Origin of the sequence: Pararhizobium sp. (genome assembly GCF_035497515.1) — a bacterium.
Classification (GTDB): Bacteria; Pseudomonadota; Alphaproteobacteria; order Rhizobiales; family Rhizobiaceae; genus Pararhizobium.
On sequence record NZ_DATJDJ010000024.1, the window covers coordinates 57,382 to 100,212 of the forward strand.

A 42,831-nucleotide genomic window follows, 5' to 3' on the forward strand; every position below is an offset into this window, starting at 1 on the left:
GTTTGACGCCAATGGTCAACTGAAGACCGTTTCGGAAGCCGTCGTAAAAGTTTCGGTCGATGGTGAGGCGACGATGTCGGTCGCCGAAGGCCACGGCCCCGTCAACGCGCTCGATCTGGCACTGCGCAAGGATCTTGGCAAATACCAGTCGGAAATCGACGATCTCGAACTGGTGGACTACAAGGTCCGTATCCTCAATGGCGGCACCGAAGCCATCACCCGCGTGCTCATCGAATCCGTCGATGGCACGGGCGCCCGCTGGTGGACGGTGGGCGTGTCCGACAACATCATCGACGCATCGTTCCAGGCGCTGATGGATTCGATCGTGTTCAAGCTTTTGAAGAACAGGGATCCGGCGAAGTTGGCTGCGGCGGAGTAGGGGCCACGGCCTCAATCATCATTGCCGGCGGGGCGGGGGCAGCGAATACCGCCCCCCGCACGCACCGGGTTTTCGTCCAGGTCTGACACGGCGAATTCAAACATGCCCCAAGGCTGCCGTCTCGGAGGATGGATCAGCTTGTCTTTCAATCAGGAAGCCGGTTGTTCGATCGTCATGTCGGTGTGGGTTCAACCTTCTTGGCATTTGGGCGGCGCAGATTGAAAAGATTGCCGACCAGGATTAGTCCCGCGCCTATAGCGGTGAAGCCATCGATGGCTTCGGAATACAACAGAAAACCAAGTATCGCCGACAATGGGACCCGCAGATAATCCATCGGCATGACGACGGTGGCATCCGCGTGGGAGAGTGCTTTTGCCATGCAGAAATGGGCAAATGAGCCCGCAAACGCGAACAGGAATATCCACGGCCATGTCGACGCAGATGGCCAAAGCCACACGTTCAGCGCCGGAATGATCCCGATGATCGATTGGATGACGAGCATCCAGAAGAGAATCTTCGTCGCACTGTCGGAGCGGGTCAGCGCTTTTGTGGAAATGAAGGTAATAGCGAAGGCGAAGGCTGCCCCCAATGTTATCAAATGGCCGGGATTGAGAGGCGCTGAACCGGGGCGCACGATCAATGCGACACCCGCCAGGCCAAAAAGGATCACGACACCTTTTCGCCAAGTCAGCCGCTCACCCAGGAAGATAGCCGCCAGAAATGCAGCCCAGATGGGTGCGGTGAATTCAATCGAAATGACTTGAGCCAGGGGAATGAGCGTCAAGCCCATCAGCCAGGCATATTGCCCCACATAATGGGCAGCGTTGCGGCCGATATGCCTGGGCAGGATGCTGGTTCGCATCGCTCTGATACCGCCCTCGCGATAAACCAGCGGCAACAGCATGAAAAAGGCAATGACCGAACGCATTTCCATTGCCTGGAAAACGTCGAGCTCGCGGGTGATAACGCGGCCCGATACGGCCATGAGCAGTATCAAAACCACAGACGTTACCATCCATGCTGCCGCCTTTGCGATCGACGGACTGTTCTCCATGCGATGTGCGCTTTCAAGTTCGAGTGGCAGCCCGGGATCGGCGTGGATCAGTGATTATCACGGGCGGGAATATATCACCTATCGATACATCCGCCTCACAACACCACCCTAAACTTGGCAAAGCCATCCGCCCCATCACCCGCGTCCTCGATCTTCACGCCCTTGACGTCAGCGATCAGCCCGCGTGCCTTCGGCCCGCTTTCGAATACGGCAGTGGCCCCTTCCACCGGCTTGAAACTCCAGTTGCCGTCGGCCGACGGGTTGATCGTGCCTTCGGCGATGATGTAGCGGACGATGACGTCGCGGTTGGTGTCGGGGGCGGCAAAGACAACCTTGTCGCTGGCGATCTCCGGGAATTTCCCGCCACCACCGGCGCGATAATTGTTGGAGGCGACGACGAATTTCTGCGCCGGATCGATCGGCTTGCCCTCGAAGGCCAGGTCCTGGATGCGGTTCGAATCCGGGTTCACCGCCTTGCCATCACCGTCATATTTGGCGGGCTGGGAGAGGTCGATCCGGTAGGTGACGCCATCGATGATGTCGAAATTGTAGGAGGGGAAGCTGGCATTGAGGAGGGGTACGTCCTTCGCACCGGGCGCGACCGTATTGAACATGCCGGCCGACATTTCCAGCCAGTTCTTCACCTGCGCCCCGGTGATGACGACGGCCTGGACCGTGTTCGGGTAGAGATAGAGGTCGGCGACGTTCTTGATGGCGATGTCGCCGGTCGGGACGTCGGTGTAATAATCCGCGCCACCGCGTCCACCCGCCTTGAACGGGGCCGCCGCCGAGAGAACGGGCAGCTCCTTGTACTCCGTGTCCTTCAGCATGTCCTTGATGTACCAGGTCTGGGCATTCGAGACGATCTGCACCGACGGATCGTCGGCAACCAGCGCGAAATAGGAATAGAGCGGCGCCGAGGTCTTGCCGACCGGCGTGCGGACATAGGCGAGCGTCGCCTCGTGTTCGGCGGAGGCGGCGGCCAGCACGTCGGCGCGATCCGGCACGTCGGCGACCACCTTCTTGTCCTCGCGGTGATAGATCGGGCGCGCCTCCGTGGTGAAGTCGACGATCTTCCAGCTGTTGCCGTCCTTTTCGAGCAGCAGGTCGATCAGGCCAAGATGCGAGCCCCAGAAGCCGCCCATGACTGCGGGCTTGCCAAGCAACGTTCCCTTGACGGGATCGACGCCCTCGATCCCGTCGAAACTCTTCGGGCCGGGGAAGACGAGATGCTGGTGCCCGGTGAAGACCGCATCAATGCCGTCAACGCCGGCCAGATACAGCGAGGCATTTTCCATGCGGTCGCTCTGGCCGGAACCGTCGATGCCGGAATGGGAAAGCGCGATGATGATGTCGGCGCCCGCCTCCTTCATGACGGGCACCCAGGCCTTGGCGGCCTCGACGATATCGCGTGTCTGGGCCTTGCCCTCGAGGTTCTTGATATCCCAGAGCATGATCTGTGGCGGAACAAAGCCGATAATGCCGATCTTCAGTTCGCTGGCCGCTCCGGTACCATCCGTGATGGTCTTCTCGACAATCGTGTATGGCTTGAAGAATAGATCGTCGTCCTTCGGATTCGAAGCGAGTTGACCCTTCGTCAGGTTGGCGCAGACATACGGGAAATTGGCGCCCGAAAGCACCTTGAACATGTAGTCGAGACCATAGTTGAACTCGTGATTGCCGAGCGTTCCGGCTTCGTAGCCGAGCACGTTCATGGCCTTGATGACCGGGTGGATGTCGCCTTCCTTCATGCCGTGCTGATAGGCCATATAGTCGCCCATCGGATTGCCCTGCAGGAAATCGCCATTGTCGACGAGGAACGAATTGCCGGCCTCGGCGCGGATGGCGTCAATGATCGAGGCGGTGCGGGCGAGACCCAACGTGTCGTTGGGCTTGTCGCCGTAATAGTCGTAGGGGAAGACGTGGACATGGATATCGGTCGTCTCCATGATCCGCAGATGCGCCTGGTTGGCGGCCGCGCGGGCGGCGAACGGATGCAGGAGAACAAGCGCCGATGTGGCTGCCGCGCCGCTCAGGAAGGCGCGGCGGCTGATCGGGTGGAGCGCGAGCATGGAGGACATCATGGTTTCCCTTTGTCTGGCCTGTCTTTCCCGGGTGCAAACCTACGGTGACAATCGCCGAATTGCACCCCGTAAAATCTGACATTTTCGATCTTCCCGCCAAAGGCTGCTGTCAGCGTTTCTGCAGCAAGGTTCACGGAAATGAATTGGTTGATCACCGGTCTTTGGAGTAGGACGGCCGAACGATAAAAATATGACGGGATAACGCCATGGCGGATGAAAAACAGGCACCTGCGGTGCAAAACGGCGATTCGCCTCGCGGCTTTGCCTTCGCCTTGGCGGCTTATCTGCTCTGGGGTTTCCTGCCGTTCTTCATGAAGGCGGTCGCCCATATCCCGGCCTTCGAGGTTGTGGCGCATCGCATTGTCTGGTCGGTTCCTCTCGCCGGCGCCATCCTGATCTGGCTCGGGCGCACCGGCGACGTGAAGGCCGCACTGCGCTCACCGCGCATGCTGAAGATGGCGACGCTGACCGCGATTTTGATCACCGTCAATTGGGGCATCTATGTCTGGGCGATCGGCGCCGGACGGGCACTCGAAACGGCGCTCGGCTACTATATCAACCCGCTCTTCTCGATCTTCCTCGGTGCCGTGCTGCTCAAGGAAAAGCTCAACCCGGCCCAGATTGCCGCCATTGGCCTGGCGGCAATCGCCGTCGTCGTGCTCGCCTTCGATGCCGGCGGTCTGCCTTGGGTGTCGATCGGGCTGGCGCTGTCCTGGGGGCTCTATGCCTTCTTCCGCAAGACCCTGCCGGTCGGGCCGAACCAGGGCTTCTTCCTCGAAGTCCTGCTGCTCAGCGTGCCCGCGCTCGGTTATATCGTTTATTTGGAAGCCACGGGGCAGGGGCATTTCGGCGACACCGGCTTTGCCGATGTTCTCTGGCTGATGGCCTGCGGTATCGTCACCGCCATCCCGTTGATGATCTATGCCAATGGCGCCAAGCTGCTGCGGCTTTCGACCATCGGGATCATGCAGTACATCGCCCCGACGATGATCTTCATCATCGCCGTCTTCGTCTTCCAGGAGCCCTTCGGCACGTCGAAGCTGATTGCTTTCATCCTGATCTGGGCCGCACTCGCCGTCTATTCGACATCGATGATCATGGAAAGCCGCGCCCGTCGGACCGGCTTGCCAAATCCGGCGGAATAAGGCGGGACGAACTTATCAAGCTTCAAAGCTTGGCGATAATGCCGTCGTCGCCGTCGCGGTCGACCTGGCTTGCCCAATGGGCGAGCAAAGCCGGTACGATTTCTTCCGGCTGGTCGATGACGATCGGCTGGACGAGGTGGGCGGTGTGGATGAAACCTGAATCGGCCATGTGGCGGATCAGCTTCATCAGCGGATCCCAGAAGCCGCCGATATTGGCGAGCACGATCGGCTTGCGATGGCGGCCGAGTTGCGCCCAGGTCATCACCTCGATGATCTCCTCCAGCGTGCCGATGCCGCCGGGCAGGGTGACGAAGGCATCGGAGCGCTCGAACATCTTGTGCTTGCGATCATGCATATCAGGCGTGACGATCAGTTCGCTGAGCTGGCCCAGCGAATGGCGCGTCGCCTCCATATCCATCAGGAATTCTGGTATGATGCCGGTGACGCGGCCACCCCCCGAGAGCACGCCGCTGGCGACGGCCCCCATGATGCCCTTGGTGCCGCCGCCATAGACGAGGCGAAGATGATTCTCGGCAATGGATTTGCCAAGAATCCGGCCGGCGTCCATGTAGGACTGGTCACGTCCGGGCTGTGAGCCGCAATAGACGCAGATGGATCGAATCGGGATATTTTTCTCATTCATGGTCCAAAGAGACATCGCACTGCAACAGGCGTCAAGAAAAATGACGGGAAACAGGGAAGCGACAGCGTCGGAACAGGTGGCAATGCTTGTGTAAAGCGCTGGAAATCGTTAGCAATTTCAGGATTGGACTGACACTTTCTGCGTGTCTCCGGCCCCGGGGGAAAGAATACGGGACGTGAGCGCGCATGCAGGGCATGGGGAAAGCCGTTCCTTTGCGTTCATGTCGGGCGCTGGCGGCTTCGGGCCATTTGGAGATGTGCATGATGAAGAACAAGGCCGGCTGGGTGGCCCTTATCGTCCTGGCAATTGCATCGCTGCTGATGATTTTCGTTGTCATGCCGAATATCCAGGGCAAGAAGGATGCCGAGACTGCCGGGACACCGGCGCAGGACGAAGCCAAGCCCGCCGGCGCGACGGCCGATGCAAAGGGTGCGCGTCCGACAGTTGAAGGCGATGCGGCCAAGCAGGCGGAAACGACACCGCAGACCGCCACCGATGCGAAACCGGCCGATGCCCAGACCGCCGACGCAAAGCCGGCCGATCCGACAGCCGGCTGGGCCGTGCCGGGCTTCGACGTCCTGCGCGTCGAACCGGATGGCTCGACGGTCATCGCCGGACGGGCCCAGCCGAATACAAAGCTCGAAATCGTCAACGGCGACATGGTGGTCGGCACGGCGGAAGTCGGCGCGACCGGCGATTTCGCCGCGATCTTCGACAAGCCGCTGGCTGCCGGTGATTATCAGCTGACGCTGCGCAGCGTCGGCGAGAACGGCGCCACCAAGTCGTCCGAGGAAGTGGCCACGGTATCAATTCCGAAGGACAGGACCGGCGAACTGCTGGCCATGGTTTCCAAGCCCGGCGAAGCCAGCCGTATCATCACCAAGCCGGCAGGCGAAACGGCGGAGAAGCCGACAACGGGTGAGGTCGCCAGGACCGAACCCGCTGCGGACGCAACCGCCGCCGCGATCGATACGGCAAAGGCGACTGATACGTCCGCCAAGCCCGCTGATGCAACACAGACCCCCGCCACACAGGCCCAAGCGGCCACCGAGGGCGATGCCGCAACCGTCACGCCGACCGCCAGCGGCACATCCGCCGTTGCGGTCTCGGCCGTCGAGATCGAAGGCAAGAAAATCTTCGTGGCCGGCAATGCCAAAGCCGGCGCGCTTGTGCGTATTTATGCTGACGATGCGCTGGTCGGGGAAGCCAAGGCGGATGAGCAGGGCCGTTTCGTCGTCGATGGAACGATCGATCTTTCGGTCGGTAGTCATACGATCCGCGCCGACGTCATGGGCGCCGATGGCAACAAGGTGGAAGTGCGGGCTGCTGTTCCGTTCGATCGTCCTGCGGGCGAGCAGGTGGCGGCTGTCGCGCAGAGCAATGCCCAGGGGACCGTCGCACCGTTCGATGGCGGCAGCTTCGATGGCCTGCGCCTGGAAGCCGGCAAGGCGCTCGGCCTGCTCAAGGGCCTGTTTGCTGATGGCAAGGTACCGTCCGTCGAAGAATTGGCGGCGGCCCGCTCGGCGACCGAAATCGCGCTGAACTCGCTTGCCGATTTCAAGGTGGCCGACAATCTCGACCAGAGCGTCAGGGAAATGGCCGGCAAGACCTCCAAGGCTGCTGCCGATGCACTTGCGCTGCTGAAGTCGCTGCCGCAGGACGCAGACAGCGTCTCCGCCGCCCTCGGCAAGGTCGAGACGGCAGTCGGTTCGGCCCTGATGCCGCGCACCGATGGCACCGGCGGCAATGCCGTTGCCACCGAAACGACGACGCCGGCTCCGGCCACGACGACGGACAATGCCGCAACGACCGTCACTCCGACCGAAGGTCAAGACGCCGAACCCGCACCGGCGACGGAGACGGCCGAGAAGCCTGCCGCTGGAGCAACCACGCCGGCCGCTCAGCCGGAGGCTGCCGCTACGGCAACCGGCAGCGGCGCAGCAACGGCGACGCCGGCGACCGGTCAAGCCGCTGCCGAGCCGGAAACGGTTCAGCAGGCACCGCTGCAGCAGAGCAAGACCTCGGTCATCATTCGCCGTGGCGATACGCTCTGGCAGATTTCCCGCCGTGTCTACGGCGCGGGCGTCCGCTACACGACGATCTATCTTGCCAACGAGGACCAGATCACGGATCCGGACCGCATTCTGCCGGGCCAGATTTTCGGTGTGCCGGACAAGGCGATGTCGGAAGAGGAATCGGAAGAGATGCATCGCAAGCGTCTGAAACAACTTCCCTGACGGCTTTTTGTCCGGCGCTCCATTGCGGCGGACCGACATGGGACCTATTTGAAATACAAAGAGCGGCGCCTTGAGAAAGGCGCCGCTTTTGATTGGAATTTAGCGAAGACGGGGACAGACGTTGGCAGCGCAGAAAAAAACGGTATCGGCGGATGCAGGCAATCCGCTGCAGACGATCATCAATCTCTGGCCCTATATGTGGCCGAACGACCGTGCGGATTTGAAGATGCGCGTCGTCTGGGCGACGGTGATCCTGCTGGTGGCCAAGGTCGTGCTGCTGCTCGTGCCGTATTTCTTCAAATGGTCGACGGATGCGCTGAACGGCAAGGCCGATCTGGTCGGCACGCTGCCGGTCTTCTTCACCGGCGCGGTCATGCTGGTGCTGGCCTACAATCTGGCGCGCCTGCTGCAGGCGGGGCTGAACCAGTTGCGCGATGCGCTGTTTGCCAGCGTCGGCCAGCATGCGGTCCGCCAGCTTGCCTATCGCACCTTCGTGCACATGCACCAGCTTTCCCTGCGGTTTCATCTGGAACGGCGCACCGGCGGCCTGTCGCGCATCATCGAGCGCGGCACCAAGGGCATCGAGACGATCGTCCGCTTCACCATCCTCAACACCGTGCCGACACTGATCGAGTTCCTGCTGACGGCGATCATTTTCTGGTGGGGCTATGGGTTCAGCTATCTCCTCGTCACCGCCGTCACCGTGGTCGTCTATATCTGGTTCACCATCAAGGCGAGCGACTGGCGCATCGGCATCCGCCGCGCCATGAACGACAGCGATACCGACGCCAATACCAAGGCGATCGATTCGCTCCTGAACTTCGAGACCGTCAAATATTTCGGCAACGAGGAAATGGAGGCGAAGCGCTTCGACCAGTCTATGGAGCGCTACGAGCGCTCGGCGACTCAGGTCTGGACCTCGCTCGGCTGGCTGAACTTCGGCCAGGCCGTCATCTTCGGCGCCGGTACGGCGATCATGATGGTGATGTCGGCCATGGCCGTGCAGCGCGGCGAGCAGACACTCGGCGATTTCGTCTTCATCAACGCCATGCTGATGCAGCTCTCCATCCCGCTCAATTTCATTGGCTTCGTCTACCGCGAAATCCGCCAGGGCCTGACGGATATCGAGCAGATGTTCGACCTCCTGGAAGTGCAGGCCGAGGTCACCGACATTCCGGATGCGGTGGAACTGGCGATCGACAAGGGCGCGATTGCCTTCAAGGACGTACACTTCGCCTATGACCCCGCCCGGCCGATCCTGAAGGGCATCACCTTCGACGTTCCGGCCGGCAAGACCGTCGCCGTCGTCGGTCCATCCGGCGCCGGTAAATCCACGCTCTCGCGGCTGCTCTACCGCTTCTACGATGTCCAGGAAGGCGCGATCACCATCGATGGCCAGGATGTTCGCGGCGTGAAGCAGAAATCGCTGCGCGCCGTCATCGGCATGGTGCCGCAGGATACGGTGCTGTTCAACGATACCATCGCCTACAACATCCGCTATGGACGCACCTCGGCCACGCAGGCCGAGGTCGAGACGGCGGCCGACATCGCCCAGATCGGCGGCTTCATCGAGAGCCTGCCGGAAGGCTACAACGCCATGGTCGGCGAGCGCGGCCTGAAACTGTCGGGCGGCGAGAAGCAGCGCGTTGCGATCGCGCGAACCGTGCTCAAGAACCCGCCCATCCTGATCCTCGACGAGGCGACCTCGGCGCTCGATACCCACACCGAGCAGGAAATCCAGGCGGCGCTCGATATCGTATCGCAGAACCGCACGACGCTGGTCATCGCCCATCGCCTGTCGACGGTCATCCATGCCGACGAGATCATCGTTCTCAAGGACGGCGGCATCGCCGAGCGCGGCACGCATGGGGAACTTATCGACCGTGACGGCCTTTACGCTTCCATGTGGAACCGCCAGCGCGAGGCGACGCAGGCAGAAGAAACGCTGAAGAAGGTACGAGAAAGCGACGATCTCGGCGTGGTGACGCGCGGTCCGGCAGCGTTGTGATAAGGGCGGACTGGGAGTTGCCACAGGCAAGCGGCCTATAGATAATTGGGTGCGCCGACGATTGGCTATTGGCTAATTCCTCCCGTGCATTGCCCGGCCCGGCGTTTCGCTGTACGTGCTGTTGCAATAAAATATGGAGACGCGAGTTCATGAGCTTGATCAATACGGTGCGCAACACGCTGGTCCCGGTGCATAACGAAGGGTATCCCTTCATCGCCGGTTTCTTCGTCGTTTCGCTGGTTCTCGGCTTTCTCTGGGAGCCGTTGATGTGGATCGGCTTTATTCTCACCGCATGGTGCGCCTACTTCTTCCGCGATCCCGAGCGCATGACACCGCTAGACGACGATCTGGTGATCAGCCCGGCCGATGGCCGCGTCTCGTCGATCGCGCTGATGACACCGCCGGAGGAACTCGGGCTCGGCGATGCGCCGATGCTGCGTATCACCGTGTTCATGAATGTCTTCAATTGCCACGTGAACCGCGCGCCGATGCGCGGCACGATCCGCCGCATCGCCTATCGCGCCGGCAAGTTCGTCAATGCCGAACTCGACAAGGCAAGCCACGAGAACGAGCGCAACGGTCTGGCGATTGAAACAGCGCACGGCACGATCGGTGTCGTCCAGATCGCCGGCCTCGTCGCCCGCCGCATCGTCTGCTGGGCACATGAAAGCGACACGCTGCAGCCGGGCGAACGCTTTGGCCTCATCCGCTTCGGTTCAAGACTTGATGTTTTCCTGCCGGCCGGAGCCGCCCCTCGGGTGAGCCTCGGCCAGACGGCGATCGCCGGTGAAACGGTTCTCGCCGAATTCGGTTCGCCAAAAGGCCCGGTCATCAGCCGTCGCGGTTGATGACAGCAGGCAAACAGGAACAGGAGCACGCCATGGAAACGCCCTTTCCGTCTTTTGAACCGAACGGCCCGAACGACGAGGCGCGTGGCCCCCGCCTGCGGGAAATCCCGTTGCGGCTGATCGTGCCCAACCTGATCACCGTGCTGGCCATCTGCGCCGGGCTGTCCGGCGTGCGTCTTGCCTTCGAAAACCGCTTCGAACTGGCCGTCGGCATGGTTCTGGTCGCGGCTTTTCTCGACGGCATCGACGGTCGCGTCGCCCGCCTGATGAAGGCCACGTCGAAATTCGGTGCGCAAATGGATTCGCTCGCCGACATCGTCAATTTCGGCGTCGCCCCGGCACTGGTGCTCTACGCTTTCGTTCTCGATCAGGCCCGTTCGCTCGGCTGGATCGCGGCCCTGATCTACGTCATCGCCGCCGGGTTGCGGCTTGCCCGCTTCAATGTGATGTCGGAGCGCGAGGTCAAGGCTAGCTGGCAATCGGAATATTTTGTCGGCGTACCTGCGCCGGCCGGCGCCATGCTGGTGCTGCTGCCGATGTATCTCGGGCTCCTGGGCATGGCTCCCGATCGGCCGATTGCGATCTTCGCCTCGGCTTACACGGTTCTGATCGCCTTCCTGCTGGTCAGCCGCCTGCCGGTCTGGTCCGGCAAGTCGGAAAATCGCGTCCGCCGCGATCTTGTTCTGCCGATCATCCTCTTCGTCGTGCTCTATGTCGCGACGCTAATGAGCTTCACCTGGGAAACCATGGTGATCACCGCCGTTGGCTACCTGATCAGCCTGCCGTTCGGAGCGCGCAAGTGGCAGAAGAAGTACGGCGACTGGCCGCTGCATCCGGATCATTTGATGACCACCGAAGACGGCCTGCCCGGCGACAAGAAATAGTCTGTAACCAACGCATGAAAAAGCCGCCGCGGGATATCTCGCGGCGGCTTTTTCATGTCGTCGTTCGGTGATCAGTCCGGCAGCCGGTAATCTACGATCCGATTTTCTCGGACGATAAACAGCTTGCCCGTTTCCGTCTGGCCGGGGCCAACGAGCGGCAGGAGTTTGGCGGCGATTTCTGACGGATGCGGCAGGGTTTTCGGATCTTCGCCGGGAACGGCCTGCGCCCGCATGGCGGTGCGCGTGGCGCCGGGATCGACCGAGAGGATGCGCAGCGGCAGGCGCTGCGTCTCGCCGGCCCAGGTGCGCGCCAAGGCTTCCACGGCGGCCTTGGAGGCGGAGTAGGGTCCCCAGAACGGCTTGCACTTGTGTGCGGCGCTGGAGGACAGGATGAGGGCGCGGCCGGCATCCGACTGCTGCAGCAGCGGATCGACCGAGCGGATCAGCCGCCAGGTTGCCGTCACGTTCACAGTCATCACCTTTTCGAACACCTTGGATTCGACGTGGCCGACCGGCGAGATGACGCCGAGCACGCCGGCATTGGCAACGAGGATATCGAGCTTGCCCCAGCGTTCGTGGATCGCGCCGCCGAGTTTGTCGATCGCGGCCATGTCTGCGAGATCGAAGGGCACGAGCGTGGCCGGCAGACCGCCCGCCGCCTTGATCGCATCGTCGAGATCCTCAAGGCCGCCAACAGTGCGGGCGCAGGCAATCACCTGCGCGCCGGCCTTGGCCAGTTCCAGCGCTGTGAAAAAGCCGATGCCGCGGGATGCGCCGGTGACCAGTGCAATGCGGCCCTTGAGATCGATCATGTCTGGATGGCTCCGAGTTTTTGATGCGGCTTGCTGTGCCATATGAATGGCTCCGGACGCAAGCCGGGATGGCGACGCGGATTGCGGTCGGCGAAATTGCCGCAGTTATGCAGTATATTTAAGCTGTTACAGCGACCTTTCCGCGTCATATTTGACGCGCGGCGCTGCCGTGAAAAAGACAAACGCCACCACCGGGAGACGGAAACGCTCTGACTACCGGTCTGCTGTCCGGATCAGCCGTTGCTGGCCAGGACCGAAAGCTTCAGCCCGGCGGTTTCGCCGTTCTTGTCGAGCAGGCGGGTGGGGTAATCACCGGTGAAATAGTGATCGGTGAACTGCGGACGGGCATTGTTGCGATCCTCGCCACCGACAGCACGGTAAAGACCATCGATCGACAGGAATTCCAGTGAATCCGCGCCGATATATTTCGCCATGGCCTTGATGTCGGCATACTGGTTCGCCAGCAGCTTGTCGGCATTGGGCGTGTCGATACCGTAGAAATCCGGATAGAAGATCATCGGGCTGGCGACGCGGATATGGACTTCCGTGGCGCCGGCATCGCGGATCATCTGGACGATCTTCAACGACGTTGTACCGCGCACGATGGAATCGTCCACCAGCACGACGCGCTTGCCTTCGATCATCGCCCGATTGGCGGAGTGCTTGAGCTTGACGCCGAAGGCTCGGATCTGCTGTGTCGGCTCGATGAAGGTGCGGCCGACATAGTGGTTGCGGATGATGCCATATTCGAAGGGAATGCCGCTCGCCTGGGCAAAGCCGAGAGCCGCCGGCGTGCCGCCATCGGGAACGGGAACGACGACATCGGCCTCGACCGGCGATTCCTTGGCGAGGTTGATGCCCATGTTCTTGCGGGCGACATAGACGCTGCGACCGCCGACGACGGAATCGGGGCGGGCGAAGTAGACATATTCGAACAGGCAGAGACGTTCCGGTTGCCGGTTGGCAGCCTTGCGCGCATCGATCTGGATCGAGCCATCCGGCTGGATCTCGCAGATGATGACTTCGCCGTTCTCGACGTCGCGGATGTATTTGGCGCCGATGATGTCCAGTGCGCAGGTTTCCGAGCAGAAGATCGGCTTGCCATCCAGTTCACCCATGACCAGCGGCCGGATGCCGATGGGATCGCGGGCGGCGATCAGCTTTGTGCGGGTCATCGCAACCATGGCATAGCCGCCTTCCATCTGGCGGATGGCATCGATGAAACGATCGGCGGTCGAGGAATGACGCGAGCGGGCGATCAGGTGAAGGACGACTTCGGTGTCGGAGGTCGATTGACAGATGGCGCCGGTGGCAATGATCTGGCGGCGCAGGGTCAGGCCATTGGTGAAGTTGCCGTTATGGGCGATCGCGATGCCGCCGACCTCGAGTTCGGCAAACAGCGGTTGAACGTTGCGCAGCGCCACTTCGCCGGTCGTGGAATAGCGCGTGTGGCCGATCGAGATCGAGCCGGGCAGTTTCGCCAGAACAGCCGGGTCGGTATAGTGGTCGCCGACAAGACCCATGCGCTTTTCGGTGTGGAACTGCTTGCCGTCGAAGGTGACGATACCGGCTGCCTCCTGGCCGCGGTGCTGCAGGGCGTGCAGCCCCAGCGCCGCCAGGGTCGCCGCATCGGGATGTCCCAGAATGCCGAAGACGCCGCATTCCTCGTGCAGCGTATCGCCATCGATCTCGTCGTGAATCTCTGCTGCTCGCAAATGGGTCATCGCTGTTGGCCTTTGTTCTGACGGCTGAAACGCGTTTGGCATATCGTATCAGATTTTCCGTCCTTCAAGTCGTCAGACCTGAGGGTTTCACATAGCATCATTGCAAAATGGACAGGGCCCGCCGGAGCGAGCCCTCATGTCGTTCGGTCGGACTTAGCCGTTGGTGCCGGCGTCGTTCGTGGCCGGCGTTTCCTCGGCCGGCGGCTGGGTGGTCGCGCCGCCGGTGCCTTCGTTTTCGCCTTCACCGGTCGTATCCTTGCCGCGCAGGCGGTCGAGGATCGTGGCATCGGCATTTTCAGGCAGAAGCGCGATCAGCTTGCCGCCGAGATTGTCGAGCAGCGGCTTGGATTTCGCGGTGGTGACCCAGACAGGCTGCTGCTGCGGAGCGACCAGCCAGTTGAAGAACAGCATGGCGACGACGACCAGCAGGACGCCGCGGGCGGCGCCGAACAGGAAGCCCAGCGTCCGGTCAAGTGCGCCGATGCGGCTGTCGATGATGAAATCGGCGATCCGCATGGTGATGAAGGAAATGATGATCAGCGCAATGAGGAAGATCACGCCGGCCGAGCCGATCATCGCGACCGTGTCGCTGCTGGTATAGTTCTTCGCAAAGGGCAGCAGGTGAGGATAGAGGAAATAGGCGGCAGCGGCAGCGCCGAGCCAGCTTGCGACCGACAGGACTTCCCGGGAAAAGCCGCGCACCATGGCCAGGATGGCCGAGAAAAGCGCGACGCCGAGAACGATACCGTCGAGAATTGTAATGGGCATATTGTCCTACTCCGAAACCGCCTGCTGCTCCGCGTGTCCGATTGGACCCGCATAGGACGCAGCACCCCAAATTAAATGCGCGACCCCACGCCGATTGTCCGCGAACCATATATCATCAAGTCGCAAGCGTCTTTCGATGGTCCATGATTGAACACTGTTTTCTCCGGAATTCGCCGATGTTTAACCAACGATTTCCTCAATCATCATCGTCCGTCTGCCGCAAGGCTGCCTTCGAGCCGGCAATGCGCGCCACCAGATCCGGCAGGCTTTCCATCTCCGCCCAGCTCATGCCGGCCCCCTTGGGCAGATCGGCTGAGGCAGACGGCAGGACAGCCTGTGAAAAGCCGAGCTTTTCGGCTTCTTTAAGGCGCTGGGCGGTATGCGCAACCGGCCGGATGGCGCCCGACAGACTGACTTCGCCGAAATAGACGCAATCGGACGGAAGGGCAAGACCGGCAAGCGACGAAACCAGCGCGGACGCGACGGCAAGATCGGCCGCGGGCTCGGTAATGCGATATCCGCCGGCAATGTTGAGGTAGACGTCGTGCTGGCCGAGCCGGACGCCACAATGGGCCTCGAGCACCGCGAGGATCATCGACAGTCGCGCGCCATCCCAGCCGACCACGGCGCGGCGCGGCGTGCCGAGCGATGTCGGCGCCACCAGCGCCTGGACCTCGACCAGCACCGGGCGGGTGCCCTCCATGCCGGCAAAGACGGCGGCGCCTGGCGATTTCGAATTGCGCTCGCCGAGAAACAGTTCGGACGGATTGGTGACTTCGCGCAGCCCCTTGTCGGACATTTCGAACACGCCGATCTCGTCGGTTGGTCCGAAGCGGTTCTTGACGGTGCGCAGGATGCGATAGTGATGACCCCGGTCGCCCTCGAAATAGAGCACGGCATCGACCATGTGCTCGACGACACGCGGACCGGCGATCTGGCCTTCCTTGGTGACATGGCCGACGAGCACGATGGCGGCGCCCGTCTGCTTTGCAAAACGGATCATCGCCTGCACGCCGGTGCGCACCTGCGTCACCGTTCCAGGCGCCGAATCGGCCGTGTCGCTCCACAATGTCTGGATCGAATCGATGATGGCGAGATCCGGCCGTTTGCCTTCGCCAAGCGTCGCCAGGATATCCTCGACATTGGTTTCTGCTGCCAGAAGCACGTCGGTATCGGCAGCGCCCAGCCGCTGGGCGCGCAGGCGAACCTGGGCAACGGCTTCTTCACCCGAGACATAGATGATCCGGTGGCCCTGCCGCGACAAAGCCGCCGCCGCCTGCATCAGCACCGTGGACTTGCCGATGCCGGGATCGCCGCCGATCAGCACTGCCGATCCGCGCACGAAGCCGCCGCCGGTCGCCCGGTCGAGTTCGGAAATACCGGTCGTGATGCGCGGTGCATCCTCGATTTCACCGGACAGGGTCGTCAGCGCCACCGGCCGGCCCTTCTTCGGCGTCCTGCCGGGACCGGCGCCAATGCCACCCATCGGGTCTTCCTCGACGATGGTGTTCCACTGGCCGCAGCCTTCGCATTTTCCAACCCAGCGGGTGTGAACCGTGCCGCAGTTCTGGCAGATGAATTGTGTCCGGGCTTTCGCCATCAAATTTCGCTTTCGGGGAAGTCTATCGGGGAAATGTCCTGGCGGCCATGAAGGATGCGGACGATGTAGATATGGGATTCTTCGACGCGGAAATAAATGCAGCGGTCGCGATAAGGCAAGGCACGGAGTCGTTGACTGAATTGATTGCGTGCAACACCGGGAGAGCCGGTTTGCGCGACCGAATTGATCTTCAAATGGATGTCGAGGACGAACGCGGCAGCAGCGGGTGGATTTTCCGCCGCGCTGTATTTGTAGATTGATCGGAGATCCGCCCGGGCGGCACGGGAAAAAACCGCCTTGCGACTCTTAATCGTCATGCTGCCCGTACATTATATCGTGCAGAAGAGCCTCTCCGTCGGCGTATTCGTAAACGCGACCAACGGCGATATCATCCTCGCCCTCTCTGATAAGCCTCTTCAATTCCGCAAATTTTGCCTCATCGCGCTCCAGCAGCCGCAGCCCGGCCCGAACGACTTCACTCGCATTGTTGAAGCGTCCTCGTGTGACCTGCTCGGTGATGAAAGCGTCGAAATGATCGCCGATGACAAAGGATTTCTTGGCGTTGGACATCGGAGTTCTCCTTTGTGTCACGCATAGCATAGAGTGAGAACAGTTCCTACCCTCCTATGCCTCGACATAAGCTCGCTCGTACCGGCTCCCGAGGCTGGTGAGCATCTCGTAGCCGATGGTTCCCCCGGCGCGGGCGACGTTGTCGACGGCGATGTTCCTGCCGAACAGTTCGATATAGTCGCCGGGACGGGCGGCATTTTCCGGCAGGTCGGTGACGTCGAACAGGGTGAGGTCCATGGTAACACGGCCGAGTTGCGGAATTTTCACGCCATGCAGGAAGCCATAGGCGCCCCCTGGGGAGGCCTGGCGCAGGGTAACGCCGCCGCCGGAAAGCGAACGGTGGTAGCCGTCGGCATATCCAACGGCAGCGATCGCCACGCGGCTGTCGCGGGTGAACTGCGCCGAGCCGCCATAGCTTCCCGTATCCCCCTTGCTGGCATTGCGGATCACCAGAATGCGGGCCTCCGCAGTGACCACGGGCGTCATCGGGTTCGGCATGTCGTTGACGGCTTCGCCGCCATAGACCGCAATGCCCGGCCGCGTCAGGTCGAAATGGAAATCGGGTCCGAGATGGACGCCGCCAGAATTGGCAAGGCTTGATTCGACGCCTTCGAAAGCTGCCGTAACCGTTCGGAAAGATTCAAGCTGCCGGCGATTGAGCGGATGGGACGGATCGTCGGCGCAGGCGAGGTGGCTCATCACCAGGATAGGCGAGAAGCTTGCCGGACGGGCAGGATCGTTGGCAAGCGTCAGTGCTTCCTCGACGGTCAGACCCAGCCGCTTCATGCCGGTATCGACATGGAGGACGCAGGGGTGATCGCCGCGCTCCGACAGCGTCGACATGAACAAGGCGAGCTGTTCCTCGGAGTTGATGATCGGGATCAGGTCGTTGTCGAAGAACAACCGTTCGTTTCCGGGCCACATGCCGGCGAGGATATGGATGCGGCCGTCCGGTACCAGGGGGCGAAGTGCTGCGCCTTCCTCGGCATTGGCGACGAAGAAATCGCGGGCGCCGGCGCGGTAGAGCGTGCTTGCGGCTGGTTCGATGCCGATGCCATAGGCATTGGCTTTCAACACCGCGGCCGCTCGCGCCTTGCCGGAGAGCGTGTTCATTGCCCGCCAGTTGTCGGCAAGCGCGCCGAGGTCGATGGTGAGGCGGTTGGACGCGGCCTCGAAGGCGGCATCAGCGGAGGAGGGGTCGTGCAAAATAGCCATGCGGAGAGAGATACAGCCAAGCAGGTTGCTCTGCAATCGCCGGCCTGCCTTGGCAGTTCTGTCTTTCGCAGAAGGGAAGGAATGTTGGCGGCAGTCGCCGGATCCGGTTCTCTGCCGCCGCTTCAATGATCAACCAAGCGCGGACATAATGGCCGGTTCGACTTCCATGAAGCCCTCATAGATCATCTTCAGCGCCACGAAAAGGATGATGGCGAGACCCAGATAGGAAATCCAGGGAAACCGGTTGAGCAGCTTGGCGATGAACGAGGCAGCGATGCCCATCAGCGCGACCGACACGGCAAGGCCGAGGATGAGGATGTTCGGGTGTTCGCGGGCGGCACCCGCAACGGCCAGAACGTTGTCGAGCGACATCGAGACGTCGGCGATGACGATCTGGAGAGCCGCCTGCTTCAGCGTCTTGCGCGGTGCGCCGGAGCCGACAGAGCCGTCCTTGTCGAGATCCTCGCCGGTCAGGGATTCCAGACCTGCATGCTCTTCATGGGCGGCAGTGCGCAGTTCGCGCCACATCTTCCAGCAGACCCAGAGAAGCAGGATGCCGCCGACCAGCAGCAGGCCGAGGATTTGCAGCAGCTGCGTTGCAAGAAGGGCGAAAATGATGCGCAGGACGGTGGCGGCGGCAATCCCGATCAGAATGGCCTTGCCGCGCTGTTCCTTGGGAAGTCCGGCAGCGGCGAGACCGATGACGATGGCATTGTCGCCCGCCAGAACAAGATCGATCGCAAGGACCTGGAGCAACGCGATAAAGGCTTCCATGAGTGGATTTTCCCTAGACTGAGATGTCGTTCGCGGCGAAACCGTCGCGATACTTTGCCGGTTTTATTTTCGATTATCCGGAAGAGCGCGGATTTGCAACACGATGCGGCGGAGCGACCGCACGACCCGCATGATGGTGCTCAATGTTCCTCGTATTGCGTGAAGCTCGGGTCGGCGAGGTCCGTAAAACGGGTAAATTCGGACTGGAACGCGAGTTTCACCGTGCCGGTCGGTCCGTGACGCTGTTTGGCGATGATCACGTCGGCCGTGCCCTTCACCTTTTCGAAGGTCTGCTTCCATTCTTCGTATTTCGGGTCGAATTCGTCGCGTGGCTCCATGTTCTTCACATAGTATTCCTCGCGGAACACGAACAGCACGACGTCGGCGTCCTGCTCGATCGAGCCGGATTCGCGAAGGTCGGAGAGCTGCGGGCGTTTGTCCTCGCGGCTTTCCACCTGACGCGACAGCTGCGAGAGCGCGATGATCGGCACGTTCAGTTCCTTGCCGAGCGCTTTCAGGCCGGTGGTGATCTGGGTGATTTCCTGCACGCGATTGTCGCTGGACTTTCCCGAACCGGTCATCAGCTGGATATAGTCCACCACGAGGCAATCGAGGCCGCGCTGGCGCTTGAGCCGGCGCGCGCGCGCCGAAAGCTGGGCGATCGAGATACCACCCGTCTGGTCGATATAGAGCGGGACCTTCTGCATCATCTGGCTGCAGGCAACGAGCTTTTCGAAGTCGTGTTCGGAAATATCGCCGCGGCGGATTTTCGAGGAGGAGACTTCGGTCTGCTCGGAGATGATACGGGTTGCCAGCTGCTCGGACGACATTTCGAGCGAATAGAATCCAACGACGCCACCGTTCTTGGCCTTCATCGAACCATCCGCCTGGACTTCGGGCTCGTAGGAGGCGGCGATGTTGTAAGCGATGTTGGTGGCAAGCGAGGTCTTGCCCATGCCCGGGCGTCCGGCCAGTACGATCAAGTCGGAGCGCTGCAGGCCGCCCATACGCGCGTCGAGCGACAGGATGCCGCTGGAAATGCCGGACAGATGGCCGTCGCGTTCGAAGGCCTGGCCAGCCATGTCGATGGCGAGCGCCACCGCGTCGTTGAACGCCTGGAAGCCGCCGTCATAGCGGCCGGTTTCGGCGAGCTCGAACAGCCGGCGTTCGGCATCCTCGATCTGGCTCTGCGGCGGCATGTCGAGCGGCGCGTCATAGGCGATGTTGACCATGTCCTCGCCGATGGTGATCAGCGAACGCCGCAGGGCAAGGTCATAGATCGCCCGGCCATAGTCCTCGGCGTTGATGATCGAAACGGCTTCCGAGGCGAGGCGGGCAAGATATTGCGCCACCGTCATGTCGCCGACCTTTTCGTCCGCCTTCAGGAAGGTCTTGATGGTCACCGGATTGGCCGTCTTGCCCATGCGGATGATGTCGCCGGCCACTTCGAAGATCTTGCGATGCAGCGGCTCGTTGAGGTGGACCGGCTTCAGGAAGTCCGAGACGCGGTAGAAGGCATCGTTGTTGACGAGGATCGCGCCCAGCAGCGCCTGTTCGGCTTCAAGGTTGTTCGGCGCTTCGCGATATTGCGCTTCCGTCTGGTCCTTGGCGATGGGGGCAAGTCTGCGCGCGATCTCGTTCATGGCGTTCCGTCTCTGTCTCAGGTGGCTGTGCCATCGTGTGCGACCCGCAAAGCCGATGGTCAAGAGCGCCGCACCGATAGTTTTCGATGCATCGCGTCTCGCGGTCTGCCTTCACCGTTGTTCACAGGGGCTGTCGGAATAACACGGATATTCCGGCAATGCAGGCATTAACGCTTGACCGGCTTCTGCGCGAATCGCGTTGCTGCTGCCTTGCCCCGCCATTTTAATCCGCCTTGCCGCCCTTCACACGATTTTTTGCCACCGCCAATGGTGTGGGTTGAAAATCCCATCGGTAGCGGCTAGATAGGGTGTAAATAGTTAGCACACTAATATTATGAAGAAGGTATGAAATGCTCAACGCCGCCGTCAATCGCGAACTGTTCGATGCACTGTCCTCGGTGAACCGCAAGCTGCGGGCTCTGTTTGATGCGCGCGTGAAGGAGAGGGGGCTGACCCTGTCGCGCGCCCGTGCCCTGTTCGCGCTCTCCCGGCGCGACGGTCTCAACCAGCGCGAACTGGCCGAGGAACTCGGCATCGAGACGCCGACCATCGTGCGCCTGCTCGATGGCATGGAAAAGCAGGGCTTCATTGAACGCCGGGTCGAGGCAAGCGACCGGCGCGCCAAGCAGATTCACATGACGGAGCATGGCCGGAGCATCGCCGATGAGATCGACAGGCTCGCCTGCGAAATCCGCGAGCAGGTGCTGGGTGATGTCGATGCAAGAGACAAGGCGACAGCCTTGCAGGTCATCGGTATGATGACGGGCAATATCCTCGCCATCACCAGGAAATGACCGGGAGATGAGTGTCGCGGTTCATGGAAATGCGATCGATGACCGCGATGCCGACGCGGCGCCGGTTGTCGTGGCGGTACCGGAACCCGTACCGCCAGCGCCCGCGCCGATGACACCGGCGAGAGCCGCGATCTATATGGCCTCCTCGGTCCTGCTGTTCCTGACGCAGGGCCTCGGCATGAACCTGCTCAACGCCAATATCTATCAGCTGCAGGGCTCGCTTTCGGCGACGACGACGGAGATCGCCTGGCTGTCGGCGGCCTATATGGCGCCTTACGCCTCCATGTCGATCGCGCTGTTCAAGATCCGGTCGCAATTCGGCCTGCGGCCCTTTGCCGAACTCAGCATCATCTGCTTCGTCATCGCCTCGATCCTCAACCTGTTCGTCTCCGACCTGCATTCGGCAATCGTCGTCCGCTTCCTCAGCGGCATGGCGGCCGCGCCTCTATCGACGCTTGGCTTCCTTTACATGCTCGAGGCCTTTCCGTCGGCGCGCAAGCTTTCGGTGGGGCTCAGCCTCGCGCTCCTGAACACGACGCTGTCGGCTCCGATCGCCCGGATCATCTCGCCGTCGCTGATGGAACTCGGCGGCTGGCATGCGCTCTATACGTTCGAGATGGGGCTGGCGCTGATTGCCCTGCCGGTCGTCTACCTCCTGCATTTGACCGCGCCGCCGCGCGCCAAGGTCATCCAGAAGATGGATATCCTCAGCTACCTGCTGCTCGCCACCGGCTTCGGCTGCCTGGCGGTGTTCCTGACGCTGGGGCGGCTCTACTGGTGGTTCGAGGCGCCGTGGCTCGGCCTCCTGCTGGCCTGCTCGATCACCGCCCTGACGGTGATGGTGGTTATCGAGTTGCCGCGCAAGATGCCGCTCCTCGACATGCGCTGGCTCTTCACCCGGGAGAACATGCACATGGCCGGCATCCTCCTGCTTTTTCGGGTCGTCAGTTCCGAGCAGACGACAACGGCGGCGAATTTCTACATGCAGCTCGGCCTGCTCAATGACCAGACCCGGTCGATGTATGCGGTCATCCTCCTGGCATCCATTGCCGGGGGATTGGTGTGTACCGTCCTGATGATGACGCGCTATGTGGAAACGGCGCATGTGCTGGCGCTGGTGCTGATTGCCGCCGGCGCGTGGCTCGACAGTCAGTCGACCAGCCTGACGCGGCCGGAGCAGATGTATCTCAGCCAGGCCATGGTCGCAGCCGGCGCGGCTATGTTCCTGCCACCGGTCATGTCGAAGGGGTTTGCCGCCGTTCTGGCCAAAGGCGTCGGCTACGTCGTCAATTTCCTGGTGATCTTCCTCTTCACCCAGAGCATCGGCGCGCTTTGTGCGCAGGCGGCGCTTGGCACCTTTGTCACTATCCGCGAAAAATTTCACTCGAATGTTCTGGTAGAGCACATCCTTCTGACCAATCCTTTCGTCGCCCAGCGCGTTTCGCAGCTATCCGGCACCTATGGCAAGGTCATCACCGACAAGTCGTTGCTGAATGCCGAGGGTTTGCAACTGCTGGGTCAGCAGATCACGCGCGAAGCCAATATCCTTGCCTATAACGACGCCTTTTTCGTCATTTTCATCGCAGCTTCCATCGGCCTTGCCCTGTTGCTTGGGCATCTCGCCTGGTCGAGGCTGATCCGCCCGGTGATGAAGGTCCCGGCTGCCACCACATCCTCCTGACAGGTCTTGTTCCATGTTGAATACACTTCGTTCCCCCGCAGCCATCCTGACGCTTCTCGCTGGTCTCACCGGCGTGTTGCTTGTTCTCTATGCCTGGCGCCTGCCGCCCTTTGCCACCACCGTCGAAATGACCGACAATGCCTATGTTCGCGGCTATGTGACCATCGTCAGCCCGCAGCTCTCCGGATATGTCTCGAAAGTGGCCGTGAAAGACTATGAGGCGGTGAAGGCCGGGCAGATCCTCGTCCAGATCGACGACCGGATCTATGCGCAGAAACTGGCCCAGGCAAAGGGGACGCTGGATACGCAAAAGGCGTCGCTCGCCAATTCGCACCAGCAGGAACTTGCGGGCAAAGCGAGCATCGCGGCAAGCGAAGCCCAGCGCGACAGCGCCAACGCCACCTATACTCGTGCACAGCAGGCCTGGAGCCGCGTCCAGCCGCTGGCTGAAAAGGGGATCGCTACATCGGTGGATGTCGATACAGCGCAGGCGACCCTCGAGCAGGCAAAGGCTGGCGTCGATCAGGCAACGGCAACCATCGAAGTGTCGCGCCAGACCCTCGCGACCACAATCGGTTCACGCGCCGGGCTGGAGGCTGCCGTGCGCAGCGCGGAGGCTGCGGTGCAACTGGCTCAGATCGATCTCGACAATACGACGATCACCGCGCCCCAGGACGGCAAGCTCGGCGAGGTGGGAGCACGGCTCGGTCAATATGTGACAGCGGGTACGCAATTGATGGCGATCGTGCCGAAGGATGTCTGGATCATCGCCAATTTCAAGGAAACCCAGCTGGATGGCATGAAGATCGGCCAGCCGGTCGTCTTTACTGTCGATGCCTTGAGCAAGGCGGAACTGAAGGGGTATGTCGAAGGGTTTTCGCCCGCCGCCGGCTCCGAGTTCAGCGTCATCCGCGCCGACAACGCGACCGGCAATTTCACCAAGGTCGCCCAGCGTGTCGGTGTCCGCGTTTCGATCGATGCCGGCCAGCCACTGGCCGATATGCTGGCGCCGGGCATGTCCGTCGAGGTGCGGATCGACAAGGCCGCCGAACCGCGGGCCGCGAACTGATTTTTCCAACCCTGAACGCAAGAAAGCCCGTGACGGTGTCACGGGCTTTCCTGTCTCGAATGAACGAAAGGCTTATTCGTCTTCGCCGTCGAATTCGGCTTCCGGGTTGAAGAAGTCTTCAGCCTTCAGCGCATCTTCGTCCACGCCGTAGATGGCGTCGGCGGAGGTCAGGCTTTCGCCCTTGAGCTGGCGTTCTGCCTCATCGGCCGAGCGGGCGACATTCATCTGAACCTTGATTTCGACTTCCGAATGCAGGTGCAGCACGACGTCGTGCAGGCCGATGGTCTTGATCGGGTTGTTGAGATCGACCTGGTTGCGGCCGATGTTGAAGCCTTCAGCGGCCAGAACGTCGACGATGTCGCGGGCAGCGACCGAACCGTAGAGCTGACCGGTTTCGCCGGCCGAACGGACGACGATGAAGGACTTGCCGTCGAGCTTTTCAGCAACCGACTGGGCTTCGGACTTGCGCTCGAGGTTGCGGGCTTCGAGCGTTGCGCGCTCGGATTCGAAACGCTTCTTGTTGGCGTCGTTGGCGCGCAGAGCCTTGCCGAGCGGCAGCAGGTAGTTGCGGGCAAAGCCGTCGCGAACCTTGACGGTTTCGCCCATCTGGCCGAGCTTGGCAACGCGTTCGAGAAGAATGACTTGCATTGGTTTGATCCTTTCAGGTGTCAGTTCAGAGGTCTTTTGTTTCAGTCTCAGGTGTTTTCCCCGTCGGCGACAGCGCGATGGCGCGCCGTGTATCCATCAGGCCCGACAGGAGAAAGAAGAATGCCGGGATCGTGAAGATCAGGACCGACATATAGCCAAGCCACAGCACCGGAAGCCGCCAGGCCTTCCCGCGCGTGCGAAAGTGAAAAACAGCAAAGCCGGCCAGCAGGAAACCCGCGCCGAACGTGCCGCAAACGAGCGCGCCGACGATCGACGGCAGACCGCCCGCGAAAGCCAGGAGCAGGCCGCCGAGAAAAGCGAAGATCGACAGACGATGCATGCGCAGCGTCGAGGGCATGTCCTCGCGCGGACGCAGGTTCTTGCCCGAGGTCTGGACGATGCGCGTCGCGATATAATAGGCGGCAAACAGCATCAGGACCCAGATCGCACCCTGCGCCAGCGGCAGGCCGAGGCTGAACAGGGACTTCAACTGAGCGATCGAGGCTGCGTCCGGATTGTACAGCGGTTCCTGCGCCTTGAGCGCCTGCAGCACCACGTCGATCATCGTGTCGGACATGGTGGTGTCGTAACCGATGATGACGCCGATGATGATCATGCCGATCGTCACCAGGATGGCGAGATGCGTGAGGATGTCCGAGAGCGGATACCAGGCAAGCGCGCCTTCCGGTCCGCCGAGTTCCGACGCTGGCCGCGCCAGATTGGCGAGGTGGCTGATCCACGCGGCGGGGATCAGCGTGATGACGGCAATCAGGAGCGCGAACCAGGGGGAGACGATGACTGCGCCGATGAGGCTCGCGACCACGACGGAAACGACCGTTGCGGCATTCCCCCATCCGAGGCCGGCGATGAGAATGGGAAGAGCGGACGCGGCATAAAGCACGATCGCAAACGACGACTGCGTATTCGCGCCCAGCGAGAGCAGGGCGGCGGTCACACCGGCGAGGGCGCCGGTCAGCAGCGATGTTGCATTCAGTGTCGTCACGGTCGCTGTCCTGCTTATCAAGCAGTTAGAGGCGTTTCCTCAGGACAGGAACCAAGCCCCAACATGGGTTTTAGCGCATCTGCGCCGGTGTTTCCGATCCGCGCCCAACGCGGAAGGGAGAAGGTGAGGCGATGTCTGGGCATGCGCCTCACCCTGAGTCGGTTTACGCAGGGTCAACTGACCCGCGCAGAGTCATGTATTAGGACATGACGTAGGGCAGGAGGCCGAGGAAGCGGGCGCGCTTGATGGCCTGGGCCAGTTCGCGCTGCTTCTTCTGGGAAACGGCCGTGATGCGGGACGGGACGATCTTGCCGCGCTCGGAAATGTAGCGCTGCAGAAGACGGATGTCCTTGTAGTCGATGCGCGGCGCATTGGCACCCGAGAAGGGGCAGGTCTTGCGACGGCGATGGAACGGGCGACGTGCCGGAGCGGACAGGGTATCAGCCATAATTTCTCTCCTTATGCCCGGTCTTCGCGCGGACGGCGCGGACGGTCTTCACGATCACCACGGTCCGGGCGCGGGCCGCGGTCGCCGAAGCTGCCACGGTCCGGACGGTCGCCATCACGGCGCGGACGGTCGTCGCGGTCGCGCTTCTGCATCATGGCGGACGGGCCGTCTTCATGCTTCTCGACAGCGATGGTCATGTAGCGAAGAATGTCTTCGTTGATGCGCATCTGGCGCTCGACTTCGTGAACGGCCGGTGCCGGAGCATCGATGTCCATCAGAACGTAATGCGCCTTGCGGTTCTTGTTGATGCGGTAGGTCAGGGACTTGAGGCCCCAGTTTTCTACGCGCCCGACTTTTCCGCCATTGGCTTCCAGTACACCCTTGTACTGTTCGACGAGAGCGTCGACCTGCTGTGCGGAAATATCCTGCCGGGCAAGGAATACATGTTCATAAAGAGCCATGAGGCTTTGCCTTTCTTGCGTTAATCGTCACCCGGAAATCGGCGGCTAAGCCTCAACGACTGTTCAAGTGGCTGCGGACAGCCGGCAAGAAAGTGTTGTTTCGAGACGGTCGAGAGCGGAGACACGGGAGGCTGGACCCCTCTAGGTCCTGACAGGTTTCTTAAGGGAAACCGGCCCTCCGTTCAGCCACCAGCCAGAAGACCGGGTGTTGCGAACAGCGCGCTTATACGCATTTTCGGCGCGGAAGCAAGGGGCGGGGGGAAATTAGCGCGCACCGGCGCCGCCAGTCCAGCTTTCAGGCCGGCCGGCGCAAGCGTGAAAGACGGGGGCGCATTGCCGGGTTGGAGCGGAAACTTTCCGCCGGCGCCGGGCGGCCGACATAGAAACCCTGGACCTGATCGATACGGAATTCCCGCATCAGTGCCAGCTGCTCGCCTGTTTCCACGCCCTCGACGAGAATCTTGTGGCCGCGATTGCGGATCAGGCCGACAATGTCCTGCAGCATGGCCTTGCCCTTGGCGCTGTCGCTGTCGTGGAGAAACGAACGATCGATCTTCACCGTGTCGAAATCGATCAGCCGGAGCCAGGAAAGCCCGGCGAAACCGGTGCCGAAATCATCGAGCCATATCTTGATGCCCAGCACCTTCAGGTCCGCGATACAGCGCAGGATGTCCGAATGCATCTCCATTTCGAGGCCTTCGGTGATTTCGAAGGCCAGCCTGTCGCCGGCCACGCCCGCCTCGCTGAGGATCGCCGCGACGGAGGCTGCGAAGCCCGGCGCTTTCAACTGGATGGGCGAGACATTGACGCTGACGACGCGGGCGTGATCCCCGACGAGGATCTCCTCGCAGACTGTCCGGATTGCCCAGCGCCCGAGTTCCAGGATGGCGCCGGTACGTTCGGCGATCGGAATGAACAGGCCGGGCGTGACCGAGGTTCCATCCAGCATCTTCAGGCGCATCAGGGCTTCGGCCGCCTCGACCTCGCCCGAGACGACGTTCTGGATCGGTTGATAGACGAGCGAAACCAGGTTCTGGTCGATCGCTATCTTCAGGAGAGCCGCGATATTCTCGCTCTCGTCGCTGCTTTGCGGATCGTTGGGGTCGAACAGCCGGGCGCAATCGCGGCCACTCGCCTTTGCCGCGTAGAGCGCGCGATCCGCCTCGTGGATGATCTTTTCGAGCTTCGAACCGGACTGGATGCGCGTGAAGGAGGCGCCGACGCTGACGGTGACGATCGACATGCCGTCCCGTCGCTGGCCGTGCGCGAGCGCCATGTCGCGCACGGTGGTGCAGATGGCGTCGGACAGTTCGGCGACCTCGTCGGTGGTATCGAGGCGGGCGAGAACGATGAATTCCTCGCCGCCGTAGCGCCCGATCGACCCATTGTACCGCTCGATCATCGTGCTGAGCGCGTCGGCGACCAGGATGAGGCAACGATCTCCTTCCTGGTGGCCATAGCAATCATTGTATTTCTTGAAGAAATCCACATCGATGAGGATAGCCGCAAAGCTGCGGCCGTAGTTCTGCCAATCGTTCCAGTGGTTGCGCAAGGTCTGATCGACGGCCCGGCGATTGTCCAGCCCCGTCAACGGGTCGGTGTTGGACAGCCGCAGGAGCGCCTTTCCGCGTTCGGTGGCTTCCTTTTGCTGGATTCTCGCTTCCAGCGCATTGAGGAAGACCTTGTAGCGCTCCCTGTTGAGCTTCCAGTTCACATAGGAGGTGAAGACGAAACACGAAAGATAGAAGGTGCCGAATGCGATCCTGTAGGTGGCGTCGGCTGCGGTGAAGGACTGTAGCGCGACGAAGAAGATCAGCAGAATGACGACGGACGAAATCCAGGAAAGGCGGAACTGGAAGCTGAAGAACAGATTGACGCTCATCATGAAGATGGCGCCGAAGACCATGTAATAGGATATGCTCTTGATATCCGCGGTCATCATGGCGGGGTATAGCCAGCCTATATAGGCGAGCACGACAGCGGCTGCCGCGGTGGCATCGATCCTGTTTGCGCTGACATTCAGGTGCAACTGGATTTCAAGGGCTGCGAGGGCGATGATGCCGACCGCGAAGCGCGCGGCGATCGTATAGAGCGCCACATCCGGGACAAGCAGAATATCGGTGGCCGAGAACAGAAGGTAGGAGCCGACGGCGATCCACAGGCCCTGTCTGGTGGCGTGCTTGCGCGCGCTCTCGCTTTCGTCCCGATAGAGCGTGCGAAGTTCGGCTGAAGCCGGTCTGGATGGCTCAGCATGGAGATCGATCTCAACTACCTCGGCCAGCGTGTGCTTCATGCACAGATCCATTGCGTTACGTCGCATTCCTGCAGTTTCGGCCCCCGTTCAACGGTTGGCACCGCCCTGAATTCGCCTTCGATATCTGGACGGAACTATACCAGAAACAGGCAGCAATCTTCGGGATAATAGAGAAAACACATTAAGTTTCTCTGAATTTGACGACCGGCAGGGTGTGCCGGATCGTGTCGCTGCATCAAGGTTGCATTAACCATGGCGTGTAAAAATCGGGCGCGCATCTGGCCTTTCGCAGGTTCTTCCGCATACTGTTAACAATCCATTAACGGAAGAGTTTCGAGTGACCCAATTACAGATAGTTCTCGACGGCGAAAGCCTGATTACCCCGCAAGCGATCACCAACGAGCTTTCCTCGTCCAAGACTGGTCTTCATGACGAGCAACTGGCGACGGGCAGGGCGGAGGTCGCCCTGATCCTGAGAATCGCCCTGCAGCGGATCGAAGAGGGCCGGGATCCGGCCCAAACCGTGAAGCAGCTGATCGGCGCGCTTCACGACACTCGCAACAAGGTCGAGCCAAGTGTCTGGCAGGCGCTGATCCAGATCATACAGGGCCATCCGGCTGCAGCGATCTTCCAGCAGGATCCGTTCACGCGCTGGTCTTTCGAAAAGCCGCGCGGCTATTCCGGCGATGCGACCTTGATCGACTTTATCTATGGCCATCCGAGTGTTGCCGATGAAGTGGCGCGATCGACCGCGCTTGGCCGCGGGATCTACGAATATACGCGGAATGCCCCGGGCCCCGTCGCCGTGCGCGAACGCCGCGACATCCTGACCAGATATGTCGATGAAATCGCCGCCGAACGCGGTGGTGAGGCCGAAATCCTGACGGTGGCCGCAGGGCATCTGCGCGAAGCCGATACATCGGTCGCGCTGCGCGACGGCCAGATCAAGCGCTGGGTGGCTCTCGACCAGGATCCGATCAGCATCGGCTCGATCGCGCGTGATTTCAGCGGCACCTGCATCGAGGCGGTCGATGGATCCGTGCGGGGGCTGCTCAGCAAGAAGCACCAGCTCGGAACGTTCGACTTCATCTATGCGGCCGGTCTCTATGACTATCTGGCCGACAAGGTCGCGGTGAAGCTGACCCAGACCTGCATGGACATGCTCAAGCCGAACGGCGTCTTCCTTTTCGCCAATTTCGCGAGCGACATGGCCGATGACGGTTATATGGAGTCCGTCATGAACTGGGCGCTGCTGCTGCGCTCGGAAGCGGATATGTGGAACGTCATCAATTCCAGCGTCGAGCGTAACACGGTCGAGGCGAGCGTCGAGTTCGGCGAAAACCGCAATATCGTCTACGGGATCATCAGGAAGCGTTCGTAAACGCTCGACCCCGCTTTCATCATGGCCTGCCGCATGCGGCAGGCCATGATGTTTTCAGCGATCTCCCGGCCCATGAAGACCGGCCTCGGCATCGCTGGTTCCATCGACTCGGGGACCGATTTACATCGGTGCGGGATGGGCCTTGTGCAACTCGGCGATCCCCTTGAGCACCTCCGGCGACAGCGTGATGTCGGCGGCGCCGATATTCACCTTCAATTGCTCCATGCTGGTTGCCCCGATGATGATCGAGGTCATGAAGGGTCTCGTCAGGCTGAAGGCCAGCTGCATCTGGGCAAGATCGAGGCCATGCGCCCGGGCAAGTCCGGCATAGGCCTTCACGGCGGGCTCCTGGTTCGCCGTATAGCGGCCGCCGAGATCGCCGTTGATGCTGAGTCTCGACCCTTCAGGGCAGGCGCCGTCGATATATTTTCCGGTCATCAGTCCGGCGGCAAGCGGCGAGAACGCAAGAAGGCCGACATCCTCGTGATGGCTGACTTCCGACAGGTCGAGGTCATGGGTCCGGTAGAGCAGATTATATTCGTTCTGGACCGAGGCGATGCGCGGCAGCCCGTGCTCTTCCGCCAACCCCAGCATTGCCATGACGCCCCAGGCGGTTTCGTTGGAAAGCCCGATTGCGCGCACCTTGCCCTCGCGCACGAAGGCATCGAGCGTTTCGAGCACTGTCAGTAGATGGTCGCGCACGGCCGTCTTGTCCTGCCCCGAGGGATCATAGGTCCAGGTCTGGCGGAAATGGTAGTGGCCGCGCGTCGGCCAGTGCATCTGGTAGAGATCGATATAATCCGTGCGCAGCCGCTTCAGGCTTGCTTCCAATGCCTGGCGCATGCTTTGCGGGCCGGGCGGCGTGCCGTTCCGGATATAGTCGCGACCGGGGCCGGCGACCTTGGTGGCGACGACCGCATCGCCGCGCCTGCCGGTCTTTGCCAGCCAGGTGCCGATATAGGTCTCGGTCAATCCGTATGTCTCCGGACCGGCCGGCGTCACCGGATAGAGTTCCGCCGTGTCGATGAAGTTGATACCGTGGGCGAAGGCATAGTCCATCTGCTGATGGGCCTCCGCCTCCGTGTTCTGTGTGCCCCAGGTCATGCTGCCGAGGCAGATTTCGGAAACTTTGATGCCGGTACGGCCGAGTAACTTGATACGCATGGATGCCTTCGATCTGATTTCGCGGGGAATGTAGTGGCTCTTTTGCGGGGAGCAAGCAAAAAGCACGGAAACATCGCGGAAGTATATGCCGGGCGCTGAAAGCTTGACTCGGACGCCGGGAATGTGAATGGAAAGGGAAAAGTCGAAGCTCGCCTATATGCGGGCGAAGACATTATGACGACATTATAATGAAACGGCGCGACCGTCGCGCAGCAGGGAAGGATCGGCCTCATGGCTATCGCGTTCACATTTCCAGGCCAGGGCAGCCAGTCGATCGGCATGGGCAAGGATCTGGCCGATGCCTTCCCGCAGGCGGCACAGGTCTTTGCCGAAGTCGACGACGCGCTCGGCGAAAAACTCTCCGACATCATGTGGAACGGGCCGGAGGAGACGCTGACGTTGACGGCGAACGCCCAGCCGGCGCTGATGGCGGTATCAATCGCGGCCCTGCGGGTGCTTCAGGCCGAAGGTCTCGATCTCAAGTCGAAGGTCGCCTACGTGGCCGGCCATTCGCTTGGCGAATATTCGGCTCTCTGCGCGGCCGGCACCTTTTCGCTCGCCGATACCGCGCGGCTCCTGCGCATTCGCGGCAACGCCATGCAGGCGGCGGTGCCGGTCGGCATGGGGGCCATGGCGGCGATTATCGGCCTGGAGCAGCCAGGTGTCGAGGCAATCTGCCTTGAAGCCTCGGCGCTCGGCGCCTGCCAGATCGCCAACGACAATGGCGGCGGCCAATTGGTGATCTCCGGCGAGAAATCGGCCGTCGAGAAGGCGGCGGCTCTTGCGACGGACAAGGGCGCCAAGCGCGCCATCCTCCTGCCGGTTTCCGCGCCCTTCCATTCGACGCTGATGGCACCGGCGGCGGACGCCATGCGTGCGGCGCTGGAAAATGTCGAAAAGCGCGATCCGGTCGTGCCTTTGATCGCCAATGTGCGCGCCGCACCCGTCAGCGATGCGGGCGAGATCGCCGCCCTTTTGGTCGAGCAGGTGACCGGCCAGGTCCGCTGGCGCGAAACTGTGGAATGGTTTGCCACAAACGGCGTGACGACGCTTTATGAAATCGGCTCCGGCAAGGTGCTGACCGGCCTTGCGCGGCGCATCGACAAGTCGGTCAACGGCATCGCCGTCAATTCTCCCGCCGATATCGAGGCGGCGCTTCAAACGCTCATCGGCTGAGCCGCAATCTATAAGGATCAAGACCATGTTCGATCTGTCTGGCCGCAAGGCACTCGTCACCGGCGCATCCGGCGGCATCGGCGAGGAAATCGCCCGCATTCTCCATGCCCAGGGCGCCACCGTCGGCCTGCACGGCACCCGCGTCGAAAAACTGGAGGAGCTCGGCAATTCGCTTGGTGAACGGGTCCATCTGTTTCCGGCAAATCTTGCCGATCGCGCGAGCGTCAAGGCGCTGGGCGAAAAGGCCGAGGCCGAGCTTGGCGGCGTCGATATCCTCGTCAACAATGCCGGCATCACCAAGGATGGCCTGTTCGTGCGCATGAGCGACGAGGACTGGGACGCGGTGCTGGAGGTCAATCTCACCGCAGTCTTCCGGCTGACGCGCGAGATCACCCATCCGATGATGCGCCGCCGCCATGGCCGCATCATCAACATCACCTCGATCGTCGGCGTCACCGGCAATCCCGGCCAGGCCAATTATTGCGCCTCCAAGGCCGGCATGATCGGCTTTTCCAAGTCGCTCGCCCAGGAGATCGCCACCCGCAACGTCACCGTCAACTGCGTGGCGCCCGGGTTCATCGAAAGCGCCATGACCGGCAAGCTCAACGACAAGCAGAAGGATGCCATCATGGGTGCCATTCCGATGAAGCGCATGGGGACCGGTGGCGAGGTCGCCTCCGCAGTGGCTTATCTTGCGTCCAACGAGGCAGGTTACGTGACCGGCCAGACCATTCACGTCAATGGCGGCATGGCAATGATCTGAGGCGGCCAAAGGCTTGTCCAGCCGCGTTTTCGCGCCCGTTGCAAAAGCCACGGCGAAATACCGGGAATTGCGTGTTGACCAAGCCGAGGTCCGCCATTTTCAGACTTTGCGGCAGACTTAAACCGTGTTAAGCGGGCCATGACTGTACGCAGTCGATCGGAAGATGAGAGGTCCGTACCGGTTTTTCCGGAGCGTGTTTGCCGCTCTTCCGGTTGAAGGAATAGCCGGGTGGATCGTCTTGATCTTCCAGGCGTTAATAAGGTACCGATGTCAGAACGGCATCGTTGAGAAAACAAAGGTCGAGGAATCCGACATGAGCGACGTAGCAGAACGCGTAAAGAAAATTGTTATTGATCATCTTGGCGTCGATGCCGAAAAGGTTACGGAAGGCGCAAGCTTTATCGATGACCTGGGTGCGGACTCGCTCGACACCGTCGAACTGGTCATGGCATTCGAAGAAGAGTTCGGCGTCGAAATTCCCGACGATGCAGCAGATTCGATCCTGACGGTCGGCGACGCTGTCAAGTTCATCGAGAAGGCGCAGGCCTGATCCAGGTGGCGCAGGACGGGGCGCATCGCGGCCCGTCTGATGTCCCTTGCGGGACCGCGCCCTTCCGGAAAGGGCGCCCGCGTGACCGAGGAAGGCCGACCGGCTTTCGCTGAAAAGTCACGCGATATCAGCATCATGGAATTGGATATACGGGTCCGGTTTATTCGCGCGAGCTCCGGTCCGGTTCAGGAACGAGCAGGCAGGGTGGATCACGGATCATGAGACGTGTCGTTATCACCGGTACCGGCATGGTATCTCCTTTGGGTTGCGGAACCGAGCTCAGCTGGTCGCGGCTCATCGCCGGCGGCAATGCTGCCCGCAAGGTCACCGAATTCGAAGTTGAAGACCTGCCCGCCAAGATCGCCTGCCGCCTGCCGTTCGGCGACGGCACCGGCGGCACGTTCAATCCCGACGACTGGATGGAGCCGAAGGACCAGCGCAAGGTCGATGCCTTCATCATCTATGCGATGGCGGCAGCCGATATGGCGCTTGATGATGCCGACTGGCATCCGAAGTCCGACGAAGACCAGATCGCCACCGGTGTGATGATCGGCTCGGGCATCGGCGGCCTCGAAGGGATCGTCGAGGGCGGCCATATCTTGCGCGACAGGGGGCCGCGCCGGCTCTCGCCTTTCTTCATTCCCGGACGCTTGATCAATCTCGCCTCGGGCCAGGTCTCGATCCGTCACAAGCTGCGCGGTCCCAATCATTCCGTCGTCACCGCCTGCTCGACTGGCGCCCACGCGATCGGCGATGCCGCCCGGTTCATTGCTCTTGGCGACGCCGACGTGATGGTGGCCGGCGGCACCGAAGCGCCGATCTCGCGGATCGCGCTTGCCGGCTTTGCCGCCTGCAAGGCGCTGTCGACGCAGCATAATGACGACCCGACCAAGGCATCGCGCCCTTATGACAAGGACCGCGACGGCTTCGTGATGGGCGAGGGCGCCGGCATCGTCGTTCTCGAGGAACTGGAGCATGCCAAGGCGCGCGGCGCCAAGATCTATGCCGAGGTCGTCGGCTACGGCCTGTCTGGCGATGCCTATCACATCACCGCCCCCGCCGAGGACGGCGACGGCGCCTATCGCTGCATGCAGATGGCGTTGAAGCGCGCCGGCCTGACCGCCGCCGATATCGACTACGTCAACGCCCACGGCACTTCGACCATGGCCGACACGATCGAACTCGGCGCCGTCGAGCGCGCGATGGGCGAGCATGCCGGCAGGATTTCGATGTCCTCGACGAAGTCGGCGATCGGCCACCTGCTCGGTGCCGCCGGCGCCGTGGAGGCGATTTTCTGCGCGCTGGCAATCCGCGACAATATCGCGCCGCCGACGCTCAATCTCGACAATCCCTCGGTCGAAACGAAGATCGATCTGGTGCCGCATGTGGCGCGCAAGCGCGAGATCAATGTCGCCCTGTCGAATTCCTTCGGATTCGGCGGCACCAATGCCTCACTGGTCCTGCGCCGCTACGCCTGATTTTCGTGGTGGATTGTCTTCGCCAGCGACGCTTTGCCGGCGGTTCCCCTATCTTCGAGCGTGGTTGACGCTATAAATAGCGCCACTATCCTGCTTTTGCCGTATTGCTCGGTTCAAACACGGCAGGGACTATCCGTGCCCGAAGCGGCCGGCAACCGGACCATGCAGGCGCAAGCCCGGGCGGGCAGGTTGCCTTACCAAAGATGAGTGATTCTCTTTCCTGTTTCTCTTCTGGAGTTCGCATCAGGGATCGAGGCGTGCATGATGCGAACTCCAGAATCAGGACCATCGTGAACGACGCAAACGAAAACAGCGCTGTCCCTTTCGGCCGCAACGGAGCCGGCAATACCGGACCGATCATCCCGAAATCCGCAAGCGAAGCCCTGCGGCCGGAAAAAGTGCCGCAGCCGCCGAGACGATCGCGCAAGGCCAAGAGTCAGGTCGTCATCTTCCTGAATTTCGTGATGACGGTCGTTGTCTGCCTGACGCTCGCGGCAGCCGCCACGGTCTATTATGCGATGACTGCCTATGAGGCGCGGGGCCCGCTGACCGCCAATACCAATTTCATCGTCCGCAACGGCGCCGGCATCCAGGAGATCGCCAGCAGCCTCGAGCGCAACAATATCGTTTCCGACAGCCGGGTGTTCCGGTTCATGTCGGAGGCCTATCTGGACGACAAGGATACACTGAAGGCCGGCGAATATGAGATCAAGGCCGAGGCTTCGATGCAGGAGATCATGCAGCTCCTGAAATCGGGCAAGTCCATCCTCTATTCTGCCTCGCTTCCCGAGGGGCTGACGGTTGCGCAGATCTTCAAGAAGCTTGCCGCCGATCCCGTCCTGGAGGGCGACCTGCCGGCGCAGATGCCGGCTGAGGGCACATTGCGGCCCGACACCTACAAATTTTCCCGCGGCACAAAGCGCCAGGAAATCGTCGCCCAGATGGCCGCCGCCCAGAAGACGCTGGTCGACCAGATCTGGCAGAGACGCGATCCCGACCTGCCGATTACCAGCCCAGAGGAATTCGTCACGCTCGCCTCGATCGTCGAGAAGGAGACGGGGATCGCCGACGAACGGTCGCGCGTTGCCTCGGTCTTCATCAATCGCCTTGAGAAGGGAATGCGGCTGCAATCCGATCCGACGATCATCTACGGAATCTTCGGCGGCGAGGGCAAGCCGTCCGACCGGCCTATCCTGAAGTCGGATCTGGAAAAGGAAACGCCCTACAACACCTATGTGATCAAGGGCCTGCCGCCGACGCCGATCGCCAATCCCGGCCGTGCGGCGCTCGAGGCGGTTGCCAATCCGTCGCGCACCTCGGACCTCTATTTCGTTGCCGACGGCACCGGCGGGCATGTCTTTGCCGAAACGCTCGACGAGCATAACAACAATGTCAGGCGCTGGCGCAAGCTCGAAGCCGAGAAGGCCGCGGCGGCTGCGAAAGCGGCGGAATCGGCGCCCGCCGCGCAATAGCCGGCCCACCAGTTGTGGATGAGGAGGCTCCGGCCCGCTTGACCCTTGCGGTGAAGCGGGCCGGAGCCTTACACATTTCTGGCGATGAGCGAAGGAGAAGAGATGCCGTTGCAATCCATGACCGGGTTTGCCCGCCGTGAAGGAACCTCGGGGCGTACGCGCTGGGCCTGGGAATTGCGCTCGGTCAACGGCAAGGGTCTCGATGTCAAGCTGCGCCTGCCGGCCGGTACCGAGCATCTGGAGGCGGAGATCCGCAAGACGATCGGCGCCTGCTTTTCCCGCGGCAATCTGCAGGTCAATCTGTCTGCCGCGGCCACCGAAGCCGGCGTCGAGCCGGTGGTCAACCAGCGCGCGCTGGACGCGGTGATGTCGCTGCGCGAACGGCTTTCCGGGCTTATCGATCCCGCGCCGCTGCGCCTCGACACGCTGCTCGCCATACGCGGCATTGTCGATTTCCGCGAGCCGGAGGAACAGGAGGGTGAGCGCGCCGCGCGCGACGCCGATCTTCTCGCCGGCTTGCAGCTTGCATTGGCCGACATGGTGGCCATGCGCGAAGCCGAGGGTGCCGCCCTTGCGCGGGTTCTGCTCGACCAGATCGGAGCCATCGAGACCCTGGTCCGGCAGATCGAGGCGGACCCGTCACGCAGCCTGCAGGCGATCGGCACGCGGTTGGCAGGCCAGGTCGCGCTCTTGATGGATGGCGCGCCGGCACTCGACCGCGACCGTCTCTATGGCGAAGTTGCGCTGATGGCCGCCAAGGCCGATATTCGCGAGGAGATCGACCGCCTGCGCACCCATGTGGCCGCCGCCAGGGATCTCCTGAAGAAAGGCGGTCCGGTCGGGCGCAAGCTCGATTTTCTTTCTCAGGAATTTAACCGGGAATCGAATACGATCTGTTCCAAGTCGAATGCGGCGGCCGTCACCGCCGCCGGCATCGAACTCAAAGTCGTCATCGACCAGTTCCGCGAACAGGTTCAGAATCTGGAGTAGCCATGAGCCCCGCCCACCCGCCTGTTACCCAGACCATACAACGCCGCGGCCTCATGCTGGTGATTTCCTCGCCATCGGGGGCCGGCAAGTCGACCATTGCCCGCAATCTGCTGGAAGCCGATCCGCAGATGAGCATCTCCGTCAGCGTCACCACCCGCAAGCGGCGCCCGAGCGAAATCGAGGGGCGGCACTATTTCTTCAAGTCGATCCGTGATTTCGAAGGCCTGCGGCAGACGGATGCGCTTTTGGAATGGGCGGAGGTGCACGGCAATTTCTACGGCACGCCGCGCGACGCCGTCGAGGCGGCGATGTCGGAAGGCCAGGACATGATGTTCGACATCGACTGGCAGGGCGCCCAGCAGTTGCAGGAAAAGATGGGCGGCGATGTCGTCTCGATCTTCATCCTGCCGCCGTCCATGGCCGAACTGCAGTCGCGGCTTCACCGTCGTGCCGAGGACACCGAAGAGGTGATCGCCACGCGGCTCGCCAATTCCCGCTCCGAGATCGAGCATTGGCTGGAATATGATTACATCGTCGTCAACGAGGATCTCGACAGTGCCTTTGCGTCGGTCCAGGCGATCGTCGAGGCCGAACGCCTGCGCCGCGACCGCCGCCCCGGCCTGTTCCAGTTCGTCAACGGACTGCTGACGGAAACACCGTTGCTTTAAAGATTGTTGGCGAGCCTGCAGAACTCTTCCACGGAAAGCGTTTCCGCGCGCCGTTGCGGATCGATGCCCGCCTTGGCGAGCAGGGCCTCTCCGCCGATCGACTTGACGCTCTGGCGCAGCATCTTGCGGCGTTGGCCGAAGGCGGCCATGGTGGTCTTTTCCAGGGCCGCCGCCGAACACGGGATCGGATTTTCCCGTGGCTCCAGATGGACCACGGTCGAGGTGACCTTGGGCGGCGGGGAAAAGGCCTGCGGCGGCACGTCGAAAGCCATGCGCGCCTCGGTCCGCCAGCCGCAGAGCACGCCGAGCCGGCCATAGTGATCGTCGCCAGCCTCCGCAACGATGCGCAGGCCAACCTCGCGCTGGAACATCAGGGTCATCGACTGGTAGAAGGGCGGCCATTGTTTCGGCAGCAGCCAATCGACCAGCAACTGTGTGCCGATATTATAGGGCAGATTGGCGATGATCCTGACCGGGCCTTCGTCGGCAAGCGTCTCGAACGGCGTTTTCAGCGCATCGCCCTCGATGACCTCGAGGCGGCCGGGATAATGTTCGGCGATTTCGGCGAGCGCAGGCAGGCAGCGCGAATCCCGCTCGATGGCGATGACCTTGCGGGCGCCGAGCGACAGGATTGCCCGGGTCAGTCCGCCCGGTCCGGGGCCAACCTCGATCACCGTCACGCCTTCGAGCGGTCCGGCCGTGCGGGCGATCTTCTGGGTAAGATTGAGGTCGAGCAGAAAATTCTGTCCGAGCGCCTTTTTTGCATCGAGCCCGTGGCGCGCGATGACGTTGCGCAGCGGCGGCAGTCCGTCGATCGCCGCCATCAGTCGTCTCCTCGCGAAACATTGTCGGCAAGCTCTCTCGCCAGCCGCAGCGCTGCCAGCAGGCTGTCGGCGCGGGCGGTGCCCTTGCCGGCCAGGCTGAACGCCGTGCCATGGTCGGGCGAGGTACGGATGAAGGGCAGGCCGAGCGTGACATTGACGCTGTCGTCGAAGCCGAGTGCCTTGGCCGGGATCAGCGCCTGGTCGTGATACATGCAGATGGCGACATCATAGGTGGCGCGGGCACGGTCATGAAACATCGTGTCTGCGGGCAGGGGACCGGTGATAGCCAGCCCCTCGGCCGCCAGCCGCTCCACCACCGGCCGGATAATGGCGTCGTCCTCCAGACCCAGCGCGCCGCTTTCGCCGGCATGCGGATTGAGGCCGGCAACGGCGATCCGCGGCGCGGCAAGTCCAAAGCGGGATTTCAGATCGCGCGCGGTAATCACGCAGGTCCGGTAGATGAGGTCGGATGTCAGCTGCGCCGGCACATCCTTCAACGGGATATGGATCGTCACCGGCACCGCCTTCAGCTTCGGGCCGGCCAGCATCATCACCGGTAGCAGCGGCTCGCCGGTGGCGCGTTCGCCGAGATCGGCAAGGAATTCCGTATGGCCGGGGAACTTGAAGCCGGCCTCGCAGAGAACCGATTTGGCGATGGGATTGGTGACGAGCGCGCAAGCCTCCCCCCGCAGGGTCAGGCGCACAGCCGTCTCGATGGCGCCGATGATGGCGCCGGCATTGGCGCTGTCGGGTTGGCCGGGCTTGACCGGCGCGGCGCAGGCGAGCGGAAGGATGGGTAGGGCATCCTGAAAAGCGCTGGCCACTCCGTTGCAGTCGGTTTCGCGGATCGTAATATCGAGGCCAAGCAGCCGAGCGCGCCCGGCAAGTGCCGCTGGATCGCCGATCAGCAGGAAAGGCGGCGTCTGCAGCGCCTGCCTGCCGCCCCAAACGGCAAGGGCGAGATCAAGGCCGATGCCGGCCGGATCGCCCATGGTCAGGGCGAGCGGCCTGTCGCGCGTCGGGATCATGATTCGGCTACTTTTCGATGATCTGCGCCTTCTTGCGCAATTCCTCGAGATACTGCTTGCTGTTGTCGCTTTCGCCTTCGGACTTCTTGCCGAGGTCCTCGGCACGGAAGACGATCTCGGCGGCCACGTCGTCGGAGACCTCGCGCTTCTTGCAGATGCCGAGATATTCCACGCCCTTCTCGGTCACCCGGGTGGCGGTGGTCTGGCCGTCGCCGGCCTTCTCGATCAGCGGCTTCCAGTCCGCCGGCAGTTCCTGCGCCATCATCCGGCCGAGATTGCGGATCGAGACGTCGCGCATCGTCGCCGCAAAGACCTTGGCTTGCTCGCAGCCCGGATATTTGGAGCGCGAGGCATTGGCTTCCGCCTGGCGCTTGCCGAGAATGGCATTGCGCTTCGAGGCGGGCACCACGAAGATCACCTGCTGGAGGAAATATTCGGTGGTCACCGGCTTGTTGCCGCCATTTGCCTGCATGCGGCGCACCAGTTCCTCGTTCGACAGGCGTCCGCTGCCACCGCTGCCATAGCGGGCATTGACGACGCGGGGCCAGCTCATGGAAACCGCGACATATTGCTTGAAATGTTCGATGCCGACGCCGGCCTGGTCGAGAACCTGCGAAAGCTGGGCGGTGGACAATTTATTGCCGGCTGCAAAGCGCGCTACGGCCGCATCGACATCCGATGTACTGACCGAGGCGCCGATCCGCAGGACTTCCGCGCGCTTGAGCACTTCGTCGATCAGTTGCTGGCGGGCTGCGGCCGTGCCGCCGCTCTGTCTCTGCAGGCGCATGAACGCGGCGCGCCGGGCGATGTCGCCGGTGGTGATCGGCGAACCGTTGACGACGGCGGCGACCTTGCTTGCGGCTTGCGCTACGGGCGTTGCGGCAAATGCCAGGCCAACGGCAAGGATCATTGCCTGGAGCGTCTGCGTGATCGAAATTTTCCCGCCCATTTCCCGTCCTTTTCATTTTCCCCCGGACGCAACCGGTCCGCAGGCCATGATCTTCCTGTCGAGCGCAGCGTTCCGCGCTGATTTTCCGCATCAATGCCTAATACATGCGGCCGAACAATGACAAGCCCCGATGCAAAAGCATCAGGGTGCCGCTGGACGTGCCAAAAAGCGCTTCGCCGCCTCAGTTGAGGTCGTCGAAATCCGTGTCGCCGATATCGATGTCACCCAGGGTCCGGAAACTGATGCGCGCGCCGATCGACCAGTCGTTGGCGACGGACTGGTCGCTGTCGCGCTCTTCCTTGTAGACCAGCGAGAAGATCGTGTCGCGGTCGTCATAGGTGATGCCGATGCCGTTGCGGGTAATGACATTGCTGTTCAGATCATAGGTCACCGAACCGAAGATCGACCAGTAATCACGGAAGCGGAAGGCGGCGGCCGTCTGAATTTCGTCCTGGTCGTTGGTCGCCCCGTAAAGCGGCTGCGCCTGGATGCTGGTATAGGTGACCGCGCCCTGCCACTGGATGCCCTGATAGCCCAGCGTCGCATCGGCGCGCCGAAGGTCCAGGCTCTTCTCGTCGAGCCGGCCGCTGAGGCTTGCCGTGATGCCGGAGGGCGCGTCGACGCCGATCATGGCGACATAGTCGGACCGGTCGGTCTCCAGGCCGGAATTGGCGCCTGCCTTGACCAGGTCGTCGGTCGCAAAGGAATTCAGGCCGCCAAGATGGAAGGACTGGCCGGCAATGGCGCGCAGGGCATAGCCGTTGCCGAGCGCTCCGGTATAGCGGATACCGAGATTGGCGCGCGAGCCGCCTTCGATCCGGTCGAAACCGGAGAACTTGTCGCGGTCGAACAGTGACGTCGCGTCGAACACGAAGCTCTGGGCATCCTCGTTGGGCAGGGCGCCGGCATATTCCTCGTCCGGCCGGACAAAAAGCTGGGCGATCGGCTCGATGATATGGCTGCTGTAATCGGTGGTCAGGAGGATGGGATAGCGCGCATCGATGCCGGCCGTCAGCATGCCGCGGGTGGCGGCGTCGTCGTCATAATAATTGCCGCTATAATTGCTGGGCGCGGTCATCGAGGTTCCGATCGCGTCGCCGCGGGCGGCAAGGATCGGCGTCAGCGAAAGCCCGCCCGGAACGATGAAATTGCGCTTCCACTCCGCCTCGGCGGAAAGCCGGTGATAGGTGCCGTCCAGTCCGCGATAGCGGTACACGTCGGGACCGGGCAGCGCGACGCGCAACTCATCTTCGCGGTTGCGATTGATATTGGTCAGATTGACCTCGGCGGTCAGTTCACCGCCCAGCACCGGCTCGGGCGCCGTATAGGAATAGTCGAGAACCTGCGCCACCGCCTGCTTGTTTTCGGCAAGGCTGTCCGGATCGGCATCCTGGATATCGAAGTAGAAGGCCCGCGCATCGAAATGATTGCGCTTGCCGAGACCGGTGAGATAGACTTGGTTCGTGTAGGTGGTGCCGTCGAAGGTCGACAGTTCATAGGTCTTGGCGAAGTTGGCATCGCTCTGCACCAGCACATTCCAGCCGAATGTCCATCGCGGATTGATCTTGAATTCGCCGGCCGAGGCGATCATGCCGCGATTGGTTTCGCGGGCATCGACCGTGCCGTCCGTAAAGTTGTCGCG

The 42,831-nt window shown here is 61.8% G+C and carries 39 protein-coding genes (1 of these 39 only partly in view); 17 read left to right on the forward strand and 22 right to left on the reverse strand.

The genetic code is table 11. From position 1 onward, the window contains the following. Positions 1 to 379, forward strand: the 3' portion of a protein-coding gene (gene cimA / locus VL202_RS02175; RefSeq protein ID WP_325462549.1) for a citramalate synthase. It extends 1,238 nt beyond the left edge of the window; only the last 379 of its 1,617 coding nucleotides appear in the window; the start codon falls outside the window, past its left edge; its stop codon occupies positions 377 to 379. A gap of 172 nt (positions 380 to 551) precedes the next feature. Here cimA and VL202_RS02180 read toward each other — a convergent pair whose 3' ends face one another. Together VL202_RS02180 and VL202_RS02185 are read right to left on the reverse strand one after the other, a co-directional pair. After that, positions 552 to 1,433, reverse strand: a complete 882-nt coding sequence (locus VL202_RS02180) for a DMT family transporter (RefSeq protein ID WP_325462550.1) — start codon at positions 1,431 to 1,433, stop codon at positions 552 to 554. Between the two features lie 95 nt (positions 1,434 to 1,528). Then, a complete protein-coding gene (locus VL202_RS02185) occupies positions 1,529 to 3,514 on the reverse strand; it encodes a bifunctional 2',3'-cyclic-nucleotide 2'-phosphodiesterase/3'-nucleotidase (RefSeq protein WP_325462551.1) in 1,986 nt (661 codons plus the stop codon). A gap of 209 nt (positions 3,515 to 3,723) precedes the next feature. Here VL202_RS02185 and rarD point away from each other — a divergent pair, with 209 nt between their 5' ends. Beyond that, entirely contained in the window at positions 3,724 to 4,662 is a 939-nt protein-coding gene (rarD, locus tag VL202_RS02190) for an EamA family transporter RarD (RefSeq protein WP_325462552.1), read from the forward strand. Between the two features lie 22 nt (positions 4,663 to 4,684). Here the strand turns inward: rarD and VL202_RS02195 are convergent, their stop codons facing one another. Continuing rightward, positions 4,685 to 5,305 (reverse strand): TIGR00730 family Rossman fold protein, encoded by a 621-nt coding sequence (locus VL202_RS02195; RefSeq protein WP_325462553.1) that lies wholly within the window; start codon positions 5,303 to 5,305, stop codon positions 4,685 to 4,687. A 260-nt stretch (positions 5,306 to 5,565) separates the two neighbouring features. On the opposite strand from VL202_RS02195, the gene VL202_RS02200 reads away from it, so the two are divergent. From VL202_RS02200 to pssA, 4 genes are all read left to right on the forward strand, one after another. Further along, on the forward strand, positions 5,566 to 7,542 hold the full coding sequence (locus VL202_RS02200) for a LysM peptidoglycan-binding domain-containing protein (RefSeq protein WP_325462554.1): 1,977 nt from the start codon (positions 5,566 to 5,568) through the stop codon (positions 7,540 to 7,542). 121 nt (positions 7,543 to 7,663) lie between these two features. Next, complete coding sequence (locus tag VL202_RS02205) at positions 7,664 to 9,550, forward strand: ABC transporter ATP-binding protein/permease (protein WP_325462555.1); 1,887 nt, start codon at positions 7,664 to 7,666, stop codon at positions 9,548 to 9,550. 149 nt (positions 9,551 to 9,699) lie between these two features. Next, complete coding sequence (locus VL202_RS02210) at positions 9,700 to 10,398, forward strand: phosphatidylserine decarboxylase (RefSeq protein ID WP_325462556.1); 699 nt, start codon at positions 9,700 to 9,702, stop codon at positions 10,396 to 10,398. Between the two features lie 32 nt (positions 10,399 to 10,430). Beyond that, positions 10,431 to 11,282 carry a CDP-diacylglycerol--serine O-phosphatidyltransferase gene (gene pssA, locus VL202_RS02215; RefSeq protein WP_325462557.1) on the forward strand — a complete coding sequence of 284 codons (852 nt, stop codon included), beginning with the start codon at positions 10,431 to 10,433 and terminating at the stop codon, positions 11,280 to 11,282. A gap of 71 nt (positions 11,283 to 11,353) precedes the next feature. On the opposite strand, the gene VL202_RS02220 is transcribed toward pssA, so the two are convergent. The 9 genes from VL202_RS02220 to VL202_RS02260 form a co-directional block, all read right to left on the reverse strand. Next, positions 11,354 to 12,094, reverse strand: a complete 741-nt coding sequence (locus VL202_RS02220; protein ID WP_325462558.1) for an SDR family NAD(P)-dependent oxidoreductase — start codon at positions 12,092 to 12,094, stop codon at positions 11,354 to 11,356. A gap of 233 nt (positions 12,095 to 12,327) precedes the next feature. Beyond that, complete coding sequence (purF, locus tag VL202_RS02225) at positions 12,328 to 13,818, reverse strand: amidophosphoribosyltransferase (protein ID WP_325462559.1); 1,491 nt, start codon at positions 13,816 to 13,818, stop codon at positions 12,328 to 12,330. 153 nt (positions 13,819 to 13,971) lie between these two features. Further along, positions 13,972 to 14,586, reverse strand: a complete 615-nt coding sequence (locus VL202_RS02230; RefSeq protein WP_325462560.1) for a CvpA family protein — start codon at positions 14,584 to 14,586, stop codon at positions 13,972 to 13,974. A 196-nt stretch (positions 14,587 to 14,782) separates the two neighbouring features. Next, entirely contained in the window at positions 14,783 to 16,186 is a 1,404-nt protein-coding gene (radA, locus tag VL202_RS02235) for a DNA repair protein RadA (RefSeq protein ID WP_325462561.1), read from the reverse strand. Further along, positions 16,186 to 16,503 carry a type II toxin-antitoxin system RelE/ParE family toxin gene (locus tag VL202_RS02240; protein ID WP_325462562.1) on the reverse strand — a complete coding sequence of 106 codons (318 nt, stop codon included), beginning with the start codon at positions 16,501 to 16,503 and terminating at the stop codon, positions 16,186 to 16,188. The genes radA and VL202_RS02240 overlap by 1 nt, the downstream gene beginning before the upstream one ends. Then, a complete protein-coding gene (locus tag VL202_RS02245; protein ID WP_325462563.1) occupies positions 16,493 to 16,756 on the reverse strand; it encodes a type II toxin-antitoxin system ParD family antitoxin in 264 nt (87 codons plus the stop codon). Before VL202_RS02245 ends, VL202_RS02240 begins: the two co-directional genes overlap by 11 nt. Before the next feature lie 54 nt (positions 16,757 to 16,810). Further along, positions 16,811 to 17,971, reverse strand: coding sequence for an alanine racemase (gene alr / locus VL202_RS02250; RefSeq protein ID WP_325462564.1), 1,161 nt, complete (start codon positions 17,969 to 17,971; stop codon positions 16,811 to 16,813). Positions 17,972 to 18,100: 129 nt separating this feature from the next. Then, entirely contained in the window at positions 18,101 to 18,745 is a 645-nt protein-coding gene (locus tag VL202_RS02255) for a TerC family protein (protein ID WP_325462565.1), read from the reverse strand. Between the two features lie 140 nt (positions 18,746 to 18,885). After that, positions 18,886 to 20,388, reverse strand: coding sequence for a replicative DNA helicase (locus VL202_RS02260; protein ID WP_325462566.1), 1,503 nt, complete (start codon positions 20,386 to 20,388; stop codon positions 18,886 to 18,888). Between the two features lie 350 nt (positions 20,389 to 20,738). On the opposite strand from VL202_RS02260, the gene VL202_RS02265 reads away from it, so the two are divergent. Genes VL202_RS02265 through VL202_RS02275 form a run of 3 tightly spaced genes read left to right on the forward strand, consistent with a single transcriptional unit; the run spans position 20,739 to position 23,932 of the window. Beyond that, on the forward strand, positions 20,739 to 21,182 hold the full coding sequence (locus VL202_RS02265; protein ID WP_325462567.1) for a MarR family transcriptional regulator: 444 nt from the start codon (positions 20,739 to 20,741) through the stop codon (positions 21,180 to 21,182). 7 nt (positions 21,183 to 21,189) lie between these two features. After that, positions 21,190 to 22,863, forward strand: coding sequence for an MFS transporter (locus VL202_RS02270; protein WP_414692792.1), 1,674 nt, complete (start codon positions 21,190 to 21,192; stop codon positions 22,861 to 22,863). 13 nt (positions 22,864 to 22,876) lie between these two features. Continuing rightward, positions 22,877 to 23,932 (forward strand): HlyD family secretion protein, encoded by a 1,056-nt coding sequence (locus tag VL202_RS02275; protein ID WP_325462568.1) that lies wholly within the window; start codon positions 22,877 to 22,879, stop codon positions 23,930 to 23,932. 72 nt (positions 23,933 to 24,004) lie between these two features. Here VL202_RS02275 and rplI read toward each other — a convergent pair whose 3' ends face one another. The 5 genes from rplI to VL202_RS02300 all read right to left on the reverse strand — a co-directional run bounded on the left by rplI (position 24,005) and on the right by VL202_RS02300 (position 28,785). Beyond that, the gene (gene rplI, locus VL202_RS02280) at positions 24,005 to 24,580 is read right to left on the reverse strand and encodes a 50S ribosomal protein L9 (protein WP_325462569.1); all 576 of its coding nucleotides are present in this window, start codon (positions 24,578 to 24,580) and stop codon (positions 24,005 to 24,007) included. A gap of 25 nt (positions 24,581 to 24,605) precedes the next feature. Beyond that, positions 24,606 to 25,583, reverse strand: a complete 978-nt coding sequence (locus tag VL202_RS02285; RefSeq protein ID WP_325462570.1) for a DUF2232 domain-containing protein — start codon at positions 25,581 to 25,583, stop codon at positions 24,606 to 24,608. Positions 25,584 to 25,782: 199 nt separating this feature from the next. After that, positions 25,783 to 26,031, reverse strand: coding sequence for a 30S ribosomal protein S18 (rpsR, locus tag VL202_RS02290; RefSeq protein ID WP_056332061.1), 249 nt, complete (start codon positions 26,029 to 26,031; stop codon positions 25,783 to 25,785). 11 nt (positions 26,032 to 26,042) lie between these two features. Next, positions 26,043 to 26,492, reverse strand: coding sequence for a 30S ribosomal protein S6 (rpsF, locus tag VL202_RS02295; RefSeq protein ID WP_325462571.1), 450 nt, complete (start codon positions 26,490 to 26,492; stop codon positions 26,043 to 26,045). A gap of 295 nt (positions 26,493 to 26,787) precedes the next feature. Further along, the gene (locus VL202_RS02300) at positions 26,788 to 28,785 is read right to left on the reverse strand and encodes a GGDEF and EAL domain-containing protein (protein WP_325462572.1); all 1,998 of its coding nucleotides are present in this window, start codon (positions 28,783 to 28,785) and stop codon (positions 26,788 to 26,790) included. A gap of 298 nt (positions 28,786 to 29,083) precedes the next feature. Between VL202_RS02300 and VL202_RS02305 the strand changes: the two genes are divergently transcribed. Beyond that, a complete protein-coding gene (locus VL202_RS02305) occupies positions 29,084 to 30,127 on the forward strand; it encodes a class I SAM-dependent methyltransferase (protein WP_056332057.1) in 1,044 nt (347 codons plus the stop codon). Between the two features lie 120 nt (positions 30,128 to 30,247). Here VL202_RS02305 and VL202_RS02310 read toward each other — a convergent pair whose 3' ends face one another. Next, positions 30,248 to 31,291, reverse strand: a complete 1,044-nt coding sequence (locus VL202_RS02310) for an aldo/keto reductase (protein WP_325462573.1) — start codon at positions 31,289 to 31,291, stop codon at positions 30,248 to 30,250. Between the two features lie 231 nt (positions 31,292 to 31,522). Between VL202_RS02310 and fabD the strand changes: the two genes are divergently transcribed. The 7 genes from fabD (at position 31,523) to gmk (ending at position 38,388) form a co-directional block, all read left to right on the forward strand. Beyond that, entirely contained in the window at positions 31,523 to 32,467 is a 945-nt protein-coding gene (fabD, locus tag VL202_RS02315; RefSeq protein ID WP_325462574.1) for an ACP S-malonyltransferase, read from the forward strand. 25 nt (positions 32,468 to 32,492) lie between these two features. Then, entirely contained in the window at positions 32,493 to 33,230 is a 738-nt protein-coding gene (gene fabG, locus VL202_RS02320; protein ID WP_056332051.1) for a 3-oxoacyl-[acyl-carrier-protein] reductase, read from the forward strand. 313 nt (positions 33,231 to 33,543) lie between these two features. Next, positions 33,544 to 33,780, forward strand: a complete 237-nt coding sequence (locus tag VL202_RS02325; RefSeq protein ID WP_056332049.1) for an acyl carrier protein — start codon at positions 33,544 to 33,546, stop codon at positions 33,778 to 33,780. Positions 33,781 to 33,998: 218 nt separating this feature from the next. Continuing rightward, positions 33,999 to 35,258 (forward strand): beta-ketoacyl-ACP synthase II, encoded by a 1,260-nt coding sequence (gene fabF, locus VL202_RS02330; protein WP_056332047.1) that lies wholly within the window; start codon positions 33,999 to 34,001, stop codon positions 35,256 to 35,258. A 290-nt stretch (positions 35,259 to 35,548) separates the two neighbouring features. After that, on the forward strand, positions 35,549 to 36,730 hold the full coding sequence (gene mltG, locus VL202_RS02335; RefSeq protein WP_056333127.1) for an endolytic transglycosylase MltG: 1,182 nt from the start codon (positions 35,549 to 35,551) through the stop codon (positions 36,728 to 36,730). Between the two features lie 102 nt (positions 36,731 to 36,832). Then, entirely contained in the window at positions 36,833 to 37,720 is an 888-nt protein-coding gene (locus VL202_RS02340; RefSeq protein ID WP_325462575.1) for a YicC/YloC family endoribonuclease, read from the forward strand. 2 nt (positions 37,721 to 37,722) lie between these two features. Then, the gene (gene gmk, locus VL202_RS02345; protein ID WP_325462576.1) at positions 37,723 to 38,388 is read left to right on the forward strand and encodes a guanylate kinase; all 666 of its coding nucleotides are present in this window, start codon (positions 37,723 to 37,725) and stop codon (positions 38,386 to 38,388) included. Here the strand turns inward: gmk and rsmA are convergent. The 4 genes from rsmA to VL202_RS02365 form a co-directional block, all read right to left on the reverse strand. Beyond that, positions 38,385 to 39,212 carry a 16S rRNA (adenine(1518)-N(6)/adenine(1519)-N(6))-dimethyltransferase RsmA gene (rsmA, locus tag VL202_RS02350; RefSeq protein ID WP_325462577.1) on the reverse strand — a complete coding sequence of 276 codons (828 nt, stop codon included), beginning with the start codon at positions 39,210 to 39,212 and terminating at the stop codon, positions 38,385 to 38,387. The two genes, gmk and rsmA, sit on opposite strands and share 4 nt — an antisense overlap. Then, positions 39,212 to 40,240, reverse strand: a complete 1,029-nt coding sequence (gene pdxA, locus VL202_RS02355; RefSeq protein WP_325462578.1) for a 4-hydroxythreonine-4-phosphate dehydrogenase PdxA — start codon at positions 40,238 to 40,240, stop codon at positions 39,212 to 39,214. The genes rsmA and pdxA overlap by 1 nt, the downstream gene beginning before the upstream one ends. Before the next feature lie 7 nt (positions 40,241 to 40,247). Then, on the reverse strand, positions 40,248 to 41,189 hold the full coding sequence (locus VL202_RS02360) for a peptidylprolyl isomerase (protein ID WP_056332037.1): 942 nt from the start codon (positions 41,187 to 41,189) through the stop codon (positions 40,248 to 40,250). 181 nt (positions 41,190 to 41,370) lie between these two features. Next, positions 41,371 to 42,831, reverse strand: a 1,461-nt coding sequence (locus VL202_RS02365; protein WP_325462579.1) for an LPS-assembly protein LptD, incomplete at its 5' end; no start/stop codon positions are given.

Coding starts and splice junctions, on each gene's coding strand:
- VL202_RS02340 (WP_325462575.1), top strand. CDS start 36,833: ATGCCGTTGCAATCCATGACCGGGTTTGCCCGCCGTGAAGGAACCTCG.
- VL202_RS02275 (WP_325462568.1), top strand. CDS start 22,877: ATGTTGAATACACTTCGTTCCCCCGCAGCCATCCTGACGCTTCTCGCT.
- fabF (WP_056332047.1), top strand. CDS start 33,999: ATGAGACGTGTCGTTATCACCGGTACCGGCATGGTATCTCCTTTGGGT.
- VL202_RS02360 (WP_056332037.1), bottom strand. CDS start 41,189: ATGGGCGGGAAAATTTCGATCACGCAGACGCTCCAGGCAATGATCCTT.
- VL202_RS02185 (WP_325462551.1), bottom strand. CDS start 3,514: ATGTCCTCCATGCTCGCGCTCCACCCGATCAGCCGCCGCGCCTTCCTG.
- purF (WP_325462559.1), bottom strand. CDS start 13,818: ATGACCCATTTGCGAGCAGCAGAGATTCACGACGAGATCGATGGCGAT.
- VL202_RS02255 (WP_325462565.1), bottom strand. CDS start 18,745: ATGGAAGCCTTTATCGCGTTGCTCCAGGTCCTTGCGATCGATCTTGTT.
- rpsF (WP_325462571.1), bottom strand. CDS start 26,492: ATGGCTCTTTATGAACATGTATTCCTTGCCCGGCAGGATATTTCCGCA.
- rarD (WP_325462552.1), top strand. CDS start 3,724: ATGGCGGATGAAAAACAGGCACCTGCGGTGCAAAACGGCGATTCGCCT.
- fabD (WP_325462574.1), top strand. CDS start 31,523: ATGGCTATCGCGTTCACATTTCCAGGCCAGGGCAGCCAGTCGATCGGC.
- VL202_RS02270 (WP_414692792.1), top strand. CDS start 21,190: ATGAGTGTCGCGGTTCATGGAAATGCGATCGATGACCGCGATGCCGAC.
- VL202_RS02265 (WP_325462567.1), top strand. CDS start 20,739: ATGCTCAACGCCGCCGTCAATCGCGAACTGTTCGATGCACTGTCCTCG.
- VL202_RS02260 (WP_325462566.1), bottom strand. CDS start 20,388: ATGAACGAGATCGCGCGCAGACTTGCCCCCATCGCCAAGGACCAGACG.
- VL202_RS02230 (WP_325462560.1), bottom strand. CDS start 14,586: ATGCCCATTACAATTCTCGACGGTATCGTTCTCGGCGTCGCGCTTTTC.
- radA (WP_325462561.1), bottom strand. CDS start 16,186: ATGGCGAAAGCCCGGACACAATTCATCTGCCAGAACTGCGGCACGGTT.
- alr (WP_325462564.1), bottom strand. CDS start 17,971: ATGGCTATTTTGCACGACCCCTCCTCCGCTGATGCCGCCTTCGAGGCC.
- rplI (WP_325462569.1), bottom strand. CDS start 24,580: ATGCAAGTCATTCTTCTCGAACGCGTTGCCAAGCTCGGCCAGATGGGC.
- rpsR (WP_056332061.1), bottom strand. CDS start 26,031: ATGGCTGATACCCTGTCCGCTCCGGCACGTCGCCCGTTCCATCGCCGT.
- VL202_RS02240 (WP_325462562.1), bottom strand. CDS start 16,503: ATGACGATTAAGAGTCGCAAGGCGGTTTTTTCCCGTGCCGCCCGGGCG.
- rsmA (WP_325462577.1), bottom strand. CDS start 39,212: ATGGCGGCGATCGACGGACTGCCGCCGCTGCGCAACGTCATCGCGCGC.
- gmk (WP_325462576.1), top strand. CDS start 37,723: ATGAGCCCCGCCCACCCGCCTGTTACCCAGACCATACAACGCCGCGGC.
- VL202_RS02220 (WP_325462558.1), bottom strand. CDS start 12,094: ATGATCGATCTCAAGGGCCGCATTGCACTGGTCACCGGCGCATCCCGC.
- VL202_RS02245 (WP_325462563.1), bottom strand. CDS start 16,756: ATGTCCAACGCCAAGAAATCCTTTGTCATCGGCGATCATTTCGACGCT.
- VL202_RS02195 (WP_325462553.1), bottom strand. CDS start 5,305: ATGAATGAGAAAAATATCCCGATTCGATCCATCTGCGTCTATTGCGGC.
- fabG (WP_056332051.1), top strand. CDS start 32,493: ATGTTCGATCTGTCTGGCCGCAAGGCACTCGTCACCGGCGCATCCGGC.
- VL202_RS02310 (WP_325462573.1), bottom strand. CDS start 31,291: ATGCGTATCAAGTTACTCGGCCGTACCGGCATCAAAGTTTCCGAAATC.
- VL202_RS02180 (WP_325462550.1), bottom strand. CDS start 1,433: ATGGAGAACAGTCCGTCGATCGCAAAGGCGGCAGCATGGATGGTAACG.
- VL202_RS02300 (WP_325462572.1), bottom strand. CDS start 28,785: ATGAAGCACACGCTGGCCGAGGTAGTTGAGATCGATCTCCATGCTGAG.
- pssA (WP_325462557.1), top strand. CDS start 10,431: ATGGAAACGCCCTTTCCGTCTTTTGAACCGAACGGCCCGAACGACGAG.
- VL202_RS02210 (WP_325462556.1), top strand. CDS start 9,700: ATGAGCTTGATCAATACGGTGCGCAACACGCTGGTCCCGGTGCATAAC.
- pdxA (WP_325462578.1), bottom strand. CDS start 40,240: ATGATCCCGACGCGCGACAGGCCGCTCGCCCTGACCATGGGCGATCCG.
- VL202_RS02325 (WP_056332049.1), top strand. CDS start 33,544: ATGAGCGACGTAGCAGAACGCGTAAAGAAAATTGTTATTGATCATCTT.
- VL202_RS02200 (WP_325462554.1), top strand. CDS start 5,566: ATGATGAAGAACAAGGCCGGCTGGGTGGCCCTTATCGTCCTGGCAATT.